Genomic DNA, 57,195 nt, shown 5'->3' with positions numbered 1-57,195 from the left:
CGCCCAGCAGGCCACCCGGCGTGACGGTGTCGACCGTCTCGCCACCGGCCTGCAGCGACCGGATCGTCGTCTCGATCGGGACGTACTCGGTCTTGCCACCCTCCTCGACTTCACGGCCAGGCCGGACCTCGAGTTCGTCGCCAACCTCGAGTTCGCCCTGTACGAGACTGCCGCCGAGGACGCCGCCGGAAAGATCCGCCGCGGTCGTGCCGGGCTTGTTGATGTCGAAACTGCGGGCGACATGCATCCGTGGGTCGGCGTCAGGATCCCGGTCGGGGGTGGGGATCTCTTCTTCGATCGCCTGAATGAGAAGATCGAGGTTGACCTCCTGACCCGCAGAGACGGGGACGATCGGGGCGTCTTCGGCGACCGTGCCGGCGACGAACTCCTTGATCTGTTCGTAGTTGTCCCGGGCCGTATCGGCGTCGACGAGGTCGACCTTGTTCTGAGCGATGACGATGTTGTCGATGCCAATGATATCGAGCGCCATCAGGTGCTCTTCGGTCTGGGGCTGGGGGACGGGCTCGTTGGCGCTGACGACCAGCACCGCGCCGTCCATCAGCGAGGCACCCGAGAGCATCGTCGCCATCAGGGTCTCGTGACCCGGGGCGTCGACGAACGAGACGGTCCGCAACGGCTCGCTTTCGGAGCCGTCCGGACACTCCTCAGTGACGGTGTAACATTCGGGTTCCTCGAGTCCCTCACAGTGACGGAACGTCGCGTCGGCGTAGCCGAGCCGAATGGAGATGCCGCGTTTCATCTCCTCTGAGTGCTGGTCCGTCCACGAGCCGCTGAGGGCTTGCACCAGCGTCGTCTTGCCGTGGTCGACGTGGCCGACGAGCCCGATGTTCACCTCCGGTTGTCGATTTCCTACCATAAGACGATGAGTAATCTTAGGTAGTGATTCCGCTGTGCGCTTGATAAAGGTTGCGAGCTATGCTTTCGTTGCTGCCGACCGATGTCGAACGAATTCTGCCTCGAGTCGCTGGACCCGACGACTTTTCTCGCAGCCGCCCCTCCCCGATACCGTGTCCGAGTTCGCGTTCGAACTCGAGTTGTGTGCTCACCTCGAGTCACGCCGGGAAGGGATCGTCGCCCGCCAGCTCGGCGCGAGCGTCGCCGTCCCCGGCGGCCGCATCCTCGATATCGTCTGCGTCGAGCCCGGCCCCGCGTTCGACGAGCGCGTCGCGATCACGAGCGAGTCGATCCCCGACGCGGCCATCGGCTCGGCGGTCGGCACCGGTCGGGCCCGCTACTGGAAAGATGCATTCGACTGTCACCCCGAGCGGGCGCGACGCGCCGTCGACCGCGCGCTCGAGCTCGGCTTCTTCGAACGTGATCACACCGCCAGCGCGGACGCCAATCGAGAGTACGTCCGCCAGACAGCCCGCTATCCCGACTGGTACGACCGACTCGTCGGCATCGAGAACAAACCCGACCTTGACCAGCCGGGCGACCTCGAGGCCCAACTGCGAACCGACGTCAGCCTTGCTATGGTCGACGCGGTCGTGCTCGCGACCGAGAGCTACGTGACTCGCGCTCATTTGAACAGGCTCCCCGACGAGGTCGGCGTTTGGCGTGTTCATCGTGACGACACGGATCACTCGCTCGAGATCGAGGTGATCCGCGAGCCGGCGTCGCTGCTGGTCGACCAGCCGGGGATCGAGCCCCTCGCGTTCCGGCCGGGTCGCGCCGACATCGAGATTGTCTCCCCACAGGCGAAAGCACAGGCACGCCGGCGGCTCGCCGAACGCGCATACGGCAAGGGCTGGCGAACGTACGAATTCCCCGCGTGTGGGGCCTGCCAACCAGCTGATCAAAGCGGTGCGACGCTCCCATACTGTGCGTGGGCAGACCGGGTCGTCGACGCCGCGGCGGAGTGTGGCCCCTCGTGTCCGGGCTACGAGCAGGCCACGGCTCCCGCGGTCGAGCTCGAGGCCGAACGCGATCGACAGACGGCATGGGAGGCAGACCCCGACGGCACCCGTCGCCGGCAGGCCGGCCTCGATCAGTTCGGGTAACAGCCGAGCCTGTAAGTCACAGCGACGGACCGGCCGTCCTCACAGGACGTACTCCTCGCCGTCGACAGCGAGCGGTTCCTCGAACGCCTCTTCGACAGGATAGTAGTGTGCGAGATGGACGAGTCGCGTTCGGTCGGCGTTCAGTTCGTCGGCCATTGCGAGGGCACCCTCTCGCGTCATGTGTTTCGTCCCGAACGTCCGGGGGACACCTTCGGAGTCCTCGTGGCGACCGCCGATCGGATGGTACTCACAGAGGTCGGCGGGCACGATCCCGTCGGCAAGCAACAGGTCGGGGTCAGCCAGTACCTCGCGAGACGCCTCGGGGATGTCGTAGCTCGTATCGCCCGTGATCGACAGCGCCGCTCCGGTCACGGGGTCCTCGACGCGAAGGCCGTAACAGACCAGCGGCGGGTGATCGACCGGCACCAGCGTCACCTCGAGCCCACAGATAGCGACCGGCTCGAGCGGCGTCGTCGGGACCACGGTCAGCGGGTCGAGGTAGTGGTAGTCGTCGTCGACCGTCTCGGCGACGCTCTTGCCGGTCTGCGGGTCGGTTTCGTCGGCCGCGTAGACCTCGAGTGAGTCGAGCACGCGAAAGACGTTGCCCAGCCCGTCGAGATGGTCGAAGTGGACGTGCGTGATCACGGCAGCGTCGGGCAACGACACGTCGTCGCGGAGGAACTGGTAGCGAAAGTCGGGACTGAAATCGATCAGCAGCGACTCGTCGACGCGCTCGTTTTCGACGTGGACCGAGAACCTGGTGCGCTCGACGCCGCGTTCGCGCGCCGCCGTGCAGGTGTCACAGTCACAGCCGACGGTCGGCGTGCCGGTCGTGTCGCCGGTTCCCAGCAGCGTCACTCGCATCGGTCGCTCGTCCCTCCACGACTCGCTCGAGACCGACGCGGTGCCGGAATGGTGGCTACTGCCCTACACATACGCTCGCCCTTCCTCGAGCGCCGTCCGGACGAACGGGTGGTCCGCGTTCGCGTCGACTCGATCGGCGGGCAACACGTACACCGAGATGACGACACCGTACACTCTCCCCACGGTCTCGGCTTCGGCCTCGAGGGCGCGTTCGGTTTCCGGATCGTCGTCTGCGAGGACCACCAGTATCTCGACCTCGGTGTGGACGCCGCGGTCGTCGCCGCGGACGGCGTCCCCGAACGCGACGAGCTGCCGAATCGACTCGCCGTGGGCCGCCTCGGCCCGACTGGCGAACGCCGCCGCAGCGTCGTCCTGTGGCGCTCTCTCACTCATACGTCCTGATAGACACCCGTCGCATAAAGGGTATACTGTTACCGGACATCGCACGAGATCCGCGTGTGGCGAGACACACGACGAGCCGTGCCATCTCGAGAAGCTATTTACGCTGCGCCGGAAACGTGGCGGACATGTACGATTTCGTCGTCGTTGGCGTCGGGCCGCCGGGCGCGCGGTTTGCCCGCCGGGCTGCCGAGGACGGCTACGACGTGCTCGCCCTCGAGAAGGGCCGTATCGGCGAGCCACTGGCCTGTTCGGGCCACGTAAGTACCGACATCTGGCAGTTCACGGGGTCAGGTGCTCGCGAGCAGCTGTTTCAAAACGAGATCTACGGCGCACGATTTCACGTCGGTGGGCCCCGAAGCGACGCCTATCCCTTCTACAAACAGGAGGTCGCCTCGAACGTCATCGACCGCGTCGGGCTGGATCGCCACCTCGCCGAACTGGCCCGGGAGGCAGGTGCGGACGTCCGCGAGAACCACACCGTCACCGAGGTCACCGAACACCACGATCGCGTCGAGATCGTCGCCAACGGCCCCGACGGTGTCGTCGAGTTCGAGGCGAAGCTGGTCGCCGGCTGTGATGGGCCACGCTCGAGGGTTCGAGACGAACTCGGCCTCCCCCAGCCCGACGAGTTCCTCCACGGTGTGCTCGCCTTTTCGGAGGAGGACGACCACCAGGATTTCGTCGATGTGCATCTGACGCCGCCGACGTTTTTCGCCTGGCGCATTCCACGCGGCGAGGCCGGCGTCGAGTACGGTCTCGCGGCCCCGCCGGGCGTCCACGTGACCAAACACTTCGAGGAGCTGATCGACGGCTACGAGGTCGACGTCTCCTATCGGTGCTCGGGTGCGATCCCGATCGGCCCACCGGATCGGGTGACGACCCAGCGGGCGTTTCTCATCGGCGACGCGGCCGCCCAGACCAAGCCCTTCACCGGCGGTGGCATTCTCTACGGCATGACCAGCGCCGACCACGCCGCCCGCGAGATCGACCCCGATCGGCCGACCACGCTCGCGGCCTACGAACGCGCCTGGCGCAGCGATCTCGAGCGCGAACAGCAACTCGGCCACTGGATTCGGCGCGCGTACTCGCTGCCAGAACCGGTCCAGCGGGTCGGACTGCGGGCGCTGTCGGGTAAGATCGGCGTCCACATGGATCGGCCAACGTCGCTGCTCTCGCTCGACCATCTCAAGACGGTGCTCCCCGGGCGCTGAGCGGGCGGCCCCTGTCAGGCTCGAGCCTTCGAGACCCGAAGCGGTCCATCCTGCGCGTCGGTTTCTTGCCCGTTGGCAGTGTCTCCCTGCTCGGTGGGCCCGCGCTCTTCGGCGACGATGTACTGGACCTCGACGACGATCGGATCGTCGGTCTGTGGGCTGATCTCCCTGTAGAGGTGATCAGCGAGTCCCGGTTCCGTCCCGGCGTTCTGACTCGAGACCGTGACGATGACCCTGTCGACCGACTGCACCGGATAGTTGCCGTCGAGTTCGATCACGATGTCTTCGATCTCGAACTCCTCGTACCGGGGGTCCGTCAGGACGTCCTCGACCTCCGCTTCGGTGGTCGACTCGAGTTCGGTCGTATGAAAATCGAGCAGGGTAACGCTGGCAAGCGGGACGGCAAGCACCAGCAAGCCGATCCCGAAGATCGCCGCGTAGGTGTAGGTCGGCCTTCGCGTCGGCGACACGTCGAACAGCCCCTGGGGCCGATAGCCAGCGATCCACAGCGTCGCCAGCGCAGCCAGATTGACCGACAAAAGGTTAACGACCACGAGGGCCGCAGCGCCGGTCGCCGCACCAGACATCCCCCAGGCGACCGTGATCCCGACCGCAGCGGAGGGCGGAATGAGTGCTGCGGCGATCATGACGCCGACGATGGCTTCCGAAAAGCCACGGGTAAGACTCAGGATGCCGGCGATCCCGGCACCCAGCGCGACCGCCAGCGAAAACAGGTTCGGCGAGACTCGCTCCTCGAGTTCCGTAGCGACGACGATGTCGACCCCCGCGGGCTCGAGGCCAGCCAGCCGAGCGAGCACCGCGAGCCCGATCGAGGCGGCGACCACTAGTCCGACACCGACGAGCTGATAGCGAAACCCCGTTGACTTGAGCCGCGCGTCGCCGGTGACGATGCCGATGTTGGCCGCGAGCGCAGGACCGAGCAGCGGCGCGATGACCATCGCACCGATCACGACCGCTGGCGAGTCGGCCAGCAGGCCGGCGGTCGCAACGATGGCACTGATCAACAGCATCGCGGCGTAGATCGGAAACGGCGGCGTGAGTTCGTCGGCCTTCGTGCGTAACACCTGTCTCGAGGTGCGCGCGCCGGTCTGCCCGCCGTAACTGTACTGTTCCTGTAGCGTCGCAAACCCCTCCGAGATGACCGTCTCGGCGTCGATCACGACGACACGAGCCTCGTCGCCGACGCCGGTTCGCTTGAGCCGGTCGAGAAGCGGCTCGACGGCCTGAGTCGGGACTGGAAACCGAACGACAGCGGTGTATTCCCGGCCACTGGTTTCGTCACTGGCGACGTAGTCGATCCCTTCGTCCTCGAGGATATTGAGGACGGCCCGTCGTTTCCCCTCTGGAACCGTGATCTCCAGATACCGCATACGGGGGCCACACTCGACCAGCCGATAGTACCCCGGGCAGCAGTGGACGGGTGTCGCTCGAGCGTCGGTGTGGCTGGCCCCGCTGGCTGTGGTTGCGCGGCCGACTGTTCGTCGACCCGGTCGGGCAGTGGACTATCACCGATCCCGACAGTCAGACTCACCGCAACAGCAGTTTTTACGCGATGGTGGTGTACGACGTATGATGTCGACGATAGCTGACCTCCGGATTCCGGCAACGGAGACAGCGCTTGCGACCACGTTCGAGCGCGCACCGGAGGCGACGTTCGAACTCGAATCCTCGGTGTCGAAGACGCGGCCATCGCTGTGGGTGATCGGCGTCGATCGCGAGACGATCGAATCCGCGCTTGCGGCCGATCCGTCGGTCGAGATCGCCGAACTGCTGGTCGAAACTGACTCGCGGCTGCTGTACGACGTGACCTTTGCTGAGGAGACGGGAACGGATCGCCTCTGGAACGAGGTGCTGGCCGACGGCGGCTCCCTCCTCGAGGCACGCGCAAGCGACGGCTGGTGGCAGGTGACGGTCCGCTACCGCACCCGCGACCAACTCTGTAACACCTACGACCGGCTGGTCGAGCGCGGGATCAACGCCGACCTCCGGCGGATTACCGACATAACCGACACCGGCGGCCACGAGACGCGACTGACGCCCGAACAGCAAGAGGCCCTCGAGGCCGCCCTCGAGCACGGCTACTTCGAGATCCCACGCGGCGTCTCGATGGAGGAGTTGGCCGACAAATTAGACATCTCACATCAGGCGCTCTCCGAGCGGTTCCGCCGCGCCTACGAGACGCTGGTCGATGCCGAACTCCAGCCTGCGGGCGAAGAATCACGACCTAACTGATGGTCGGTCGGCTGCCGATCGGTCATAATGGACACGAATCACGAGATGGCGGCCGAATGGGAACGCGGGACAATCATTATTTGGATGGCTTGCGTTCGACCCCATATGGCTGATCTGCTTTCCGACGAGGAAATCGACGACCAACTCCCCGACGCGTGGGAGCGCGAGGACGACGAGATCGTCCGGGTCTACGAGTTCGACGACTACCTCCGCGGCGTCAACTTCGCCCAGATGGTCGGCGAGATCGCCGAAGCGCAGTTTCACCACCCGGAGATTATCATCCGCTACTCCGGTGTCGAGATCCGGTTGACCTCCCACGAGGCAGGCGGCATTACCGACGACGACATCGAGATGGCAGAACTGATCGAGTCCGAACACAACTGACCACACTCATCCCCCGATGGACGCCCGCTACGCCTTCCGTGTCCGGATTCGTATCGAGCCGGCCCACGACGACGTCTCCATCGCGCCGAGCAGCGCCGAGACGACGGTCACGCTCTTTCTCGAGGCACCGGAGCCGGGCACCGAGGGGTGGCTCTTCTTCCGGGACACGCTGTGGCGCGGCGAGATCGGCGACGAGGACTACGGCCGCCGCCTCGCCGCGGAGTGGCTCGGCGTTCCCGAACGAACCGTCCACGCGGCCGAGTTCCGAGAACTACAGACCGACCAGGCGTATTTCGACGCCCTGAAAGCCGAAATCGCGGCCGATCTCGAGCCGTTCAAGGCCGATACCGTCTCGGAAGTCATCTCGAAGTATCTGGGCTCGAGCGTTCGAGTGACCGAGACTGACGACTAGTCCTGCGGTTGTCTCGGGTGTTCAGTTTACCCGACTGGCTCAGCCCACATCGTCTGGATCGAGTTCTTCGAGCCGGCTCGCCGTCACCATCGGCCCGTCAGACGGGTCGAGGTGATACGCCCCCGAACACAGTTTGCAGAGCGTAAACTCCTCGGGCAGGCTCGAGCGTGGTCGCTCATAGACCTCCCGCGCATGAGAGAGTCCCTGACACTCGTGATATTCGTGGTAGCGGGTGGTACCGGCAGCGACGTAGACCGTCTCGTCGTCGCTCACGACCACTCACCTCCATTTTCGCTCGTGTCTGGTCGGTGTAGAGGGCGTGCCCTCCGGCGGTCCGTATCGCAGTGTGGTTCGGCAGCGTCGGCTGCTCGAGACGCGGAATTCGACTGTGATGATCGAATCATCGTGATAGAACTGTTGACTTCCCACTAGTCCACGCGCCAGTATCACGATCTGGTATATGAAAGTATTGGCTACAATGACACTACTGAACGACGATCAGTTCGTGCCCGACTACCGCCGTCGATCAGTTCTCCGTCGCAATCGCCCGTGAAACAACTTCTATCGTGCGTTATGTGACGATTAAATGCGTGCATCGAGATCCCACGTTGCTGATTCCCATTGAATATTAGGAAGTGGTAATACATACTAAGAATAATATTGGTCATCGATACCATACCTCTCTCCATCTTTATATAATTGCTTGTGGGCGTCTTCGGTGATGTCTACGAGCGAACACCAGTTGGCAACAGCAGGCGAACTCGCAGTTCCAGACGAAATTACATCACCACAGGCGAAACTCGTTTATCTCTCGGTTCTCCTCACTGAGGAGGCGAAAGCGGCCGATCTCCAGCAGATGCTCGGGGTACCGAAACTCACGCTCTTTGCCGTCCTCGAGTCGCTCGCCGCGCAAGATCTCATCCAGCGCACTGGAGATTGCTATGTCTGCCGATAACGCCGCCGCCATTCCGGCTCTCGAGACCGACCTGACGGGAGCCGTTCGGGTCGACTGTTACGTGCGCTCGAACGTGCCGACTGCCGTTTCCGAGCGGCTCACCGAACTGCTCGAGCGGTTACGGACGCTCGAGGAAACCGGCACCCTCGCCGACGTGCAGGTCTCCCAGTGGCCGGCCGAACGCGCGATCGGAGACACGGACCAGCCGACCCGGGAGGAACTCGTCGCCGAGTTCGACGAGTGGGCGACCGAGCACGGCTACTCGCTCGAGCCGGGGTTCTGTCGACAGCAGATCGACCTCTCACCGCTCGGAATCGATGACCCGAGTGAGACGATTCGGGTCCCGCTGGTGGCGCTTGCGTTCTACGACGACACAGACGAGAGCATGCAGGGCATCGTTCCATGCACGAACTCCTCCGATCATGCCGACGGCAAGCGGACCTATACCGTCCACGAGTGGCTCACAGCCGTGGAACGGCATGCGTCGGAGGCATCCCCGCACGGTACCCAAACGGAACAGCGTGCCCTGCTGGAGGGATCACGATGACTGCACAATTGCTCGAGGAGACGAGCGACTTGGAACTGCCGTCCCGGCAGCCACTTGCGGACCGGACGTGTCTGGTGACTGGGGCATCACGAGGGATCGGACGCAGTATCGCGTGTGAACTCGGGCGCTACGGTGCGACCGTCGTCGTCAACTATCGCTCATCGGACGCGGCCGCCCACGAGGTCGCCGAGACGATCAGCGATACCGACGGCGACGGAGAGGGGTATCCTGTTCAAGCCGACGTCACCAACCGTGACGACGTCGACGCCATGCGTGGGGGCGTCCACGACGAACTCGGCGAGATCGACGTCCTCGTCAACAACGCCGGAATCACGCAGGATCGGCTCTTTACCGACATGAGCCCCGAGGAATGGCACCGCGCGATCGATGTCTCGCTCAACGGAGCGTTCAACTGCACGCACGCGTTCTACGACGACATCAACGCTGCCGACGACGGCCGTCTCATCGCTATCTCGAGCGTAGTCGGGAAACAAGGCAACGTCGGCCAGGCGAACTACGCGGCGGCCAAAAGCGGCCTCTTCGGCTTTATTCGCTCGCTTGCCCTCGAGTTGGCACCGTCGGGTTCGACCGCCAACTGTGTCGCACCCGGCTTCACCCGGACCGAGATGGTCGAGGCCATCCCGGACGACGTGCAAGCGGAGATTCGCGACGACATCCCGCTCGACCGATTCGCCAGCACGAGCGACATTGCCGGACTCGTCCGGTATCTCGCAAGCGAAGAGGCGGGATACATCACCGGCGAAGTCATCGACGTCAACGGCGGTATCGACCTCTAACGTCACTCGATCAGACGAACGAGAGACAGCCCGTGCGTTACGGTACCTGATAGATACTATCTGCCATAGCGCGTGAACGACCGGCGACGAGCAACTCGATAGCGAGTACGCCGCCCCTGTCGAGTCGGTGGTCGAGTATGCCGCCAGTTCGCTGTCGGTACGACCGTCGTCATCCGCGCCGGGCTGCCGACAGGCATTTAGTCGAGAATCCCGTATATCTGTGTCCGAATGGCCGCTGAACCGGACTATGACTTCTGGCTGCTCGACCTCGATGGCACTCTCGTCGACGTCGAGTGGTCGTACACGCGGGAGGTGTTCGACCGGGTCGGCGACCGGCTGGGCCGTGAGTTCACCGATCGGGAAGCCGACATCCTCTGGAACGGGCTGACCGGCTCTCGAGACCGCCAACTCGAGGAGTGGGGCGTCGACCCTCATGCGTTCTGGACCGCCTTTCACGAAGAGGAAGACCCACTTGTGCGGGCCGAACAGACCTACCTCCACGACGACGCCGCGTTCGTCGCCGACCTCGACGCACCGGTGGGACTGGTCACTCACTGTCAGGAGTTCCTCTGTGAACCCGTGTTGGATCACGTCGGGATTCGCGACTGGTTCGACGCGCAACTGTGCTGTACCGAGGAGACAGGCTGGAAACCGGACCCCAATCCCGTCGAGCGCGTCATGGTCGACCTCGGCGTCGCGCACAACGGCCATCAGGGCGTGCTCGCGGGCGACGGCGCGAACGACGTCGGTGCAGCCTGGAACGCCGGGCTCGACGCGATCCACGTCGAACGGGTCGGCCACGAGCGCCGCGGTCAGTGTGTCCTCGGCGACTATCGCGTCCAGTCGTTCGACGAACTCTACTGAGGGCGGTCAGCAGTAACTGCGTCCAGAGACACCCGCGGCCGTCTTGCGATTGTGCCAGAACCGCCGTTCACCCGCCCATGACGTGTCATATAACGCGTGTTCGTATTCACATATTGTTACCATTTTCTCGACAGGAAAGCTTATGATGAGATACCCGGGTTATCGGAGCATGGCACGCGATACGCCGGTACAAAACCGAACTGACTCGGAATCAAACGACACACAGCTGCCGAATCTCGTGACGATCGTCGGCCGTGGCGTCCCCTCGAACTACGAAGTCGCCGTCGACGGCGACCTCGAGATGCTGGCAGCCGACCCGGTGGCCGAAGGAACCGTCGTTTCGGGCGGCGTCGCCGAGGGATCGATCGACGTCGGCGTCCAGCGCTTTCGCTTCTCCGGTGAGATGGCAAACGTCCGGCTCGTCGACTGGAACGGCGACCAAGCGCCCGATTCTGCGAGCGTCCCGACTGTTCACGTCGAGTACGGCGCACCGCAACGATAACGCGCCAGCTGCCTGTCGCTTGGAATCAGTACTGTAACAGTCTCCGCTCGGCTGCCGAGTAACGCCGCGCTTGGGCAACCGCTCGAAAATCAGTCTCAGTACGTCTCGAGTGCCACAAATCGAGTACGAGCGGCGCGGCCACCGCGTCGAATCAGTCGTCGTCGGTCGCGCCGATGCTCGCGTCGCCGTTTACGGTGGTCGCCATCGAGGGTGGCGCGATCGGCCCGTCGTTGCCGCCGAACTCCGGGTTAAAGAGCTGGAGGGCAGTGTGGATAGTGCTCCAGTCGTCCTCTGCGGCTGCCTCACGAAGACTCTTGGTCGGTGGGGCGAGCAACTGGTTGACCAGCGAGTCGGCCATCGCCTCGACGATCTCGCGTTGCTCGGCAGACACCTCGTCGCCGCCCAGCCGCGAGAGCGCCGTTTCGACCTCTCGCTCTTTGATCCGTTCGGCGGACTCGTACATGGCAGCGATGGCCTCGTCGGCGCGGGCGCGTTTGTACTGCTCGATGAGCAACTCGAACTCGTGGTCGATCATCGCCTCGACTTCGTCGGCGGCGTCGGCTCGCTGCTCGTGTGTCTCAGCGGTGATCGTCTCGAGGTCGTCCAGATCGAACACCTGCACTGCGGGCAACGAATCGGTCTCCGGCGCGACGTCGCGGGGCTGGCCGAGGTCGACGATCACCTGTGGCTCCGCCTGTCCCTCGAGATGGCGGGGTTCGAGCACCGGCTCGTCGCTCCCGGTCGCCGCGACGACAACGTCGGCGTGGGTTGCGACCCGCTCTAGATCGTCGAGCGAGACGACGGTGGTGTCAGTCTCATCGTCGACGTCGCTGATGAGCTGTGTTGCACGCGAGACGGTGCGGTTGGCGACGACGAGTTCGTCGACGCCGGCGGCCGCGAGACTCCGGGCGGCGAGCTGTCCCATCTCGCCGGCCCCGACGACCAGCGCGGTCGCCCCCTCGAGATCGATCTCTTGGGCGGCCCGGCGCGTTGCGGCCGAGCCAAGCGAGACGACGCCCTCGTTGATCGCGGTCTCGGTCCGGGCGCGTTCGCCGACGTGGATCGCCTTCGTGACGGCGGCCTCGAGCATCGAGCCGATTCCGCCGGCATCACGGGCGTCCTCGTAGGCGGCCCGCACCTGGCCGATAATCTGATCTTCACCAATAATGACCGAGTCGAGGCCGGCGGCCACACGCAGGAGATGGTGCAAGCTCTCGTCGTGGTCGGTCATTACGATCGCGTCGTCGTCGACGCCGGCAAAAAACTCCGAGAGCGCGGCGCGGCCGACGACGTGGTCTGGCCCGACGACGTATGCCTCGACGCGGTTACACGTCGATAGGACGTACGCTTCTTCGATATCGGACACGGTCAACAACTCCGTCACGGCGGTCGTCTGACTCTCGGGGCTGGCAGCGGCGAGCTGGTCGACGGTTCCACACCGGTGTGTAACCCGCGCTGCGGTGACAACCCCGGTCGAAATCACGACCGATCACCCCCAGTAGACAGATCCTCGGCGAGCACGTCCTCGATCACTTGGGAACTGTTAGAAGTACCGGTACGTAAAGCTGTCCAAACATCTGTAGAATTAACGACGTCAGTGACGATCTGTCGCCGCCGATCGGTCGTCACGTCCCGTGATTTGAGTTCCTCGCGTACCGCTGCACAAACCCGTGCCATCTCGCCAGCACCCGACAGCGTCTCCTCGAGTTCCTGGCGCAGATACTTGCTCAGCGCGGGTGCCTGCCCGCCGGTCGCGACCGACACGACGACGGGATCGTTGCGGACGGTCGCGGGGACGACGACGCTGCCAGTGTCGCGCTCCCCGGATCGATCCGCGCGATTGATGAGCGTGCCCCGTTCGCGGGCCGCGTCGGCGATAGCGTCGTTGATCGCCTCGTCGTCGGTCGCGGCGACGACCAGCGCGGGGGCCGCCCGCTCGAGCCAGCCCGTGATCTCGTCGGCGTCGGGCGCTGCTCGCACCAGTTCGGCCCCGCCGAAGTCACGATCGGCGAAGGCGGGGCTGACAACGATGACCCGCGCTTCGCGGGCGAACCGGCGGGCCTTGCGAGCACCGACGGGGCCGCCGCCGAAGACGAGCACCGTCGCGTCCGTGAAATCGTGGAGTAGTGGAATCATTGGCACAGAGAGCCGTCCGATCGCTGCTATCGCGCTCTGGTATTCGCGTCAGCACGTTCGTCCAGTCGAATCCCTGTCTTCTTCAAGATTTGCGTCGAAAACAGGGAGTCCCAGTCCTCATCGGTCACGTCCCAGTACTCGGCCATCGTCTCGCGGACCTGCTCGATGCGGCGCTGACTTTCCGCCTCGCTGCGGCCGTGGGTCATCGCAAAGAAGTTGTACGGCCAGACGCCATCGTGGCGCGGCCGCCGGTAACAGTGCGTGACGAAGGGCAGTGCAGCGACTTCGGGGCCGACCTCGGGGACGACTTCATCGGGGACGTTCCAGACCGTCATCCCGTTTTCCGTGTATCCAAGCGCGTAGTGATTCGGCACGACGCCGATCCGGCGGATCTTCCCCTCGCGCTCGAAGCGTGTGACCGTCTCGAGGACCCAGTCGATCTCCTGTCCGATCGCGTCAGCTACGTCCGCATACGGTGTCTCGGTCAGCGGGACGCCGCCTTGGACCTCGAGGACGAGGTCGCGTTCGGCCGGCGACAGCGTCGATTCGTCGGTCGGCGTCACGTCGGGACCGAGGTCCGAGCGGTCGATCCCGGCCGCCTCGATGTCCCCGTCGCCGTCGAGCGGGCCGTCGACGTAGAACTTGGCCTCGACACGGAACTCGCGTTGTTTCGGCAGGTTGTACGTCTCTTGGCCCGTCTCGGCTTCGATCTCGGCGAGTACCTCCTCGACGCGGTCCTCGTCGGCGACGCTGACGACGAACCAGACGTTCAGGTGAGGGTGTTCACGCTCGTAGTTGTGGGCCACCTCGCGGTGGTCGTTGACTGCGTCGACGATCTCGTCGAATCGGTCGTCGGGGGCGTGCATGGCAACCAGCGTCGCCGCGCCGCCGATCTCCTGAGCGTTGACGAGCGGGCCGAACCGCGAGAGGACGCCCCGGTCGTCTAACTCACGAATCGTCTCGAGCAACCCCGTCGCGTCGATGTCGACCCCGTTGTCGCGCATGGCAGCCGCAGCAGGCTCGAACGGTCGTTCGACGACGGGAAACCCGCCCTGAAAAGCGTTGACGACCGCCCGTTCGCGCGCCGTGAGGTCGACGTCCGTATTCATACGTCATACTCGGAACTACCGAAGTATAAGCAACTCGGAGCCGGCTCTCCGAAGCGACTCGTGATCGTTCGGAGAGGCGTTCGCGAGCGCGCTCTCGTCGCTCCGTTCGAGTGCGACTACTCGCCTTCGACGCCAGTCACGTCAAAGCCCAGCTCACGGATGTCCTCGAGGATCGCCTCGTGGTCGGCGCTGGCCTCGTAGTAGATGACGATGTCGAAGCTGCCCTCGCGCAGCAGTTGCTGGCACTCCCAGACGAACTCCTCGTCTTCGAGGGTCAGTCCTTGATGCTGGTTCGAGGAGAAATCGGTGTCGTCGTTGCCCGAGTAGACGTAGCAGTCTTTCGGGTCGTGACCCGCGTGTTCGGCGATGATGTCGCCGACGTCGATCGTCGCCTGCATCATCTGGACGTCTTCCTGGCCGTCGTAGTCGGTGTGGACGATCGCGCCGTTGAGCTCGATCTCGCCGGGCTCGAGCAGCGCTTTGGTCCGCTGATAGAGATCCTCGTCGAGAACTTTGGAGTTCGAGTCTGCCATTAGCTCACTCGAGCAGCGCCGGACTGATAGCCGTCACGGTTCCGACGGCAGTGATATCCGTTATTCGACGGGCGTTTTTCCGTCCCTCGCCGCCATCGCGCCTCGAGCGAGACGTTCCCGACCGTTGCCAACGAGTAACACACAAGACACATAGGCACCGGTGACTTTTCCACGGGTAATGAAGCGGTGGCTCCGCAAACGCGTCGATGCGGCCTACGAACGGCTGCTCTCACGTGAAATCTCCGGCGCGCCAACCCACGTTGCAGTGATCCAAGACGGCAACCGACGGTATGCCCGAAATCGAGGCGGCGACGCCCACGAGGGCCACCGTGCTGGTGCGGAGACGACCGAACGTGTCCTCGAGTGGTGTCAGGACATCGGCGTCGAGGAGTTGACGCTGTATGCGTTCTCGACGGAGAACTTCGAGCGCCCGCCCGACGAGCGGGAAGCGCTGTTCGACCTCCTCGAGGAGAAGCTTCGAGAGTTCGCAGACGCCGACCGGGTCCACGACAACGGGGTCCACATTCGAGCGCTCGGCGATGTCGACCGGCTCCCCAAGCGGGTCCGCGAGGCCGTCGCCTACGCCGAGGGCCGAACCAGCGACTACGACGAGTTCGTCCTCAACATCGCGTTGGCCTACGGCGGTCGCGCACAACTGCTCGAGGCCGTCCGCGGCGTCGCCGACGCCGTCGACGCAGGCGACCTCGAGCCCGACGACATCGACGTCGAGGACATCGAGCAACGGCTCTACGACCAGCCAGTGCGCGACGTCGACTTGATCATCCGGACCGGCGGCGACGAGCGAACGTCGAATTTCCTCCCGTGGCACGCCAACGGCAACGAGGCCGCCGTCTTCTTCTGTACGCCCTACTGGCCGGAATTCTCCAAGACGGACTTCCTGCGCGGAATCCGGACCTACGAACACCGTCAGGAGTCATGGCGGCGCACCCGTGCCCGACGCGCATTGGCCCTGCTGGGCGCGGTCAGCGAACCGGAACTCGCCGACGCCCGCGCGATCGTCGACCGGTTCCGTGACTCGCTGCCCTCGAGCGAACGGCCCGACGCCGGCGAGTTCGAGAGCAGCGACTCGAGCAGCCAGATCGCAGACTGAATTAGCGGCCGAACCGCCGCGACCGGTTGCAGTACTCGCGCACCGCCCGCAGGAAATCCCGCTTGCGAAAGTCCCGCCAGTTGACGTCCGTGAAATACAGCTCCGAGTAGACGGACTGCCAGATCATGAAATCGGAGAGGCGCTCTGCGCCGGTCTTGATCACCAGATCCGGCTCGGAGGGAAAGACGAGATGGGCTTCGACGTCCTCGTCGTCGATCGCCGCGGGGTCTAACTCGCCTTCGTCGACGCGCTCGGCGAGGGTCCGGACGGCGCTGGTGAACTCGTGTTTTCCGCCGAGCCCGATCCCGATCCGGATCGGCGCATCGGCGCGTGCCTTATCGTCGGGCCCGCGGACGGCGACCGGCCGGGGCGCGTCGATCCGCTCGAGTTCGCGTTGCAGGGCCGGCACCGCCGCCGCGTCGAGGACGCTGACGTAGACCGTTACCTGCGAGGCGTATTCGACGGCCCACTCGAAGAAGTCCGTCAGCGTCTCGTAGGCACCCCGCTCTAACAGGTCGCGCTCGGTAATCACGAGCGCGATGTGATCGGGCGGATCGCCGTCGTGGCGGCGGATCCGGAAGGCCAGATACCGTTCGTACAGTCCCACACCCGTGCTTTCGGGGCGGGTATGATACGGGTTACGGGTTCCGTTGGATAGCTGAGCGACAGCTCTGATCGGGCGAGTGAAACGCTAAGGGTAGCAAAAATCGACTCGAGGCGGGTTCACGAACCTTGAAGTAATCGCCACAGAAAGGGACCGATATCGTGACGGCACCCGTTCGGCAAGCTGGCGTGTTTGCAGCCCTCTGTACGCTGTCGCTTGCGGTCCCGCTTGCCGGTCCGCGCGTCGGAGCCGCGGTCGCCGGCGTCGTCCTGTTAGGTGCCTACGTCATCACCGACGGCCCGCTGTTCGACCTGCTCGCGTATCCGGGCGACTACGAGGATTCACGGCTGTATGGCCTCATCACGTTCGTTCTTGCGGCGGTCGCACTCGGGCTCATGGCGACTGCGGCGTCGATGCCGGTCGCCGTCTTCGTCGGAACGATCCTGCTCGTCGGCTACGGCAACCTCGGCGAGCAACTCGTCAGGCTGCGAACCGATGGGCCCGTCGTTCGCGTCGTCGGTTTCTGTTTGACTGCAGCCGTGGCGGCCGTCGCCGGCCAGGCCATCACCCGCTCGCTCGCCGGGGATGCTGCCGTCTCGGCACTTCCCATCATGGTCTTTCTGGCGGCCAGCGGTGCATTTCTCGCCGCGCTGTTGCGTGACATGCTGTTGCGCTCCGACGACCCCATCGTCGTCCTCTCGGTCGGGCTCTTGTTGTGGCTACTCGCGGAACTTCAGCCGACCATCGGCCCGACGGAACTCCTCATTGCGCTCGCAGTCACCGTCGCGCTCGGCTATACGTCCTACGCGCTCGAGACGGCCTCCATCGCCGGGATGCTCACCGGCGTGTTGCTGGTGTTGCTGACGACCGTCCTCGGCGGCTACGGCTGGTTTGCCGTCCTCGTCTCCTTTTTCGCCATCGGCGGCCTTTCGACGAAGTTCCGCTATGAGGAAAAGACAGAACTCGGCGTCGCCGAGGACAACAACGGCGCACGTGGAAGCGGCAACGTGCTCGGCAACGCCGCGGTCGCGCTCGTCGCCGTCCTCGGGTATGCGGCCAGCGATGCCGGCTTACTCCCTCACGAACCCGAGCTTTTCTTATTCGCCTTTACCGGCTCGATCGCCACCGCGATGAGTGACACCCTCTCGAGCGAGATCGGGAGCGTCTTCGACCGGCCGCGACTGATTACGACCCTCAAGCCGGTCGAGCCCGGCACCGATGGCGGTGTCACCTGGCAGGGTGAACTCGCCGGCATCGTCGGCGCAGCCATTGTCGCCGTGATTGCCACCGGGCTCTTTCCCGAAGTGAGTGGCGGCGGTGCGACGATCATCGTCGCCGCCGGGATCGCCGGGATGACCGTCGATAGCCTGCTCGGCGCAACGCTTGAGGGGTCGATACTTGGCAATCAGGGTGTGAACTTCCTTGCGACGCTGTCCGGGGCGCTCGTCAGCGTCCTGCTAGTGGTTACGTTTGTCCTCGGTTAACGGGAGAACCGATCGACCGGTGACGGGCGACGGGGGAAGGTGGGCAGAGACGAACCGCTGCGGACGAGACGAGAGCCAGCGTCATCGGCGGTGGCGCTTCCGGCCGGGGAAATGCGTGGCTATGCGAAACGGTGTGACTGAGACGACCGTCGTTTGGGTACGGCGAGACGCAGTGTCGACTGACCGTTGCAGACGAACTCCTGTCACTGGATCGCGCCACACCCGGATAACGGGGTCGTGGGGACCGGCACTAACTGACGATCGGTCGTTCAGTCGTCAGCAGTGTGGAACGTGCCGTCCGAGGCCGCCGATTCTGACGAGCGCTTGGATCGATCGTCAACGCGATCGACCCACTCGGCGGGATCCGCGTCGGTCGTATTATCGGTCGTCGTCGCCCAGAACATCATCCAGACCCAGGCACCGAGGAGTGCGACTGCGACAGATACTGGGGGCGTCATAGTCGTCGCTCAGGACCGATAGCATATGAACGGCTCGGACCCGGACAGCCGGTGAACCCTGCTGTCATTCCCCGTTCGGGCGCTGCTCGGCGATATCGTCGATCGCGTGGATCTGCACGTCGGTCGGCCGTTTGGTGAACTGCCCGAGCGAGCGTGCGATGATCCGATCGACACCACGGTCGGCCGCCAGATCGAGCAGGCGCTGATCGAGGATTTCGTCGAGGACGACCGTCGTCGGCACCGGCTCGAGGTCCTCGAGTGCTTTGTAGGCGTCGCTCGCGTCGGCTTCGTCGATCCGCTCGGCGTCGGCGTCGAGAAACCGGACGCGATCGGTGTTGGCCCGAACGATCGCGGCCGCGTGCCCGTAGATCGTCTCAGGGCCGCGGTCAGCATCGGACTCGGAAGCGGTCGCGTCGGACTGTGTCGGTTCCGAGTCGGCCGCGTCCGGCTGTGGCTGACTCGTCGCTGTCGCCTCGACATCGTCGGTCGCGTCGATCGTTGTATTCGGCTGTGTAGTCGATTCACAGGTCGCTGTGCGGTCTGATTCTGTGGTAGTCGGTGGCGCGGCCGTGTCGTCGGTCGGCAGCGGTGCCGGCGTCGTACTGCCGTCAGTAGCGGCGACGGCTTCTCGAGGCTCGTTGAGCTCCGAGACGGTCTCGTAGGGAACCTTGTTCCGGAGGGCGGCGAACACTTCGTGGTGATCGAGTTCCTCGACGGAGCTATCCGCGGGGGCAAAGGCGACGTAATCGATATCGCCGACCTGCGCGAGTTCCTCGAGAATGAGATCGCCGCCGCGGTCACCGTCGAGGAAGGCCGTGACTGTGCGATGGCGGGTGAGTTCGGCCACGGCATCGGGGACGCTCGTCCCTTCGACCGCGATCGCGTTTTTGATCCCGTACTTGAGCAGGGTGAGGACATCGGCCCGGCCCTCGACGACGATAATGGCGTCGCTGTCGGTGACCCGTGGGCCGGCGGGCAGGCCCTCGTATTCGGTGATGTCCTCGACGCGGACGTGCTGGCGAACCTCCGCCAAGATCTCGTCGGAGGACATAATCGAGTCGTCGAAGCCCGTCCGGAGGAGTTCCTTCGCGCGGTCGACGACTTCCTTGCGTTTCGCCGCGCGTACGTCCTCGATCTCGCGGACCTCGAGGTCGGCCCGGCAGGGACCGACGCGCGTGATCGTCTCGAGCGAGGCCGCGAGCGTAGCAGTTTCGACCTTATCGAGGCTCGTTGCGATGGTGACCTGTCCGTGAGACTGACCGCCAGTGCTCGAGATTTCGACATCGATGCGACCGACTTTGCCAGACTGCCGGAGATCGCGGAGGTCGAGTTCGTCGCCGAGCAGCCCTTCGGTCTGCCCGAAGATCGCGCCGACGACGTCGCTGCGCTCGACGACCCCGTCAGCCGTGACGTCCGCGTGGATGAGATATTTTGATGTGTCTTCCATTGGGAATCTGTCCCCGCGAGGGGCGCGGTGACGCGGGAGTCGCGTACAGAGACCGGTTTATATATGATTTCGTTCGTGGGGGAGAAATAGCTGTTGACCTCTGGAGGCACCGATCGGGTGTGTGCAGTCGGACTGTGACGGCCTCTCCGACAGCAGCATGTCGATGGCAACGAGCGATCAGTACGTCGGCCGGTACCAGTACCAGTAGAGCACCACTGCAAGCAAGACGACGAGGCCGCCGAGGAAAAAGAGCACTCCTGGTGGCACCGTCTCGACCATCGCCTCTGCTGTGTCCACACTGCCGTCACTCGCGTTCTGTACTGCCTCGTTGCCAGCACCGAGTGCCGAATCGGAGGCTTCGCTGCTGGTATCGAGCGACGAATCGGGGGCGTCCGCGCTCTCGGCGTCCGCGCTGGTCGTCTCGGTTTCGTTCACGGTGGCGATCCCGATGTCACCGTCGTCGCTCGAGCCGTTCCCCGTTCCGGTGGTTGCCCCGCCGTCCCCCGTCGAGGTTGTGTCACGGCTGTCGCTCCCGGCCGCGCCTGCGGGCTTCGATTCGTCAGCGACCGGTTCAGTCCCAGTCGGCACGAGCCAGCGCGTCAGCGTGTACTGCACCAGCAAACTCCCGCCTGCGAGTGCGCCGATCCCGCCGAGAAGCCGCGAGAGCGCCGCTTTGAGTTTCGCCGCCCGCGACTCGTCGCTGGTGACGATCAGCGGCCCGTCGGTCGTCGCGTAGACGCTCATCTCGTTGCCCCGCGAGGAATACCACGTGTCGACGACCGTAACGAGCCCGGCCTCCTCGAGGTTTTCTAAGTGATAGCGGACGTTCTGGATCGAAGAATCGATCGCGTCCGCGATGTCGCTTGGTGTCCCGGGTTCCTCGTCGAGCCGTGCGTAGATTTGCCGCGCCGTCGTCGAGGAGAGGGCGCTGAAGACGGCGTCAGCGTCCTCGCCCTCGAGTTCGACGACGCGGGGCTGGCCCTCCTCGGTCGTCGTCTCGGAGCGGAAGGGGAACAGCCGGGACATATAGTCGATTCGTACTCGCTGGCAGATTCATATATGTTTTTTCCTCGATGAAATACCGATTGTAGCTATCGTTGCCACTGACCATCACGGCCCCTGATCGCACGATGGGAGCGCGGGTCAGGGCGAGCACCGTAAGCGAGAACCGCGGACTGTGCGATCAATGTGACTCGTTTCGATCACTGGCTTCTCGAACCGGCGAGCCGACGATGCCATATCGATGAACAAATCTCTTCGATAGGCGGAATCGAACAGAAAGAACTACCCATATCGAGGGAAACAGTCACATATGCACCGGAACGAACTGGGGGTCTGGATCGCGGTCGCGGTCGTCCTCGCCGGACTGACCGTCCCGTGGTTCCTGTGGGGATCGGCGACCGTCGTCGCCGGGCTGCCAGTATGGCTCTGGTGGCACGTCGGCTGGATGGGGCTTGCGTCGGTCGTCTTCTGGGTTTTCGCCCAGCGTGCCTGGGGAATCGGCATCGAGTCAACGGACGACGACGGCTCGAGTGAGAGGCGAGTGGGGGGTCCCGGCCGGACTCGAGAGCCGCGAACCGGCGGTGATTCGCCATGAGAGCGGTCACGCTGCAGCTGTCGATCATCGTCGGCTACCTCTTGCTCGCGCTCGCGGTCGGGCTGGTCGCCTATCGCCTGACCGAGCGGACCGCCGAGGACTTCTATCTCGCGAGTCGCACGCTCGGCACGGTCGTGTTGCTGTTTACGACCTTTGCGACGCTGCTGTCGGCGTTTACCTTCTTCGCCGGCCCGAACATCGCCTACGCGCAGGGGCCCGAGTGGATCCTGGTCATGGGGCTGATGGACGGGATCATCTTCGCCATCCTCTGGTACGTGATCGGCTACAAGCAGTGGCTGCTCGGCCAGCAGTACGGCTACGTCACCCTCGGCGAGATGCTCGGCGACCGCTTCGGGTCGCGGTGGCTCCGCGGGCTCGTCGCCGCCATCAGTCTGCTGTGGCTGTTCCCCTACGTCATGCTCCAGCAGGTCGGCGCTGGTACGGCACTCGAGGCGCTTACCGACGGTGCAGTGTCCTACGAACTGGGGGCGGGCCTGATCACGGTATTCATGATCCTCTACGTCGTCGCCGCCGGGATGCGCGGGGTCGCCTGGACCGACACGCTCCAGGGCGCGTTCATGCTCGTGACGACCTGGGTCGCGCTGCTGTGGGTGCTCGCGACCGTCGGCGGCCCGAGCGCGGCGACCGCGGCGCTCGCATCGAGTTCGGACACAGCCGAGTTCCTCTCGCTCGGCAGCAGCTACTACACGCCCCAGTGGATACTCTCGACGGCGATCACGATCGGCTTCGGCGTCGCGATGTTCCCGCAGGTCAACCAGCGGTTCTTCGCCGCGGGCTCGAAAACCGTCCTCAAGCGCTCCTTTGCCCTTTGGCCGATCCTTTGTGTGCTGCTGTTCGTCCCCTCGTTCCTGCTCGGGGCGTGGGCCGCCGGCCTCGAGGTCGCGGTTCCCGAAGGAGCGAACGTCCTGCCGTTGATACTCGATGCGTACACCCCGACCTGGTTCGCCGCGCTGGTCATCGCCGGCGCGATGGCCGCGATGATGTCCTCCTCGGACTCGATGTTGCTGTCGGGCTCGTCGTATTTCACGCGGGATCTCTACCGGCCGTTCGTCGACCGAAGCCTCTCCGATAGCCGAGAAGGGCTGCTGGCCCGCGGCGGCGTCGCGATCTTTGCTACTGCGGCCTTCGTTGCCAGCCTGTTTCAGCCGGCGACGCTGTTCGACCTCGGGAACGCCGCCTTCAGCGGCTTTGCTCAGCTCGCACTGCCGGTGTTGCTTGCCCTCTACTGGCGCAAGATTACGCGCGCTGGTATCACCGCCGGAATCCTCGCGAGCCAGGGCTTTTACATGGCGAGTCTCTTCGTCGCCGCTGTACCGGGGTCCTACGCGGGCTGGTCGGCCGGCCTCGTCGGGATGGGACTTGGCCTTCTCATCACTGTCGCCGTCTCGCTGGTTACCTCGCCGGCGGCCGACGAGCAGCGCGCGATTTACTTCGACGGCCTCGGTGCCGACTGATACGGTCTGCTATCACTGGGGATCGGCGTACCCGCAGGACGGGTCGCGGGTGCGCCAGCACTGACTGAAAGGAGTCCGTATGACCGAGTCGAATCGCCACCCTGAACGGTCCCGATTGCATAGCCGGCGACCATGACGATCGATCTCCCGGCTGCGGTCGCCGACGACTGGCAGCGGCTCGGCACGCAGACCGAGAAACGACGACTCTCGCTGATGACGATCACCGCCGAGACGAGCGTCTTCGAACATCGGCCGACAGCTGACGCACTCGAGCGGCTCCGCGCCAGCGGCTCGATCCCGGCCCGATCGCTGTTTCTCATCGAACTGCAGCTCAATCCGTCGCTGTCGACAATGGGGCTGTCCCCGAGCGATGCCCTCGGGATGGCTGCCCCGAAAGCCCGCACGGGGTTCGTCGAGACGATCGAAGACGACGGTATCATCGTCGGCGACGAACGCACGAGCGAGCATATCGACCGCCCGGACGGCACCGTCGGTCATCTCACCGTCTTCGAGGCAGACTATCCAGTCGACGCTGGCTCGGCAGCTGACGACGATGACGACGCCGACGCCGCGACAATCGACGCCGAAGCCCACATCGCCATCTGGCCCGCCGCCGACACGTACGTGATGGCCGGCGGCCTAGTACCGCTCGAGGCGCCCGACGATCCGGCCACGCTCGAGGCCGCCCTCGACATCGATCCGGCCCGCGACCGGGAGGCGATCGTGGATCTGTTCAGAGGGCTCGAACTCGAGGCGACAGACGAGGACTGACCGCGCTGCTGTCGAAACGATTACGTGGCCGACCATCGATGCGTCGCTATGGCACACTATAGCGGCCGCGATCACTCGGAGCTGGCAAAGACCGGCTTCTTCCTCGGGCTCGCCCTGTTCGTCGTCGGGACGGGTAGCGAACTCGTCGGCCACGCGATGTTCGGGTCGCTTCCCCAGTGGGAGAACACGCTGTTTTTCGCCCTGACGATGATCGGCTTCGCGATCGGCTTTGCCTCGCCGTTCGTGTTCGGTATCGTCATGCCGCTCGTCGAGTAACGCGGATACCGACTCGGTGGTTTTGTAACGGCTCCTGCCTCAGTGTCGACCATGCAAACACACATCGTCCCGGTCGGCTTCGATTACGACCGGCTGATCGCGCCACTGGTGCGCGATCAGATCGACGTCGACAGCGTCATTTTGCTCGAGGGAGCCGTCGGCAGCGAGGCCAACGTCGAATACTCCCGGCATCTCTCGAAGAAACTCGAGACGGACTTCCGGAACCTGCTGGGGGCCGAAACGGAGCGGTTCGTCTTAGAGGACGTCTACGACTACGACGAAGCCTTCGAGCAGGCCTACGAGCTCATCACCGCCGAACTCGACGCCGGCAACGAGGTCTGGGTCAACGTCGCCGCGATGCCCCGGACTGTCAGCTTCGCCTTCGCCAACGCCGCCCACTCGCTGATGGTCGAACGCGAGGAAGACCGCGAGGGCATCCATACCTACTACACTGCCCCGGAGAAGTACTTAGAGACCGAACTCGCCGAGGAACTGCGCGAACAGATCGCCTTGCTCGAGGACCTTCGAGAAGACAACGACGGGATCGAAGACGATCGGATCGGGAGCCGCCTCGAGAGCGCACGCGACCTGCTCGCCGAGTTCGACGAGCGCGGGACGACCATTGGGGCAAAGGAAATCGACGGCAAGCATATCGTCGAGTTACCGGTTGCATCATTCTCTAACGTCAAGCCGTTCGAGGAACTGATCCTGTACAAACTCGGCGAGGGCGGCGAGTTCGACTCCGTCTCCGAACTCGCCGAATCGCTGGCCCGCGAACTCAACGAGGAATACACTGACAGTTTCCGGTCGAAGGTCATCTACAACGTCGACCGGCTGGGCCCCGGCGGCAAAGGGTACATCGAGCGCGAGGAACACGGGAAGTCCTACCGAACGCGACTCTCTCGAATCGGCGAGTTATGGGTGCGAGCCCATTCCGACGGCGACGCCTGAGACGGCTTCCTGTCGCTGGGTACCGGTGGGATCGTAGGACGGTCGCGGGTCGCAGGTGCACCGACGCTGACTGACAGTAGACCGTATGACGGTCAAACGGACCGCACCAGCGTCGTGGTGTGAGTCGGCCGCCCTACTCGCTGGTGTGGTCGTCCCAGTCAGTAAAGCAATCCTCGGGCTGGACGTCTCGGATCGCTTCCTCTCCTTCAGCCGGGATATGTTGGAAACAGCGCGGTTCGTTCTCCGACGTGGCGATCCACGCCGCCTCGTTTCCGCAGACGGCACATTTTGGAGCGCCGCTGACACGGAGTGCATACCACCAGCGCCACGCATCGAATCTGTTGCGGAGACGCGCCCGCAGCCGTGCGAGGGCGCTCACGGTCGATCGGCCCCCTCGAGAGGGTTGCCATCGGTACTCATACGCGTTCCTAGAGTCTGGACGATACTTTTGCGCTCTGCTCTCGAGGTCGATGTCTCGCCACTCCGTGGAAGCTATAGTAACAACTGAAACGATTTACACACCGATCGCACAGCCGTCGTGCGATCGGGTGTGCATTGATTTTCAGTGGCTACTATAGTGGCAGTTAGCACGGACGGATCCAGACACGCTCGAGCACCGGCCGACGAAACACCTAACACCGTTCCCGGAGCAAGGGATACGTATGATGCAGTGCGTCGCGGCGACCGTCCAACCGTTTGACGGGCCGCGTGGCACCGTTTTTGTATCAGGGCGGACGTAACGATTTACGGGAGTTCGACCGAACGCGTGGTCGAACTCTTTTAATGACTTACGTCCGCCCTGATAGGGGCCCCGTAGCCCCGCATTCCCTACCCCGTTTCGACGGATGTATTGTCGCCGACCAGCATTCACCGAGCAACGACTCATATGGACGAGCGCCAACCACAGTTCCCGACGACGTACCGACGACGCCCACAGCGGGCGGTGAAAGCATGAGCATGGACGCGGCCGAACAGGACGAGCCGAGCCTCGAGGGTGGCTACGACCCCGAAACCGTCGAATCGCGCTGGCAACAGCGCTGGATCGACGCGGACGTCTACGCCTACGATGGCGACGAAAAGCAGGACCCGAACACGGTGTATGCAATCGATACGCCGCCGCCGACGGTCTCGGGGAGCCTGCACATGGGCCACCTCTATGGGTCGACCTTGCAGGACTTCGCCGCCCGGTTCCAGCGNGCCCGCTCAGAGATGTGTATAAGAGACAGCGGCTGACCGAGAAGGAACTGGACATTCGCCACCAGGACTACGAGCGCCGGGAATTCCAGAACCTCTGTCGAGAGGTCTGTCAGGATTACGAGGCCGAGTTCACCGAGAAGATGCAGGCGCTCGGGACCTCGATCGACTGGAACAACACCTACAAGACGATCGAACCGCGCGTCCAGCGGGTCTCGCAACTTTCCTTCCTCGACCTCTACGAGAAGGGCCGCGAGTACCGCAAGAAAGCGCCCGCGATCTGGTGTCCGGACTGTGAAACCGCCATCTCGCAGGTCGAGATGGAAGACGACGAACGCGGCTCACACTTCAACGACATCGCGTTCGAACTCGCCGGCGACGACGCGCCGCGTGACGAGTTCATCATCTCGACGACGCGCCCGGAACTCATTCCAGCGTGTGTCTCCGTGTTCGTCCATCCCGACGACGAGGACAATGAAGACCTCGTCGGCGAGACTGCGCGTGTCCCGATCTTCGGCCACGAAGTGCCGATCATCGAAGACGAGCGCGTCGACATGGAGAAAGGCAGCGGCGTCGTGATGTGCTGTACCTTCGGCGACCAGAAGGACATCGAGTGGTACCAGGCCCACGATCTCCCGCTGCGTGTGGCGATCGACGAGTCCGCGACGATGACCGACCTCGCGGGCGACTACGAAGGGATGTCCACCGAGGAGGCCCGCGAGGCCATCGTCGAGGACTTAGACGACGAGGGCTACCTGCGCGATCGTCGGTCGATCACCCACGCGGTGCAGGTCCACGAACGGTGTGACACGCCCGTCGAGTTCCGCGTCTCCAAGCAGTGGTACGTCGAGATCTTAGATCACAAAGACGAGTACCTCGAGGCCGGCCAGGAGATGGACTGGTACCCCGAGAAGATGTTCACCCGCTACCAGCACTGGATCGAGGGCCTCGAGTGGGACTGGCTGATCTCCCGCCAGCGCGACTCGGGCATCCCGTTCCCGGTCTGGTACTGTGAAGACTGCGACCACCCGGTGATGGCCGAGCGCGAAGAGTTGCCGGTTGACCCGCTCTCGGACGACCCGCCCGTCGACGCGTGTCCGGAGTGTGGCCACGACGCGTTCGACCCCGAAGAGGACGTCTTCGACACGTGGGCGACCTCCTCGCTGACCCCGCTGATCAACGCCGGCTGGGACTGGGATGCAGAGGCAGAGGAGTTCACGATGGACAACCCTGAGCTCTACCCGTTCGATCTGCGCCCGCAGGGTCACGACATCATTTCCTTTTGGCTGTTCCACACCATCGTCAAGTGCTACGAACACACCGGCGAAGTGCCGTTCGACGCGACGATGATCAACGGCCACGTTCTGGACGAAAACCGCGAGAAAATGTCCAAGTCGCGTGGGAACGTCGTCGAGCCCGACGAGGTGCTCGCGGAGTACCCCGTCGATGCCGTTCGCTTCTGGGCGGCCAGTGCCGCCGTCGGCGACGACTTCCCGTATCAGGAGAAAGACCTGACGGCAGGCGAAAAGCTCCTGCGGAAGCTCTGGAACGCCTCGAAACTCGTCGACACGCTCGCCCCCGCCGATCCCGCCGAGCCCGCCGAGCTCGAGGCGATCGACCGCTGGCTACTCGCGGAACTCGACGATGCCATTGCGGATCTGACGGCCCATCTCGAGGCCTACGAGTTCGCGAAGGCCCGCGATCGCCTGCGGACGTTCTTCTGGAACACCTTCTGTGACGACTACTTAGAGATCGCCAAGACCCGCGAGGACAACCCCTCGACGCAGTACGCACTGCGGACCGCCCACCGAACATTCCTCGAGCTGTGGGCTCCGTTCCTGCCCCACGTGACCGAGGAAATCTGGCAGGCGGTCTACGTGGCCGACGACGCGGCCCTCGAGACGAGCAGCATCCACGTCCGCGACTGGCCCGAACCGCAGGGTCACGAGGCCGACTTAGCGGCCGGCGAAACCGCCATGGAGGTCATCTCGGCGCTGCGACGCTACAAGAGCGAGAACCAGTTGCCGTTGAACGCCGACCTCGAGTCGGTGTCGGTCTACGGCCCCGTCGACGGCTTCGAGGACGCGATCCAGCACGTGATGCATGTCCAGGACCTCACCGTGCTCGAAGAGCAACCGGAGATCACGACCGATGTCGCCGAAATCGACCTCGATTACTCGACGCTCGGGCCGAAGTTCGGCTCGAAAGTCGGCGAGATCGACGCCGGCATCGAAAGCGGCGACTACGAGATCGACGATGACGAAAACGTCCTGCGCGTCGCCGGCGAGGAACTCGAGGACGATCTCTTCGAGGTCGAACTCGAGCGGACCTACTCCGGCGAGGGCGAGATGATCGAGACCGAGTCGGCGGTCGTCATCCTCGCGTAAGCAGTCGGTCGCCGTCGCTAGAAGACGAGTCCGAATTCACGCAGGGCTCGTTTTTGGACATTCGTTTCCTGCCACCAGATTCCCAGTGCATACTGTGTCGTCAGCAGAAAGGCTATAACGATATCGGGCAATCTCGAGGTGTGCTCTGCTGAAGTCGCTGAGCGCCGATCGGTCGGCCGCGCCGCGTAAGCCGAGTACAGAGCACCATGAAGACAGATACCTCGAATGCGAAACGTACGGCTGCCGACGACCGTCTCTCTTCGAATACCATCTTCGAGCTGTTGTGCGATGACCACCGCCGGTATGCGTTGTCCTACCTCTCCCGGAGAGTGGGAGCAGTCCGTCTCGAGGAACTCATCGACCGGCTTGCCCACCGTGACGGCGAGCCGACGCCCGAACGGATCGAGCAGCTCACGGTCGAATTCCACCACAACCACCTCCAAAAATTCCTCGATGCGGAGGTACTGCAGTACGATACCGAAGCCGGGACGGTCGAGCGGCGGGCCGCGGCCAGTTCGCTGGATCCGTACCTCGAGCTTGCGTCGGTCAATGACCTGTCGCTGGCGGAGTGACTGCAGTTCGGAGCCAGCGGCTACGATCGGCCTCGGGCCGCCTCGCACTTTTTGACCCGGATCGTGAGTGCGAGAAACAGCGCGAGCAACACGAACGAGACCTCGCCCGCGGCGACGACGCCCAGCGCGTCAGCCTCGAGGAACATGGGCGCGTCCCGTGCGACCGGGATGATCGTGTGGTGGGGCTCACCGACGACGGGGACGAAGTAGTCGACGAGGAGGTTGCTCCAGTACCAGATAGCGGCGACGGCGACAGCCCACACCGGGAACTCCGAGATTCGGTAGAGCACCAGCGCCTGGACGACCATCGCGAGGTGGCTCCAGAAGAGGAAGTTGTACATCAGCGGGGAGAGATACGTGTAGGACTCGGCGAACGCGAGCAGCGTATAGGGAGTCCACAGACCGAGCACGATATTGCCGAAAAACGCCAGCGCGGTAAGCCACGGCTGCTCGCGGCCCAGCTTCCAGCACGCGAGCGCCAGCGCCACGAACAGCGTCGCGAGCGGGCTGTCGGGCACCCACGGCCACAGCACGGCCGTCGTCTCGGCGAACTGCCCCGAGTAGTACCAGAACCCAAACGCCGTCCCCACGAGGTTGATCGCAACCACGAGCCACGCAAATCGCAGCCCCAGATCCTCGAGCCGTGTCGGCAATGGCGTGAGATACGCCGGCAGCGATTCGCCGTCGGCGCGGTCGCGGTCGGAGAGTTGGCCACTCGAGGTCGAGGAAGTCATCGTCCGGCGCGACGGACGGAACCTGCAAAACAGTAGCGGTTATCGCTGCCCGCGGCCGTGATCCCCTCCCTCTACGAGCGGCCACCTCGTACCGTCGGCTATGACCACGGCCGACCACCGGTCTCGAACACGGCTGTCGACCGGCCACGAGGTATCGCTCCCACTCGAGGTATCGCTTACGGTGGGTGGCGTCGTCGTTCCTGCTCGCCGGAGTCGACTCGAGGCGGTCCTGCCGGACCCCCTCTCGTCGCTTGCGATTGCACCCGGCGTGGGCTGTGTCGCACTCGTCGCGATTCAGTACCACCGCGTCGGCGGCGACGGCCGGGACACAACGGGACTCGAGCCCTACGACGAGTTCGCAGTCATCATCCTGGCAGTGCATGGGAGTCGAACGAACACCCTCATCGCACAGCTCGCAGGCGGCGAGATCGGTGGCTACGTCCACTGGCTCCCGGTGACGACCGAACCTGCGGTCGCGCTCGGGCGCGAGCTCTGGGGCTATCCCAAGGAACGCACCGACGTGATGGTGACTGACGGGCCGAACGGGGTCCGTGCGGTCGTCTCCGGTGGGCGGTACGGTGACCGCGAGACCGTCCGGCTCGAGGTCGCCCGCCCGCGAATCAGCGCTCGAGCCCGCGACTGGACGCTGGCGAGTTACACGACGAAAGCGGGGGCACTCGTGTGGACACCGGTCCAGATTCAGGGCGAGGTGGCGATCGGGATCGGCCCGTCCGTCGGCACGCGACTCGAGGTTGCGCCGGCGCTGACACGAGAACTAGGGCTGTGGCAACGGCCAGTCGGTCGGCTCTATGGGTCCCGCGTTCGGGCACGCCTGCTCGAAGGGGAGTGTATAACCGAGTGATATGACCCGGGCATATATGAGTCACGATATCGGTGTTTTCGTCCGTTATGCAGCTGATTTCGGACACTGCGGACAAGCCGTCCCCAAAGAACACGCGTAAGTGCGGTGGCTCCTAACCGCGCAGTATGGCCGAGAACACCGATCTCGAGGAACTGCGACGCGGGACCGATCTCGTCAAGCGCGGGTTCGCCCGGATGCAGAAAGGCGGCGTCATCATGGACGTCGTCAACCCCGAACAGGCGCGCATCGCCGAAGAGGCCGGCGCAGTCGCTGTCATGGCGCTGGAAGCCGTCCCCGCCGACATCCGCAAGCGCGGCGGCGTCGCCCGGATGGCAGACCCGGCAGACGTCGAAGAAATCGTCGAGTCCGTCTCGATTCCCGTCATGGGCAAATCCCGGATCGGCCACACGAAGGAGGCCCAGATCCTGGAAGCCGTCGGCGTAGACATGATCGACGAGAGTGAGGTCCTCACGCCCGCTGACAATGCCTATCATATCGACAAGCGCGACTTCACCGCGCCGTTCGTCTGTGGCGCGCGTAACCTCGGCGAAGCCCTGCGCCGGATCGACGAGGGTGCAGCGATGATCCGCACCAAAGGCGAGGCTGGCACCGGCGACGTCAACCAGGCTGTCCACCACCAGCGAACGATCAAAGGCGCGATCCGAAAGCTCGAGGGGATGAGCCACGAGGAACGCGAGGCCTACGCTCGCGAGATCGAAGCGCCCGCGGAGCTGGTCCACGAGACCGCCGAGATGGGCCGACTCCCGGTCGTCAACTTCGCAGCGGGCGGCATCGCGACGCCGGCCGACGCCGCGCTCATGATGCACCACGAGTGCGACGGCATCTTCGTGGGCAGCGGCATCTTCGGCGCGGAGAACCCTCCGGAGATGGCCGAAGCGATCGTCGAAGCGACGAACAACTGGGACGACCCCGAGACGCTCGCAGAAATCTCGAAGAACCTTGGCAAGAGCATGAAAGGCGACGCGAACGTCGACCTCCCCGAAGAGGAGAAGCTGCAGGGACGGGGCGTCTGAGACGGACTCCTGTCAGTCAGTGCCGGCGTCTCCGCGACCCGTCCTGCGGAGACGCCGGTAAATCGTTACAGCAGCCGGTATGAAAACGGCGGCTCGTTCGAACGCGGTCACCGCTGTTTTTGCTCGAGTAGCGTGAAACCCAGTGTCGACCAGTAGCTCAGCGATACAGCCGCGCGCCCTCGCCGACGACGGTCTGGTAGGCACGGCTTTCGACACCAACTGCGTCGAAAGCGTCGACCATCGCTGCAGCGATCGCCCGCTGGTTTTGGTGATGACAGACCGCCAGTACGCCTGGCCCGGCACCGCTGACGGTTACACCGGTTGCGCCCGCCTCGAGGGCGGCCTCGCGAACCCGATCGTAGCCGTCGATGAGTTTGGTGCGTTCGGGCGTGACGATGTCGTCTAACATTCCCCGACCGACGAGGTCGGGATCGTCTTGTGTCATTCCAACGGTGAGCGTGGCGGCGTTGCCGACGGTGTCGACGACGTCCGCGAGCGAGGCCGAGTCGGGGACGACGCCGCGCGCGTCGCGCGTCGACACGGTGATATCGGGAAGGCAGGCGACGACGGGGACGGAGGCATCGACCTGTGTCACGCCGTCGTCGGTGACGACGGTGAAGCCGCCGAGCAGTGCCGGCGCGACGTTGTCCGCGTGTGCCTCGCCGGAGACGAGCGCTTCGCCTTCGGCGGCGATGGGAACGAGTTCCTCCCGCGAGCAGCCGCGGTCGTAGAGGGCATTGAGCGCGACGGCGGCGGCAGCCGCGCTCGCGGCTGACGAGCCAAGCCCCGAGGAGGGTCGGACGCCTTTGTCGATTCGGATGCGTGCCGGGGCATCGAGGGCCTCGGCGACCGCACCAACGGTGTTCTTGGCAGGATCTTCCGGGATGTACTCGCTGCCGGCTCCCGTAACCGTAATCGTCGTTTCCGGGGCGCGCTCGACCCGAATCACGTCGGCGGGCGTCCCGAGAGCGATACCGAAGACATCGAAGCCACTCCCGAGGTTCGCACTCGTCGCCGGTGCCCGCACGGTGAGCATGCCGATTCCTTTCAAGACGGCAGTCAAAAAGGTAGCGAACGAAGACGACGCGCAGTGTCAACTCGCCAGCACCGCGAGACCGTATCGGCCACCGATAGCGATCTACGGTCTGTCTGCTCACGATCAATACCGCCTCGAGCCCGGTATTCGATTCGTCGCCAGCGAGTGGGGCTCGCGTGGGAGCAGTGAGAAAACAGCAGTGTGGAGTCGTGGACGGCGGAGAGCTGTCAGTCAGTGCCGCCATGGCCGCCGGACGGCTTGCCGTCGCGCCGGCAACCCGCGACAGCAAGGCGTCTCAGCGACCGGCGATCGACTCGATTACTCGTCGTCGGTCGTCCCGAACGTGAACACGTCGTCGCTTTCTGTGGTGTCGTCCGCGTCGTCATCCGACGCGTCGTCGTTGTCGAGGACATCGTCATCGTGGTCCTCGCCGTCTTCGTCGTCTGTCTCCTCACCGATTGGTTCAAGCGGTTGTGCGGTTCCATCGTCGCCACCACCCGACTCGTCATCGACTGGTCCGAGCGGCTGGGCAGTTGCGTCGTCGGTATCCGACTCGTCGAACTCGTCATCGGCCGGCCCGAGCGGCTGGGCAGTTGCGTCGTCGGTACCATCCTCAGCCGTCGATTCGAACGCGTCGTCCGTGTCGTCGCTGTCGGCGTCGAGTTCAGCCAGCGGGTCAGCGTCGTCCGCAAGTGGGTCTGCCGCGTCGTCACCAGCGGTGTCGGCATCACCAACCGACTCGAGGGCACCGTCGTCAGTATCGTAGCTCTCGTCCGATTCGATGCCGAGGATCTCGTCGGCATCCAACTCGTCGGCGTCGTCTGCGGGCCCCATCTCGAGTGCGTCCTCGGAGCTCGCCTCGTCCGTGGTATCAGCAGCTGGCATGTTCTCGAGCGCGTCCGTCGCCGACGCGTCGGTGGCTTCGAGGGTGATGCCACCGGTCTGGTCGTCGAGTCCCATCTCGTCGGCGTCGAACGACGCGTCGGACACCGATAGCTCCGCGTCGACGTCGAACGTCGACTCGAAGTCGACCTCGTCGGTGTCGATGTCGGTGTCGAACTTATCGAGTGCCTCGGAGAGCTGTGCGGCCTGCTCGGAGAGACTCGAGGCGGATTCCGTGACCTCAGTGAGTGCAGTGGTCTGCTGTTCGGCCGCGGCAGCGACGTTCTCGGCTTCCGCGGTGGTCTCCTCGGAGATCGTCGCCGCGTTGTCGACCATCGCGACGACCTCCTGGGTCGAGGCTGCCTGCTCTTCGGTGGCTGCGGAGATTTCCTGGACACCGATGTTGGTCTCCTGGGCGAGGTCAGCGATCTCCTCGAGCGCTTCGACGGCGTCCTGGACCTGTTCGGTTGCGTCTTCGATGTCCGCACTTGTGCCCTCGACTTCGGCGGCGGACTGTTCGGTGCGTTCGCGGATCGCCTCGAGGCGGTCCTCGGCCTCGTCGGCCGCCTGTGCGACGTCCTCGGAGAGGGCCTTGACTTCCTTTGCGACGACGGAGAACCCTTCGTCGTCGCTGCCGCTTGCGGATCGGGAGGCCTCGATGTTGGCGTTCAGCGCCAGCATGTTCGTCTGGCGAGCGATCTCCGAGATCGTGTTGATCAGCTCGTCGATCTGCTGGACCTCTTCTTCGAGGCGGCGCATCTCGGCGACGGCGTCGCCGGCCTCGGTTTCGATCTCGTCCATGGCGGTGATCGCCGTCTGAGCGGCTTCCTTCCCTTCCTGTCCGGTGTTGACGGTCCGTTCGGCGATGTCGGCCACCTCGTTCGAGGAGGCGGCGATCTCCTCGGTCGTCGTCGAGAGGCCGCTCATCTCCTGATTGACCGACTGCAGCGACTCGTTCTGGCGGTCCGCGCCATCCGAAATCTCCTGGACCGAGCCGGTGACCTGCTGGGATGCAGAGCGGACTTCCTCGCTCGAGGCGGTCACCTGCTCGGAGGCGGTCGCGACGTCGGTCGCGAACCGGCTGAGCTCGGCGATGGTCAGCTCGATCTCGTCGAGCATCTCGTTGATGTCCTCGCCGATCTGTTGCATCTGCTCGCTGTCGCTTTCGACCGTCGCGCGGGCGGTGAGATCACCGTCGGCAGCCTTGCCCATGACCGTCGAGTACTCGGTGGCCTTGTCCTCGAGGTGGCTGTTGATCTCCTCGGCGCGTTTGCGCTCGCGTTCCGCCTCCTCGCGTGCGGCTTCGGCTTCCTCGGTCTGCTCGCGTAGTGCGTCGCGCATCGAATCGAAGCCATCGTAGAGGCGGCCGATGTTGTCGATCCGGTTGGTCTCGAGGTCGACGTCGAGGTTGCCTTCTTCCATCTGGCTGGCCTTGTCGGCGAGTCGGCCAATCGAGACGGCCGTGTTCCGGCCGAGGACGGCACCGACCATGCCGATCAGGAGGACGGCGAGGATCGTCGCGTAGATCCCGTATTCGTTGATCGTGGTGACGAACCCGAACGCCTGGCTGGCGGGTTCGTGGGTCACGACGACCCAGTCGGTCCCGACGACAGGGGCCGAACTGGTGACGTACTCGTCGTCCGTGAAGTCGTAGGCGTCGGTCTCGAAGGTCAGTGACGAGCTGTCGACCCGTTGGGTCGTCGCTCCCTCGGTCCGTGCAGCGGTCAGCAGGCTGGTATCGCCACCGTATGCCTGCCCGAGCGTTTCGTGATTTTCGCCGTATCCCTTGTCGTCGAGCATCACCTCGTTGTCGCCGTTGAGGACCATCGTCGTGGTTCCGTCGTCGCTCTCGAGGTCGTTCGCGTACGCCTCGAGGTCAGCGGTGTAGATGATCGCCCGGTCTTCGTTTGCAGCCGAGCGCTGGACGTAGGTGATGACGGTTCGGTTCTGGCCGGCCTCGCTCTCGGCGAGGGAGGCATCCGACACCCACGGAACGGTCTGGGTCGCGTTCGCATACGCGCTTTCGGGGACGTTCTCGAGGTCGGCCGTCGACGCACCGCGGAACGCGTCGGTGGTGCTTGCGGTGACCGTCCCGTCGTTTAGATCGACGTACGAGATGTCGAACGCGTCGTTGTCGAGATGTTCCTCCCAGTCGAGGAACTGCTGTTCGATCGCTGCGGGATCGTCACTGGCAACGACGTTCGATCTGGCGATCATCTCGACCGTGTGTTCGTTCTGCGAGTTCCACATCTGCAGGCTCTGGGCTTCCTGCTCGGTAGCGGACGAGTGGTCGGTCTCGACCTGATCTTCCATCTGGTTCGTGATCTCTGCGGTGGCGGCGTACCCGACCAATCCGACGGACAATATGAGTATCAGTAACGCGATCCCGAACTTGACCGCGTACCTGCGTCGGATGGCCGCCGGCACTAGCCGTCGAGCGAAATCCATAGATAAGAGATGCGTTCTTTCGTCGGTACATAAATTATAATCCGCTGTTATCGGAGGTGATAATCGGCCACAAGAGACGAACGACGGTACGTAACGCAGTTTAGTGCATCAATTTCCAGAAAACTATGCTGTGGCAACGTATCTGGTGCGATCGGACGCCGTTCTCGGCCAAACGTTCAAAATAGCTGGCGTTTACGGATCGTCTCGTCTTCAGATCACCGTCGACGAACGCACCGACGACGGCGGAATCCGCGGCCGTGCGGTCGAACTGGCCGTCGTTTTGTCCGGCAGTATGAGCGCCTGCTGCGGACCGTTTTCTCGGATATCGGAGTCCGTCGCCGGTGAAACCGGCAGGATCAGTCGTCCGCGTTCGCCTCGAGCGTTCCATCCCCAGTCACGAACCGATCGCCACTGACCAGCAACGCGCCCGCAAGCAGGCCGCCGATCCCCGCGAACGCGGCGATCATTGCGAAAAACGCCGTCTGCGAGAGTTGGCCGAGGACGACGCCGCCGAGTGCGATGCTCACCGAGCCGACGCCGAACTCGGCGAGGTAGGTGTAGCCATAAGAGAGCCCGCGGGCATCCGGCGGCGTATAGAGCGCGACCGCGTTCTGGTAGAACGGCTGAATTGCAAACAGGAAAAAACCCAGCACGCCACAGAGGACGACGATCGGGACGAGCCCGACACCCGTCGCCGTCACCGGAACGAACGCGAGCCCGAGCGCTGCGAGGACGACGAAGATACCCGTAAGTCCTCGAGCCGGCGTCACGCGGCTGGTCAACTTTCCGCCGGCGTACTGGCCCGCCATGCCGACGACCAGCAGGCCGACGTAGATGTAGTCGGCTGGTTCGATCCCCTCGAGGCCGGCAGGTAGCGCGAGCCCGTCCATCGCCGACAGGCCGTGGAGGATCTCGGGCAGGTAGGTCAGCGTGCCACGGTAGTACAGTCCCTCGAACGTGACGAGGACGAAGACGATGGCGAAGGCGCTTGCAAACAGCGTGCGCGTATTCCCGACGATCTCCGACAGCGACAGCGCTTCGTCGGGGCCTGCGTTGGCGTCGTCCGCAACCGCTGCGGTCGGATCGAACTCCGCGCTGAGGCCGTAGCCGATCGCGAGGATACCCGGGACGGTGAGGACTGCGGCGACGACGGACCACTCGAGGAAGATCAACAGCGTCGCGGCGACGAACGGACCGAGCGCGATGCCGGCGTTGCCGGCGATCCCGTGCCAGGCGAAGACGGTGCCCCGATCCTCGACGCCGGTGCTGATGAGCGCGAGGCCAGCAGGGTGATAGACGCTTGCGGCGACCCCCCACAGGATCAGGCCGGCCGCGATGGCATAGATCGAATTCGCGGCGGCGAGGACGAGAAAGGACAGACTCATGCCGGCGAGACAGACCAAGACGAGTCGCTTGGTACCATACCGGTCGGCGAGGATCCCGCCGGGCAGTGCCCCGAGGCCAAACGGCGCGTAGCCAAGCGCGACGACGATCCCGAACAACGCGACGCCGACGTCGAACTCGGTCAGCCAGACGACCAAAAAGATCGGGATCGAGGTCTCGAACCAGTGGACCAGCGCATGGCCCGCCATGGTAAAGCCCGCGATCGCCCGATCGTTCGCGTTCAGGGGCATGAATCGTTGCTCGACATCGAGTCTCTGCGCACTTAGCGGCTTGGAAACCGGCGGGGCCCGGACGGACGGGCGACAGAAATATCCGACTGGGTTCAGCTGTCTTCGTGCTTCTCGACGACCTCCGAAACATCGACGTCTTCGGGTTCGTCCTGTCCGCCGACGACGAGGTCGCCGTCGGCAGTTTTGACGTACACGTCGTCAGCGAAGCCACCTTCGGCGTGGGGATGCTCGGGGTCCTCGAGTCGCTCCGGCGTCGAGGGTGCCTCGGGGACGCCTTCTGGCGGGGCGAACTGACCGAGGGGCTCGTCGATCGTGATGTCCCAGCGGTCGAAGAACTCGCGGTAGCGGTCGTAGTGGGCCTCGAGTTCGTCGGCGGGGAACTCCATCATCTCGGTCCAGCCGTGGTTGTAGAAGTCGAAGTTGGCCTGAATGTGGGTGATCTCGCGGGCTTCAGCTTCGGAGTAGCCGTCCTGCAGCGCGCGCAGGTAGGTATCCATCGTCGCATCGAAGAACCCATCGAGGTGGTCCCGTCGGTCCTCTGCGTGGGCGGGGTCGGCTTTCCCAGTAAAGATTCTGGTGTGGAGTTTGACCAGCCCCGCGTTGGCGACCGAGCGGACGCCCGGCGTCTCGAGGGCCTTCTGGTAGGCGAAGTGTTTCGCGTTCTGGCGGAGCTTCATGTCCGGGGCTTATGCACACCTCCTAAAGAACAGTTCGGACAACATTGTTAGGGGGTGCAGTCTCGCAACGAGGGACGATCGGTGCGCCTGAAACGGACGGAGCGGGGGATCGAAACGAACCCGTACATTCTCGAGGAATGGTGCCTGAAAGTTGATGATGGATACAAACTGTCAGCCCTCTCGTGATTATCGTTACTATTGTTGTGTCTTCGGAAGGTGTCCGGCAAAATAGACGAGATAGCAATCCACTTTAACCCGGGTTACGAACGGTCTGGATATGACTCAGTACGTCATCATCGGTGACGGGATCTCGGGTAGTTCGGCTGCCGAGACCCTCCGGGAGGAAGACCCGGAGTCGGAGATTACCGTCATTACCGATGAGGGGGAGTCACTGTATAACCGGATTCTCATCAAGGAACACGCGAAAGGCAAGCTCCCCGAAGCGCCCATCTCGATCCACGACGAGGAGTGGTACGACGAACGTGATATCGACCTCTCGCTGAACACCTTCGTAACGAGCGTCGACACCGACGCGAAGGTCGTCAACACCCACGAGGGCGAGGAGATCCCCTACGACAAGCTGCTCGTCGCGACCGGCGGGACGCCGACACAGCTCCCCGTCGAGAACAGCGACGCCGACGGGATCCACCACTTCTGGACGTTCCAGGATGCGCGCGCGATCCGCGAACACGCCGAACAAGCCAACAAGGGCGTCATCGTCGGTGCTGGCCTGCTGGGCATCGACTTCGCGGCCGTCTGTGGCGCACAGGGGATCGAAGCCGACTACCTGATGCGTGGCGACCGCTGGTGGCGCTACGCGCTCTCGGGAGCGGGTGCCGAGATCATGCACGAGGGTATGCGCGAGGTCGGCGTCGAACCCGTCTTCGACAGCGGCGTCGATCACTTCGAGACCGACGACGACGGCCACGTCACCGCCGCCGTCGACCCCAACGGCGACCGCTACGAGTGTGACTTCGTCGGTGCTGCGATCGGTCTGGACTTCAACACCGAATACCTCGATGGGGCCGGCCTCGAGCAGGACAACGGCATCATCGTCGACGAGTACATGCAGACGAGCGTCGACGACATCTACGCGGCCGGTGACATCACCCGCTTCTACGACGTTCTGCTCGGCGAGCAGGCCCAGAACGGCTCGTGGGGCTCGGCCAAAGAACAGGGCCGGGTCGCTGCGGTCAACATGGCCGCCGACGAGGAAGCCGAACAGTTCGAGTGGGTGTCCTCCTACTCCATTACGCACTTCGACTTCCCGTTCCTCTCCTTTGGCCACCCGACGATTGGCGACGAACACGCCGAACGCAAGTACTCAGACACCGAGTGGCGACGCATCGCCTTCAAGGACGGCAAGGTCGTCGGCGGCGTCCTCATCGGCGATCTCTCGCCCCAGAGCCAGCTCAAACAGCTGATGCGCGAACAGCGCGAGGTCGCCGACCAGGCCGAGGTCCTCCTCGAGAAATCCGTCGATCTGGACGAGCTCGCACCGCCACAGGAACAGTAATCCGACACGGTACCGTTCGTCCCACGCGATCCGTTTTCTTTCGACTCCCTGCGTTATTGCGCGCTGTTGCAGACGGCTCCGACCATTTGCACGTGAGTGCGGAGCCTCGCCGCTAGCCGGCCGACACGCCCGCCAGCGACACCGCTCACCGGTCCACCAGCCGGAACTATTAAGTTGAAGTAATACATTTGGTAACAATGAACATGGCTGCCAGTGAACCCCGTCGCCGATCAGTACAACTCGACCGTGTCGACGTCCGACTCGAGCGTGTCGAATCGGTCGCACCGGATGCAACCGTTCGCCACGTCGACCAACTCGATTCGGACACGCTGGAGGCCGTGTACGCGGCTCTGTCGGCGGATCGATCCGTTCCAGCTGCGGGGACTGGACTCGAGCCCGGTGAGGTGATCGTTTTCACGGACTACTTCCGCGTCAAGCGCGCCTGAACGGCACTGGGAGACTGTGCGATGAGAGCGCCAGCGTGTCGGAGTGAGTGTGCGGTATCGAAGTCGTTTTCCCACGTGCGCGCGTTCGGTGGCACATGAACGGCGATAGCGACATGACGCTGGCGTTCGAACTCGAGGCGCTGAAGGCACTCGCCTCGCCCGAGCGCGTGTTCGAAGACGCCAGAGGCTGGACCGAGTACATCGGCGTCGTCTCGGAGAAGCCGACCTACGTCGTGACGAACTTCACGCGGAAGAACCGCGTCCGACAGGACTTCTTCTCCGGCCCCCGCGGGAAAGAAGAGAGCCTCGAGGGTGTCAAAGACCAGTTCGACACCGATCGGTACGTCTACATCGGTGCCAGCGAGGAAGACGAGGCACTCGCCGATGCGGTCGACTGGGAGTATCTCGCCGTCGAGGACGCCGCCGAAGCGGCCGACTGGATCCTGGCGACCCACGCCGACGAGGAGGGCGACGAGGACGAGCAAGTTCGCGACGACTGGCCCTGAGACGGACTAAGTTCCCCTGACTGCGATCGGAGTCCATCAACCGATCTGTCGATGTCGTCGCCCTTATCCCCTGTCCATCCGAAAAACGGGCAATGACACCACCCCGCGATCCAGGTTCCGACGGTAGCGACGACCTCGAGCTTCCCTGCGGGGAGACCGTCGACCCTCACGCGATCGATCTGGGTATGCGCGAGTATCACTGTCCCTGCGGTGACGTCCACGCCGTCGTGACCGACGTGCATCCGCCCTCGCGCTTTTTTCCGGAGTCGCTCGTGGCCATCCTCCAGGAGACGATCGATACCGACGACGAGTTCGAGGAGTTCGGCACGCCACACCTCATGGGCGTCGTCTTAGAGGAGTTCCCCGACCAGGTCGTCGTCCACGACGCGAGCGACGACGGAGCCGTCGGCTATACCCTGTTGTGGATCGCCGACTTCGATTCGCGGCGACTCCACGAGATCGTCGTCGAACTCGTCGTCGAACTCATGGAACACGCGATCAGCCACGCCGACGACGACGCCGCGATCACCGAGTTCGAGTCCCAGATGCTCGAGTTCGACGTTGCCGAGTTCGTCGATCAGTACCGACGGCAACGCGAGTTCGAGAGCGAGTACGACCAGCCGATCTGATCGGCTCGGAGCACGACGCGACGAGCGAGACCGGATTGTGTGCCGCCGCTGTTTCTCCGTGACGAGCCTCGATCGCCGCCCGACTACATGCGTGGGGTTCACACCCGATCGACAGAACCGGCCGCTGGTCGGACACTTGGTGCGTTTCGGGACTGGCGTCCCCTCGAGTTCGAATTTCGAAAAGCCGTTTCGAGATTCGTACTGTATCGTGGGGCTTATTACGATGTGCGAACTTCGATTCGACAAGACAAATGAGTACGGACACCGCCGTAGACGGCGAGACGGGAGACGGACGCACGATCCTGTTGATCGGGAGCGGCCCGATCCAGATCGGGCAGGCAGCCGAGTTCGACTACTCCGGTGCACAGGCCTGCCGGGCGCTTCAAGAGGAAGGTGCTCGCGTCGTGCTCGTCAACTCGAACCCTGCGACGATCATGACCGATCCGGAGATGGCCGACCGGGTCTACATCGAGCCGATCACGACCGACGCTATCGCGGAGATCATCCGTAAGGAAAACCCCGACGGCGTCATCGCCGGCCTCGGCGGCCAGACCGGGCTCAACGTTACCGCCGAGCTCGCCGAGGAAGGCGTCTTAGAGGAACACGACGTCGAGATCATGGGGACCCCGCTGGACACGATCTACGCGACGGAAGACCGCGACCTCTTCCGCCAGCGTATGGAGAAGATCGGCCAGCCGGTCCCCAAGTCGACTACGATCGAACTCGACGAGGACGAAGACGTCTCGGAACTGACCGAGGAGGACCTCGAGGAGCGCGTCCAGGACGCCGTCGACGAGGTCGGCGGCCTGCCGGTCATTTCCCGCACCACGTACACGCTGGGTGGCTCCGGTTCGGGCGTCGTCCACGAGTTCGACGAACTCCTCCGCCGCGTCCGCAAGGGACTGCGCCTCTCGCGCAACAGCGAGGTCCTCATCACCGAGTCGATCGCCGGCTGGGTCGAGTACGAGTACGAAGTGATGCGCGACGCCGACGACTCGTGTATCATCATCTGTAACATGGAGAACATCGACCCGATGGGCATCCACACTGGCGAGTCGACGGTCGTCACGCCATCCCAGATCGTCCCCGACGAGGGTCACCAGGAGATGCGTACCGCCGCGCTCGAGGTCATCCGCGAACTCGGCATTCAGGGTGGCTGTAATATCCAGTTCGCCTGGCACGACGACGGCACTCCAGGAGGAGAGTATAGGGTCGTCGAGGTCAACCCGCGCGTCTCGCGCTCGTCGGCGCTGGCCTCGAAGGCGACCGGCTACCCGATCGCCCGCGTGACCGCGAAGGTCGCACTCGGCAAGCGCCTCCACGAGATCGAAAACGAAATCACCGGCGAGACGACCGCAGCGTTCGAGCCCGCGATCGACTACGTCGTCACGAAGGTTCCGCGCTGGCCCAAAGACAAGTTCGACGACGTCGACTTCGAGCTGACGACGGCGATGAAGTCGACCGGCGAGGCGATGGCCATCGGCCGCACCTTCGAGGAGAGCCTCCTCAAGGCGCTTCGCTCCTCAGAATATGAACCCGATGTCGACTGGGACGAGGTAAGCGACGAGGAACTCGAGGAACACTACCTCGAGCGTCCGTCGCCGGATCGCCCGTACGCGATGTTCGAGGCCTTCGACCGCGGCTACACGGTCGACGAGATCGTCGACCTGACTGGCATCTTCGAGTGGTACACCGAGCGCTACGCGAACATCGCCGACTCGACAGTCGCCGCCCAGGAGGGCGATTTCACCGAAGCCGCGATCACTGGCCACACCAACGCCAGCATCGCTGCGGCTGCCGGCTCGGACGTCGAAACCGTCGAGACGGAAGTCCCCGGCCGCACCTACAAACAGGTCGACACCTGTGCGGGTGAGTTCAAAGCCGAGACGCCGTACTACTACTCCTCGCGCAAAAACGAGTTCGAGAAGGGCCCGCTCGTGGGTGAGGCGGCCTCGGGCGAACTCGAGGTCGACCGTGACATCGAGAGCGTGATCGTCGTCGGCGGCGGCCCGATCCGTATCGGACAGGGCGTCGAGTTCGACTACTGTTCGGTCCACGCGGTTCGTGCGCTGCGCGAACTCGGCATCGACGCCTACGTCGTCAACAACAACCCCGAAACCGTCTCGACGGACTACGACACCTCCGACGGGCTGTTCTTCGAGCCCATTACTGCAGAGGAGGTCGCCGACGTCGCCGAAGCCACCGGCGCTGACGGTGTGATGGTCCAGTTCGGCGGCCAGACGTCGGTCAATATCGGCGAGCCGCTCGAGGACGAACTCGAGCGCCGCGACCTCGACTGTGAGGTCATGGGGACCTCGGTCGAAGCGATGGACTTAGCCGAGGACCGCGACCGCTTTAACCTCCTGATGGAGGAGATGGGGATCGCCCAGCCCGACGGTGGCACCGCCTTCTCGAAGGAGGAGGCCCTCGAGCTGGCCCACGACATCGGCTACCCCGTCCTCGTGCGCCCCTCCTACGTGCTGGGTGGCCGCGCGATGGACGTCGTCTACAACGACGAGGAACTCGAGACCTACATCGAGGAAGCCGTCCGCGTCAGCCCCGAGAAACCGATCCTCGTCGACGACTTCCTCGAGAACGCAGTCGAACTCGACGTGGACGCGGTCTCGGACGGCCGCAACGTCATCATCGGCGGCATCATGGAACACGTCGAGACCGCTGGCGTCCACTCCGGCGACTCCGCGTGTATGATTCCGCCGCGCTCGCTCGACGAGGACACCTTAGAGCGCGTCCGCGAGGTCACCGAGGACATCGCCGAAGCCCTCAAAACGAAGGGGCTGCTGAACGTCCAGCTGGCCGTTCGCGACGGCGAGGTCTACGTCTTAGAGGCCAACCCGCGTTCCTCGCGTACCGTCCCGTTCGTCTCGAAGGCGACCGGTGTCCCGATCGCCAAACTCGCCGCGAAGGTCATGGCCGGCGAAACGCTCGAGAGCCTCGAGGTCGACGAGCAGATCCCCGAACACACGTCGATCAAAGAGGTCGTTCTTCCCTTCGACCGCCTGCCGGGCTCGGACCCGCGTCTCGGCCCAGAGATGAAGTCCACCGGCGAAGTCATGGGCACGGCGAGCGACTTCGGCACGGCCTACTGGAAGTCCCAGCAGGCGGCCGACAACGCCGTCAGCGAGGGGACTGCCGTGGTCGATCTCGACGTCGACGGCTTCGAGCAGTTCTTCGACGTCGCGGAGTTCGACGACGTGCCACAGGCGATCCGCGAAAACGAGGTCGACTTCATCGTCAGCCGCGACCGCGACAGCCTCGAGATGGCCGTCGAGGAGGAAATCCCCTACCTGTCGACGGTCGCCAGCGCCGAGGCCTACGTCGAAGCCCTCGAGCGCTTCGACGGCGACCTCGAGGTCGCTGCCGTGACCGACCGTCCGAAGAACGTCGCCGAGTGGGGCCGCTCGGAGTAAGCGCGTCGGCCCTCGAGCACCTGTTTTTCGACGCCGGTGTGGCGTTTGTGACGGAACTCGTTCTGGAGTCTGCTACTCGAAGTCGTACCAGTCGAAGCGCTCGACGGCGTAGAAATAGGAGATGACTGGCGCGACCAGCCCGCCGATGAGGACGGTGCAGGCACCGATCGTGATCGCGCGGGCAGAAATCGAGACCGACGGCAGCGGCGTCCACGCCGACATCGACGCGAGCAGCCCGGCGATCGACTCGGGGGCCTCGAGATACAACACGGCGGCGGCGACCGACGGCAGCGTGATCGCGAGCGTGTAGACGGCAAACGCCGTCTTGCTTGGCATCACCGCCTCTCGGTTGTTGGTGACGTTGACGCTGCCAAAGCGGGGAAACGCCGAGCCGATCCCGGTCGCGAGCGCCGGCGTCGCAATTGCCCCGGCGACGGTCGCGACAGTCAGGGCGGCGGTCTGCTCGAGCTCGAGCGGGCTTGCGATCCCGAATGCCAGCGAGACGACGAACGCGAGCGGGACGCCGACGAGCGCGCCGGCAAGCATCCGGCCGCGAATCGCCTGCCTGCCGGTCAGCGTCGACGTGACGACGGCAGGCAGAGCCGGCCCGAGGTCGCCCAGTGGATTGAGCGTAAAGAGGACGCCGGCAGCCCAGACGGCGTACAGACAGAAGAGGACGGCCAGAAACGCCGGTACCGTCCCGAGTTCGACGATCTGCTGGATGAACCCGAGCGCGCCCAACAGCGGGTAGCCGGCGTAGGCCAACCGGATCGGGGCGCGTTTCGTCCGGCGGATCGCCGTCACCGTCACGGTTCGAACCGGCCGCGAGACGCGCCCTGCGAGGAGCGCAGTGAGCCGATCGGACGACGATTCCTCGTCGATCGGGTCGTCGTCGGGACGAGCCGGATCCGCGAACCAGTGGCGGTCTGCGGCGGGGACGGCGGCCGCAAGGGCGACGCTTGCGAGACAGACGGTGCCGGCGATGGCCCCGGCGATCGCGGATAGTGAGGGCTCGAGGCCGGGGATTCCGATCACCAGCAGGTGCCCGGGCCAGCCCAGCGGGCTCGCCTGTAACGCGGTAAACAGCGTCCCCATGACCGCGTTGAGGCCGCCGGTCGCGATTGCGCCGAAGTAGGCGAGCCAGAACGCGGCAAACAGCAGCGTTCGATAGCGGGCGATCGGCTCGTAGACGGTGATCAGATGTCGCACCCAGATGCCAACGAGGAAGCCGACCGGAACGGCGGTGACGACGACCAGCGCAACCGAAAGCGTCGCGGTGACGACGGGAATCGGCGTTCCCGCACCGACCGCAAACGCGCCGGCGAAGAGCGCAGTGAGCGGCAGCACGACGACCGCGTAGCGCGCGACTTCGGCGGCGACGATGCCGACGACGGCGTTGCGAACTGCCGTCGACAACAAGAGGAACGCGGGCTCGTCGACGGCGGCGACTGCCGTGACGGTTCGCATAATCGTCATCACGGCCAGGAGCACCCACAACACCGCGATCCCGCCGGTCACGTACTCGAGGACCGTCGTGGCGGTGGCGGTCGTGAGCGAGGCGGTGACGGCCTGCTCGCCCAGCGTTGGCAAGAGGGACACACCGAGGACCGTGATCGGGCCGAGCGCGACCACTGCGACCAGGGCCATCAGGAGCAACTTCGTCCGATTGCCGACGATCGAGCGAACGGTCCGGCGGAAATCGAGATCCGCGACAGTCAGCGCAGCGTGTGTCATCACGAAACACCTCGCGTCGGTCGGCAGGAGGGGAGCAATTCCGGGCTCATAGTCGTGTTCGAGGTGTGCTGGCAGTAAACCCTTTGGATATCTGTCATTCGATCGTGGCGACCGCTCAAACATGACACACTTTTAATTAGACACCGCCAAACGAACGCGTATGCGCCCTGCCGATGCCCCCGCCATCGAAACCGACGGACTGACGAAGCGATACGGCGAGACGACCGCCGTCTCGGAGTTGACGATGACCGTCGACCGCGGCACCGTCTATGGGTTTCTTGGACCCAACGGGGCGGGGAAGACGACCACGATGCGGATACTGACGACGCTGACGAGACCGACCGCAGGGACGGCTCGCGTCGCCGGCCATTCGATCACGGATCGCGAGTCGATTACCCCACACATCGGTTATCTGCCAGAAGAGCCGCCAGTCTACGACGAACTCACTGGCCGGGAACAACTCGAGTACGCTGCCGGCCTCCGGGACATCTCCGAGACCGAGGCAAGCGAGCGCATCGACGCGTTGCTCGAGCGCTTCGACCTGCTCGAGGACGCCCACAAGCGCATCGAGGACTACTCGAAGGGAATGCGCCAGAAAGTCGGCGTCATCCAGGCAGTCCTGCACGAACCGGACGTGGCCTTCCTCGACGAACCGACCAGCGGGCTCGATCCCCGCGCGGCCCGGACGATGCGCGAGACCATCGCCGACCTCGCCGACCACGAGATGACGATCTTCCTCTCGACGCACATCCTCCCTGTCGTCGACGAACTGGCCGACGAGATCGGCGTCCTCCACAACGGGACGCTCGTCGCCGAGGACGATCCCGAACGGCTCAAGACCCGTGCCGAGACCGGCGACGCGCGCAGTCTCGAGGATGCGTTCCTCGAGATCACTCGCGAGCCGACGGACGAGGGACACACACGGGAACGTCCGTTGAAATGACCGTTCGACGGCAGAGAGCCACGTAGATAGCGTCTTGCCCGCTCTCGAGGACTCATATCCACTACGTTTTAGTGGCAAGATATCGTACAGTCGTACGGAGGTGAGAATCGATGGTGGCGAGAGACATCACTGGAATCGTCGACCGTTCTCGAATCGATGATCGGTCGTTGACGATCGACCGGTACGATCTCCTGTTGGGACTGATCCCGACAGCGTTCGTGGTCGCGTTTCTCGCTAGTCGATTGCTCAGTCTCCCCTTCGAAGCGGCCGTTCTCGGCGGCGCAGCCATCGCGGCGCTCGCGCTGTTCGATGGCGTTTTCTTCCGGCCGCCGACGGGGCTTCGCGGTACGTAACACCGTCGGCTGTAGCTCCGACAGCCGATGTTCGTGATCGACGGGACACCGCCCCTTGTCCGACAGTATCAAAAACGACCGGGCTCTCGGTCACTGTATGGAGTATTACGAGGCGGCGGATTTCTTATTCGATCTCCGGCGGTTCCGCCCGAAGCCGGGCACCGAGTCGACGGCCCGGTTGCTGTCTCACCTTGAGCACCCTCATGCCGACGTCGATTTCGTGCAGATCGCCGGCTCCAACGGGAAAGGGAGCACGGCCCGCATGCTCGAGCGAACTCTGCGGGAGGCCGGCTACTCCGTCGGCCTCTACACCTCGCCCCACCTCGAGGACCTCCGCGAGCGGGTCCGCGTCGACGGCCGGAAGATTCCCCGGTCGGCCGTCTGTGAGTACGTTGAAGCGATCCGCGAGTACGTTACAGCGCAGGCCGCCGACGGCGAGTCGCCCACCTTCTTCGAGGCGATGACGGCGATGGCGCTGTGGCAGTTCGGCCGCGAGGACGTCGACGTCGCCATCCTCGAGGTCGGCATCGGCGGCAAGTACGACGCGACGAGCATCGTCGATCCCATCGCCAGCGCAGTGACGAGCGTCACGTTAGAGCATACGGGCATCCTCGGCGACACCGAAGCGGAAATCGCCCGCGATAAGGCCCACGTCGCACCCGACGACGCGCCGCTGGTCACGGGCGTGACCGGCGAGCCACTCGATGCGATTCGTGACGTCGCCGGTGACGTGGTAACTGTCGGGACGGATACAGAGACTGACACACAGCCCGATGTTCGCGTCACCTACGAGGGGCGGGCAAACCACATCGAAGCAACCGTCTCGATCGACGGCGACGACTGGGACCTCGAGACGCGGATCCCGCTGCTGGGCGAACACCAGGCGGTCAACGCCGGCATCGCCACAGTTCTCGCTCGGCAGTTCGCCGACGTTTCAGCGTCGGCCCTCGCCCGCGGGCTGCGAAGTGCCCACTGGCCGGGCCGGTTCGAAGTGATCGACACCGAGCCGCTGACCGTCCTCGACGGGGCGCACAACCCTGGTGCCTGCGAGCGACTCGGCGAGACGCTCGCGACCTACGACTACGACGACCTCCACGTCGTCTTCGGCGCGATGCACGAGAAAGAACACCGCGCGATGGCCGCCGCGTTGCCGACGCCCGAGCACGTCGTAACGACCGAGCCGACGCTCGACCGCGCGGAGGATCGTGCCGTCCTCGCCGAAGCGTTCGCCGACGCCGGTGTCGACACGGTCCGGACCGAAGCCACCGTTCAGGACGCGCTCGCACGCGCGCTCGAGGCGGCCGACGGCGACGACTGCGTGCTCGTCACCGGCTCGCTGTTCGTCGTCGCGGAGGCACGCTCTCGCTGGACCCGGACTGACGTTCCAAAGCGTATCCGCGACCTCGCCGATGCCCGCGACGCACTCGAGGGGGCAAACGTCGCCGCAGGCGACATCGAACGGCTGGACGGCGACGCCGTCCACCGGGTCGTCAGAACGGCGTTGCGGGACCGACAGGCGAGCGTCCTGAAAGAAGAGTTGCTGCGAGTGGGCGGGGAATGTGCCCTGTCGGGCATCGAGCGCGACGACGAGGCCGTCGACGCCGTGTTGATGGGCACGCTTGCCCAGTTCGAGTCGCTCGTCGAGGCGCTCGAGAGCCGGTCACGCCCCCACGGGGTAGCAGACGTCGCCCGGGAACTGCGCGATACCCTCGCGCTCGAGGCTGGAGCTGACGCCGAGGACCGACCGACATCGGCGGCGGGTCACACCGCGGGACGGTCCCGGTCTCCGTCCCGTTCTACAGACGAGGCGACCAAATCGGACGCTCTCTGGACGGATCGGACGGCCGTCATGGGCATCTTGAACGTCACGCCCGACAGCTTCCACGACGGCGGCAAATACAACGCACTCGAGGACGCGGTCGCCCGCGCCGAAGCGATGGTCGACGCCGGGGTCGACGTGATCGACGTCGGTGGCGAATCGACCCGGCCAGGCTCCGATCCTGTCTCAGTCGACGAAGAACTGGAGCGCGTCCTCCCAGTGATCGAGGCAATCGCCGATCTCGACGCGATGCTGTCGGTCGACACCCGCCGGGCCGCCGTCGCCGACGCGACCCTCGCGGCCGGCGCGGACATCATCAACGACGTCTCGGGGCTCGAGGATCCGGAGATGCGCTTTGTCGTCGCCGACCACGACGCGAACTTGGTCGTGATGCATAGCATCGACGCGCCGGTCGTCCCCGACCGCGACGTCGAGTACGACGATGTCGTCGCAGACGTCCTCGATCAGCTCTCCGAACGCGTGTTACTCGCAGAGAAGGCTGGCCTCGATCGCGAGCAGATCATCGTCGATCCCGGAATCGGCTTCGGCAAGACCGCAGCGGAGAACTTCGAACTCCTCGATCGAATCGACGAGTTCCACGCACTCGGCTGTCCCGTCCTGTTCGGCCACTCTCACAAGTCCATGTTCGAACACGTCGGTCGCGAACCGGGCGACCGGCTCGAGGCAACTGTCGCTGCGACGGCGCTTGCGGCCGACCGCGGGGCCGACATCGTACGGATCCACGACGTCGCAGAGAACGTCGCCGCGGTTCGGACGGCGCTTGCAGCGCGCGATCCAACCCGGTTTCACTGGCAGCCGTGACGACTCCCACGACTGCAGTCGTGGGCGTTCTCCTCGAAGCTGTGTAATCCACCACTTCTCTCTCCGTTGTTCCTCCGTTCGCACGGCCGTTCTCGTCAGTAATAGCCACTCGCCACACGTATTAGGTATCATATAGGTTTAGTGTCTCGGTTCCCTACCACGACGCGAGGATGAGGAAGCTATCCGATAACTGTAGAGAACACCTCGAGCAAGCGTTACAAACCGACGATCCAAGCGAGAAGGATTTTCACATTCGGCAGGTGATGCAGGTGTACGGCGTCGATCACCTTCCGGACGAGTCCGACGCGGAGTAACGAACCGTTCTCGATCCGGCGAGCCGAATCGATAGCTGCTGCTCAGTCGATCGTCTCCTCACGACCGGGAGCGTGCTCGTCCGGCCCGCAGCCAAGCGACCGGTGTGGACAGCCCCGGCAGTGCTCGCCCGGTGTCGTCTCGTGAAACGACGGCTCGTCGACTGCCGCGAGCGTCTCTCGGACCGCGTTCCACGACGGGAGCGCGTCGCGCTCGAACAGGTCGACACGAGGGCCGTCGACGTCACCGACGTAGACGTAGCCGGCTGCCGAGATCGGGTCGTCGAACCGGTCCGCACAGGCACGCAGGTAGAGCGCGAGCTGGACGGCGTCGTCGGGCGCGATCCGTTCTGTGGTCGCCTTGTAGTCGAGGACCGCCAGCCCGCCGTCGGGTAATCGCCGGATCGAGTCGACGTACCCGACCACGTCTCCCGTCACGCCGACGACGTCCTCGAGCGAGAAGGGAAGCTCAGCAGCCAGTGGCTCCCAGTTGGCGACCGGGCGATCGATACCGGGTGCGCTCGCCTCGAAGTAGCGGTCGATACAGGCGAGGACGGCCTCGCGGTGGGCGAGCAAATCGCGCGCGGTGAGTTGTCGAACTGCGGCCTCACGCCACGCCTCGCGGGTGTGGTACTCGCGATGGAAGGCCTCTTCGGCGACGTCGTGGAAGACGGTGCCGACGATTCGTGACGCCGGGTCGTCGGTCACTGGGACCGGTTCGCCGTTCGTCTCGGTCGCTTCGCCGCCGGCCGCCGATGCGGGATGTGGATCGTCGATCGCCCGAACGACGTGATCCAGGTAGTGTTTCCGCGGACAGGTCTCGTGGGTGTCTATCGCGGAGTAGCTGTGGCGCATCGCGACCGGGAGTTCCGTCGTGGACGCGAGCGTCTCGACCGGGAAGCGAACGGTCTCGGTCGTCAGCGCAGAGAGTTGGCGACCGCCCGGAACCCGAATCGCGCCCTCCGGCCCATCACTGTCGTTGCCCGCCGCGAGTCGACCGTCGCTCGCCGCGTCGGCCGCCGGCAACAACTGGCCGTCCCGGAGCAATCGTCCCAGCCGGTGGACGGTCTCGATCGCCTCGCGCGTCTCGAGGGGTTCGACCGGCCGGTCGCCGTAGTCAGCATAGTAGGTGATCGTCCCCGGATTCTCACTGGCCGAGGCGGCGATTTCGTCGGTTCGATCGACGACCGTCTCGGGGTAGATCTCACGCACCCGCTCGAAGCTTTCGGTCAGCGACGCCCACAGATCCATCCGCCGACCAGCTATCGACCACTCGATATCGTCGGCCAGACAGGCGTCGGCAGTCGACACCGCGAGTTCGGTCTCGTCGCCGTCGTAGGCATACTCCGAGCCGAACAGGAACAGGTGGTTCTCGGCGCGCGTGAGCGCAACGTGAAGCACTCGCCACTCCTCACCGACCGTCTCGGCAGCCAGATCCGCACAAAGCGGAGAGTCAACGTCGTCATCGAGCGCGGCGGTCAACAGCCGGTGGCGGGCTCGCTCGACGTAATCGCCGTCGACACACCACTCCTCGTCCGAGAGATACGGAACCAAGACCGTATCGAACTCGAGGCCCTTGGCCTGATGGACCGTCATCACGTCGACGCTGTCGGCGGATCGCGTTCCGCGGGTTCGATCGCTGTCGCCGCCCTGAAGCGTCTCGGCAAGCGCGTCGACGAATTCGATCGATAGCGACTGGATGACCCCGTCGGTGTCGTAGGCCTCGACGAACCGCTCGATGCGATCGAACTCGGCTCGCTCCTCGCTCGTACAGAACCACTCGATTCGGGTCAGGTCCCGGAACCGGCGCAGAAAGCCCGCCAGCGGGTAGACATCCCGAAATCGCTCGAGTCGCTCGAGATGATCGCGAACCCGCTCGAGTCGATCGGGCTGTGTGAGCACCTCGGCGTCGATGGCCATCACGGCGTCGTGCAGCGATCCCGACTGTCCGTGCAGCGTCGCAAGATCGTCTTCCGTGAACCGGTAGCGGGCGAGCAACACGCGCCGGAGGTGGGCATCGGCATCCGGGTCGACGAGGACCCGGAGATACGACAGCACCGTTTGCAGTCCGGGCAAAACGTCGCCACGGGGCGAGCCGGAGATTTCGTATGGGAGCTGTTGGTCACGGAGGGCGTCCGCGATCGCCTGTGCATGGCGATTCGTCCGGACGATAACTGCGATATCGCCCAGCTCGCGCTGTGGGACGTTCGCAGCCGCACCATTGAGTAGCCGCGAGACCGTCGTCGCGACTCCCTCAGCCGTCGATCCTGGGATCGCGTCGCTTTCGACCTTGACGACGCGGTCCGGCGGATCAGCTTCGGTGTAGGTGCCTCGCGTTCGGCCGTCCTCGCGCAGCGTCTTCGAGGACTGTGGCCCGTAGTCACAGGCGTTCGTCAGATCGAGTATCTCCTGTCGCGAGCGGAAATTACGCTCGAGTTCGATCGCCTCGTGGTCGTCGTAAGCATCAGCCAGCCGATCGAGTCCCTCGCGGTCGGTGCCACGCCAGCCGTAGATCGCCTGGTCTTTGTCGCCGATCGCGAGCAGGTCCGGCCGATCGGAGCCGTCCGTGAGTGCAGTGAGCAGGGAAAACTGCGTCTCGTCGGTGTCCTGAAACTCGTCGCAGTAGACCTGCGTCCACTGGTCCGTGATCTCGTCCGTGATCGCTTCATCATCGAGCAGGCAGGTCGCCGTCCGAACGAGTTCGTCGAAATCGAGCGCGTCCGCTGTGTCGAGAGCGTCGTGGTAGTCCGCATAGACATCGGTATAGTGACGCGCCAGCCGAAGGAACTCGACGTAGTGTTTCAGCCGCCCGAAGGGCGTCTGTTCGATTCGGCTCGTCGCTGTCCCCCATATCTGGTTGCCGAACAACGCCCGCGGCAGGTGTTTTGTGGTGGGGTCGTCGAGCGAGAGCGTCTCGATCGTGTTCGTCACACACTGCTGGAGCACCCGGAGATACCGATCGACGTCACGAACCAGCTCGGCCTCGCGGAAGGCCGCCGGCGCTTCCGCGATCTTCTCGCGACAGTACGAGACGAGTTTCCCGTAGTCGATCAGCGACTCGCGGGCCTGTTCGACGTGTTCCTCCCGGTTGAAATACCGCAGCGCTTCGTTGTCGAACGAGAGCGTCTCGTCGGCGCGTCGCTCGAGCCAGAGGACGAACTCGTGACAGCGCTCGAGGGTCCGCACCGGCGGCAGCGCCGCCTGCAGCTCATCTGGTGTGAGGTTCTCCTGACTCATCGTCCCGATGAACTGGTCGACTGCAGCCGTGAGATCGGCCGGTGAACCGTCGTGTTTCGACGCGGTCGCGAAGCCGTAGTCGTTGTCCGCAAGCAGGCGGCCGACGAGCCGTCGGCGTTTGCGCTCGGTAACGACCTCGAACTCGGGCGAGTAGCCCAGATAGTAGGCGTACTCCCGGACGAGCCGATAACAAAACGAGTGGTAAGTGTAGACGTCGATCGCCGCCGCTGCGTCAGGGTCGAGCCGTTCGGCGACCGCCGCGCGGATGCTCGCGGCGGCCTCGTTCGCGAAGGTCAACACGAGCACGTCGTCGGGCTCGACGTCACCCCGCTCGATAGCGCGCTCGAGCCGAACGAGCATCGTCGTCGTCTTCCCGGTGCCCGCACCGGCGTCGACGGACGTACAGGCCGTGTGGCTCTCGATAACCGCTTTCTGGTTGCCCTTCGGCTCGATCTCGTCGACGGGTGCGAGCGTATCGTGCTCGCGGTCGGTTCGATGCGGTCTCTCAGCCATCGAAGCGCACCTCCGTTGCGATGTGGTCCTGGCAGCAGACCGTATACTCACAGTCGGGACAGGCGTGCTCCGCGATCCGATCCCAGCTGTCGGCTGGATCGAACGATCCCGAACACAGATCCGCAACGACCGCCGCCAGCCGGCTATCGACCGTCCCGTTTCGGTGCTCGTGGGTCATGCCGAACGTGTGGTGGTCGACGTAGACCTCGGTCAGATCGGCGACCTCGAGGGTCGTCTCGACCGCGTCCCGAACCCAGTTGACCGTCAGTCCCGACCTGTCGGCAAGCGGGATCTGGAGGTATCGACAGGTCCGATCCTCGAGTCCGAGCCGATCTCGAAGCCCGCGAAGGCCGTCGAGGACGACGGCAGTCTCGAGGAGTGCACCGACGGGACCGGGCTCGAACACGTCCGACTCGTCGTCGAAGTGGTCGGTAAAGCGGTCGGCGACGTCGCCCTCCCAGTCGGACCGATAGCGGAGCCAGCCAAGCGACCCGAGCGTCGGAACGAACCGGACGCCGACGAGCGACGAGCCGTCGCCGGAGACGTAGTCGACCGTCGCATCGATCGGTACCGCATCCGCGTCGTCTGCAGCGTTCGGTTCCGGAACCGAAACCGTCCTCGAGAGCGGCAATTCAGGCCCGATCAGTTCGCCGCGGGCCGCCGCGGCGTCGAGCCGTGTGATCCCCGCGGCGTGGTCCGTTCCAACCTGCGTGACGTAGGCAGCGAGCGTCGCCTCAAGGACCCGCCGTTCGTGGCGGCGCTGGGCGACGGAGTGAAAGCGCTCGTCGTACTCGTCCCAGCGCGTCGCAAGCCGGTCACGGGCGACCTGCTCGAGTGCGTCAGGGTCTGTCTCCCCACTTCGGAGCGCATCACAGATCGCGGCTCTGAGGAGCGCGATCCGGTCGGCGACCGTGTTATCATCGCCCATCTCGAGCCCGTGGCGGTGGGCGAACTCGTACCGCCGCGGACAGTGGAGATACGTTCGGAGGCCGTCGACAGTGAGCGAATCGTCTCGGGTCGCCGCGTCAGTCATCGCGGACCACCTCACCCGCGGCGAACTCGAACTGCGACCGGACCGCATCAGCGAGGTCGGCATCGACATCGCCCTCCTCGAGGACGACTGCAATCTCCTCGAACAGCGCTTCTGTCTCGCCGAGGTCGGCCTCGCCGCCGGTACTGGCCTTCCGGAGCACCCGCTCGAGTTCGCCCCGTGGCTGGGCGAGCAGTGCCTCGAGGGCGTTCGTCTCACCGTGGATCGCCACACCGGCGCTCGCGTCGACGTCCGCGAGCGTGAGTCCGGGCGTTGCGTCGATCAGTTGCAGATAGCGGGATTCGTCGTAGCTCCGGCGCAGGCCACCGGCACCGCGTTCGTAGGAACAACAGTAGAGGGCCCGCTCGGCAGCGCGGGCCCCGAGTGCAAGCTGGCGGCGGGAGCGCTGGGCATGGTACGTCTCGAAGGGATCGCCGACATCGGCGGTGTCGACTGTCGCGAAAGTGTCGGTGATCGCCTCGAGGGAGGGATCGGTGACAGCCGGATAGGCAGTCATCTGCCGAAGCCACGCCTGCGGGAACAGTTGCGTGAGAAACTGCTCGCCCGGATAGGTCTCGTCGATCAGATCGAGCAGGAACACCGCGTTCCGCGAGTCGTATTTCAGGTCATCGATGGCACAGACGGTGACGCCACCGGTCGGCGGCCGCGTCTCGACTGCGTGGACGTAGGGTGCGTCGTACCGGATCGTCCGCCGAAGCATCCGGCGCAGTCCCTGCCAGTCCGGCCCGACGAGGTCGGTCTCCTCGACGAAGTCGGCGATCTCGAGTACCCGACGGATACCCTCGTACTGCTCCCGGGCGTCGACCCATTCCTCCTCGCGGGCGATCCGGCCTTTCAGGTCAGTCCGGTGGATCCAGCGCTCAAGCGAGCGCCGGACGCTCGCGCCAGCGGTGTCCGCGAGCAGGGCAGGTGAAAAGTCGGGGACGCGGGCCCGAAGGCGGTTGATCGACGCGGCTCGCGGATCGCTCGCTCCCTGTGTCGTGGCAGACGCGAGTCGCTCGAGGGCGTCGCCGTCGCGTTCCCGTTCGCACTGGCACGTGACGACGGCGTAGAGTTCGTTCACAGCGGGGTCTTCAGCTAGCGACGGGGTCCCGATCGTGGCGGTCGGGACGCCGGCGTCACGGAGTCGCCGTCTGATCTCGGGAACTCGTTCGATCCGTGGGGCGGCGACGGCAAACGCGTCGTAGGACCAGCCGTGGCGGTCGCGCAGCGACTGAATCTCGGTGGCAACCGCCCGAACCTGTTCGCGGGCGGTTCCGGTGC

Annotated in this window: 52 protein-coding genes and 1 pseudogene (2 of these 53 only partly in view); 30 read left to right on the top strand and 23 right to left on the bottom strand. The window is 64.5% G+C overall.

Features of this window, described 5'->3' with window-relative positions:
• Nucleotides 1-877: the 5' portion of a translation initiation factor IF-2 subunit gamma gene (locus tag C476_RS06625; RefSeq protein ID WP_008011164.1), read on the bottom strand. The gene continues 356 nt to the left of window position 1, outside the view; only the first 877 of its 1,233 coding nucleotides appear in the window; it begins with the start codon at nt 875-877; its stop codon lies off the left edge, out of view.
• Between the two features lie 151 nt (nt 878-1,028).
• Here C476_RS06625 and C476_RS06620 point away from each other — a divergent pair, with 151 nt between their 5' ends.
• Nucleotides 1,029-2,021 carry a DUF5787 family protein gene (locus tag C476_RS06620; RefSeq protein ID WP_008011161.1) on the top strand — a complete coding sequence of 331 codons (993 nt, stop codon included), beginning with the start codon at nt 1,029-1,031 and terminating at the stop codon, nt 2,019-2,021.
• A gap of 39 nt (nt 2,022-2,060) precedes the next feature.
• Here the strand turns inward: C476_RS06620 and C476_RS06615 are convergent, their stop codons facing one another.
• Both C476_RS06615 and C476_RS06610 read right to left on the bottom strand, forming a co-directional pair.
• Nucleotides 2,061-2,885: an MBL fold metallo-hydrolase gene (locus C476_RS06615; RefSeq protein WP_008011159.1), complete on the bottom strand. Its 825-nt coding sequence runs from the start codon at nt 2,883-2,885 to the stop codon at nt 2,061-2,063.
• Between the two features lie 63 nt (nt 2,886-2,948).
• Complete coding sequence (locus C476_RS06610; protein ID WP_008011158.1) at nt 2,949-3,278, bottom strand: hypothetical protein; 330 nt, start codon at nt 3,276-3,278, stop codon at nt 2,949-2,951.
• Between the two features lie 134 nt (nt 3,279-3,412).
• Here C476_RS06610 and C476_RS06605 point away from each other — a divergent pair, with 134 nt between their 5' ends.
• The gene (locus C476_RS06605; protein ID WP_008011157.1) at nt 3,413-4,498 is read left to right on the top strand and encodes a geranylgeranyl reductase family protein; all 1,086 of its coding nucleotides are present in this window, start codon (nt 3,413-3,415) and stop codon (nt 4,496-4,498) included.
• Between the two features lie 14 nt (nt 4,499-4,512).
• Here the strand turns inward: C476_RS06605 and C476_RS06600 are convergent, their stop codons facing one another.
• A complete protein-coding gene (locus C476_RS06600; protein WP_008011156.1) occupies nt 4,513-5,889 on the bottom strand; it encodes a TIGR00341 family protein in 1,377 nt (458 codons plus the stop codon).
• Nucleotides 5,890-6,091: 202 nt separating this feature from the next.
• On the opposite strand from C476_RS06600, the gene C476_RS06595 reads away from it, so the two are divergent.
• The 3 genes from C476_RS06595 (at nt 6,092) to lwrS (ending at nt 7,547) form a co-directional block, all read left to right on the top strand.
• Complete coding sequence (locus C476_RS06595) at nt 6,092-6,751, top strand: helix-turn-helix domain-containing protein (RefSeq protein ID WP_008011155.1); 660 nt, start codon at nt 6,092-6,094, stop codon at nt 6,749-6,751.
• 105 nt (nt 6,752-6,856) lie between these two features.
• Entirely contained in the window at nt 6,857-7,135 is a 279-nt protein-coding gene (locus C476_RS06590; protein ID WP_008011154.1) for a 4a-hydroxytetrahydrobiopterin dehydratase, read from the top strand.
• A 16-nt stretch (nt 7,136-7,151) separates the two neighbouring features.
• The gene (lwrS, locus tag C476_RS06585) at nt 7,152-7,547 is read left to right on the top strand and encodes an LWR-salt protein (RefSeq protein WP_008011153.1); all 396 of its coding nucleotides are present in this window, start codon (nt 7,152-7,154) and stop codon (nt 7,545-7,547) included.
• Between the two features lie 39 nt (nt 7,548-7,586).
• On the opposite strand, the gene C476_RS06580 is transcribed toward lwrS, so the two are convergent.
• On the bottom strand, nt 7,587-7,820 hold the full coding sequence (locus tag C476_RS06580; protein ID WP_152418184.1) for a hypothetical protein: 234 nt from the start codon (nt 7,818-7,820) through the stop codon (nt 7,587-7,589).
• Nucleotides 7,821-8,268: 448 nt separating this feature from the next.
• On the opposite strand from C476_RS06580, the gene C476_RS17740 reads away from it, so the two are divergent.
• The 5 genes from C476_RS17740 (at nt 8,269) to C476_RS06555 (ending at nt 11,212) form a co-directional block, all read left to right on the top strand.
• Nucleotides 8,269-8,502: a helix-turn-helix domain-containing protein gene (locus C476_RS17740; protein ID WP_008011151.1), complete on the top strand. Its 234-nt coding sequence runs from the start codon at nt 8,269-8,271 to the stop codon at nt 8,500-8,502.
• Nucleotides 8,489-9,049: an HTH domain-containing protein gene (locus C476_RS06570; protein ID WP_008011150.1), complete on the top strand. Its 561-nt coding sequence runs from the start codon at nt 8,489-8,491 to the stop codon at nt 9,047-9,049. Before C476_RS17740 ends, C476_RS06570 begins: the two co-directional genes overlap by 14 nt.
• A complete protein-coding gene (locus C476_RS06565) occupies nt 9,046-9,846 on the top strand; it encodes a beta-ketoacyl-ACP reductase (RefSeq protein WP_008011149.1) in 801 nt (266 codons plus the stop codon). The genes C476_RS06570 and C476_RS06565 overlap by 4 nt, the downstream gene beginning before the upstream one ends.
• Nucleotides 9,847-10,074: 228 nt before the next feature.
• Nucleotides 10,075-10,710, top strand: coding sequence for an HAD family hydrolase (locus tag C476_RS06560; protein WP_008011148.1), 636 nt, complete (start codon nt 10,075-10,077; stop codon nt 10,708-10,710).
• Between the two features lie 169 nt (nt 10,711-10,879).
• Nucleotides 10,880-11,212 (top strand): hypothetical protein, encoded by a 333-nt coding sequence (locus C476_RS06555; RefSeq protein WP_008011147.1) that lies wholly within the window; start codon nt 10,880-10,882, stop codon nt 11,210-11,212.
• Nucleotides 11,213-11,363: 151 nt separating this feature from the next.
• Here the strand turns inward: C476_RS06555 and hemA are convergent, their stop codons facing one another.
• From hemA to C476_RS06535, 4 genes are all read right to left on the bottom strand, one after another.
• Entirely contained in the window at nt 11,364-12,692 is a 1,329-nt protein-coding gene (gene hemA / locus C476_RS06550) for a glutamyl-tRNA reductase (protein WP_049911641.1), read from the bottom strand.
• A complete protein-coding gene (locus tag C476_RS06545; RefSeq protein ID WP_008011143.1) occupies nt 12,692-13,348 on the bottom strand; it encodes a precorrin-2 dehydrogenase/sirohydrochlorin ferrochelatase family protein in 657 nt (218 codons plus the stop codon). The genes hemA and C476_RS06545 overlap by 1 nt, the downstream gene beginning before the upstream one ends.
• Nucleotides 13,349-13,374: 26 nt before the next feature.
• A complete protein-coding gene (gene ahbB, locus C476_RS06540; RefSeq protein ID WP_008011140.1) occupies nt 13,375-14,457 on the bottom strand; it encodes a siroheme decarboxylase subunit beta in 1,083 nt (360 codons plus the stop codon).
• A gap of 116 nt (nt 14,458-14,573) precedes the next feature.
• On the bottom strand, nt 14,574-14,990 hold the full coding sequence (locus tag C476_RS06535) for a DUF5778 family protein (protein WP_008011139.1): 417 nt from the start codon (nt 14,988-14,990) through the stop codon (nt 14,574-14,576).
• A 178-nt stretch (nt 14,991-15,168) separates the two neighbouring features.
• On the opposite strand from C476_RS06535, the gene uppS reads away from it, so the two are divergent.
• Complete coding sequence (gene uppS, locus C476_RS06530; RefSeq protein ID WP_008011137.1) at nt 15,169-16,101, top strand: polyprenyl diphosphate synthase; 933 nt, start codon at nt 15,169-15,171, stop codon at nt 16,099-16,101.
• Nucleotide 16,102: 1 nt separating this feature from the next.
• On the opposite strand, the gene C476_RS06525 is transcribed toward uppS, so the two are convergent.
• Nucleotides 16,103-16,708, bottom strand: coding sequence for an undecaprenyl diphosphate synthase family protein (locus C476_RS06525; protein WP_008011134.1), 606 nt, complete (start codon nt 16,706-16,708; stop codon nt 16,103-16,105).
• Nucleotides 16,709-16,866: 158 nt separating this feature from the next.
• Here C476_RS06525 and C476_RS06520 point away from each other — a divergent pair, with 158 nt between their 5' ends.
• Nucleotides 16,867-18,189 (top strand): DUF92 domain-containing protein, encoded by a 1,323-nt coding sequence (locus C476_RS06520; RefSeq protein ID WP_008011132.1) that lies wholly within the window; start codon nt 16,867-16,869, stop codon nt 18,187-18,189.
• A gap of 269 nt (nt 18,190-18,458) precedes the next feature.
• Here C476_RS06520 and C476_RS06515 read toward each other — a convergent pair whose 3' ends face one another.
• From C476_RS06515 to C476_RS06505, 3 genes are all read right to left on the bottom strand, one after another.
• The gene (locus C476_RS06515) at nt 18,459-18,647 is read right to left on the bottom strand and encodes a hypothetical protein (RefSeq protein WP_008011130.1); all 189 of its coding nucleotides are present in this window, start codon (nt 18,645-18,647) and stop codon (nt 18,459-18,461) included.
• Between the two features lie 64 nt (nt 18,648-18,711).
• The gene (dnaG, locus tag C476_RS06510; protein ID WP_008011129.1) at nt 18,712-20,094 is read right to left on the bottom strand and encodes a DNA primase DnaG; all 1,383 of its coding nucleotides are present in this window, start codon (nt 20,092-20,094) and stop codon (nt 18,712-18,714) included.
• 177 nt (nt 20,095-20,271) lie between these two features.
• Entirely contained in the window at nt 20,272-21,120 is an 849-nt protein-coding gene (locus C476_RS06505; RefSeq protein WP_008011127.1) for an ArsR/SmtB family transcription factor, read from the bottom strand.
• Between the two features lie 286 nt (nt 21,121-21,406).
• Between C476_RS06505 and C476_RS06500 the strand changes: the two genes are divergently transcribed.
• The 5 genes from C476_RS06500 (at nt 21,407) to C476_RS06480 (ending at nt 25,164) form a co-directional block, all read left to right on the top strand.
• Complete coding sequence (locus tag C476_RS06500) at nt 21,407-21,691, top strand: DUF3311 domain-containing protein (RefSeq protein ID WP_008011125.1); 285 nt, start codon at nt 21,407-21,409, stop codon at nt 21,689-21,691.
• A complete protein-coding gene (locus tag C476_RS06495) occupies nt 21,688-23,166 on the top strand; it encodes a sodium:solute symporter family protein (RefSeq protein ID WP_008011124.1) in 1,479 nt (492 codons plus the stop codon). The genes C476_RS06500 and C476_RS06495 overlap by 4 nt, the downstream gene beginning before the upstream one ends.
• A gap of 132 nt (nt 23,167-23,298) precedes the next feature.
• Complete coding sequence (locus C476_RS06490) at nt 23,299-23,937, top strand: hypothetical protein (protein WP_008011121.1); 639 nt, start codon at nt 23,299-23,301, stop codon at nt 23,935-23,937.
• A gap of 48 nt (nt 23,938-23,985) precedes the next feature.
• Nucleotides 23,986-24,213 (top strand): DUF7860 family protein, encoded by a 228-nt coding sequence (locus C476_RS06485; RefSeq protein WP_008011119.1) that lies wholly within the window; start codon nt 23,986-23,988, stop codon nt 24,211-24,213.
• Between the two features lie 51 nt (nt 24,214-24,264).
• Nucleotides 24,265-25,164: an HFX_2341 family transcriptional regulator gene (locus tag C476_RS06480; RefSeq protein ID WP_008011118.1), complete on the top strand. Its 900-nt coding sequence runs from the start codon at nt 24,265-24,267 to the stop codon at nt 25,162-25,164.
• A gap of 133 nt (nt 25,165-25,297) precedes the next feature.
• On the opposite strand, the gene C476_RS06475 is transcribed toward C476_RS06480, so the two are convergent.
• On the bottom strand, nt 25,298-25,543 hold the full coding sequence (locus C476_RS06475; RefSeq protein ID WP_008011116.1) for a hypothetical protein: 246 nt from the start codon (nt 25,541-25,543) through the stop codon (nt 25,298-25,300).
• Nucleotides 25,544-26,121: 578 nt separating this feature from the next.
• Here C476_RS06475 and C476_RS06470 point away from each other — a divergent pair.
• Nucleotides 26,122-28,745: pseudogene (locus tag C476_RS06470) on the top strand (valine--tRNA ligase).
• Nucleotides 28,746-28,951: 206 nt separating this feature from the next.
• A complete protein-coding gene (locus tag C476_RS06465; protein WP_008011113.1) occupies nt 28,952-29,317 on the top strand; it encodes a DUF7344 domain-containing protein in 366 nt (121 codons plus the stop codon).
• A gap of 20 nt (nt 29,318-29,337) precedes the next feature.
• On the opposite strand, the gene C476_RS06460 is transcribed toward C476_RS06465, so the two are convergent.
• Nucleotides 29,338-30,051 (bottom strand): DUF1405 domain-containing protein, encoded by a 714-nt coding sequence (locus C476_RS06460; RefSeq protein WP_008011112.1) that lies wholly within the window; start codon nt 30,049-30,051, stop codon nt 29,338-29,340.
• A 100-nt stretch (nt 30,052-30,151) separates the two neighbouring features.
• On the opposite strand from C476_RS06460, the gene C476_RS06455 reads away from it, so the two are divergent.
• Nucleotides 30,152-30,913, top strand: coding sequence for an acetoacetate decarboxylase family protein (locus C476_RS06455; RefSeq protein WP_008011110.1), 762 nt, complete (start codon nt 30,152-30,154; stop codon nt 30,911-30,913).
• A 125-nt stretch (nt 30,914-31,038) separates the two neighbouring features.
• Nucleotides 31,039-31,947 carry a pyridoxal 5'-phosphate synthase lyase subunit PdxS gene (pdxS, locus tag C476_RS06450; protein WP_008011109.1) on the top strand — a complete coding sequence of 303 codons (909 nt, stop codon included), beginning with the start codon at nt 31,039-31,041 and terminating at the stop codon, nt 31,945-31,947.
• A gap of 157 nt (nt 31,948-32,104) precedes the next feature.
• Here the strand turns inward: pdxS and C476_RS06445 are convergent, their stop codons facing one another.
• The 4 genes from C476_RS06445 to C476_RS06425 form a co-directional block, all read right to left on the bottom strand.
• Nucleotides 32,105-32,983, bottom strand: a complete 879-nt coding sequence (locus C476_RS06445; protein ID WP_008011107.1) for a homoserine kinase — start codon at nt 32,981-32,983, stop codon at nt 32,105-32,107.
• A gap of 318 nt (nt 32,984-33,301) precedes the next feature.
• Nucleotides 33,302-36,313: a methyl-accepting chemotaxis protein gene (locus C476_RS06440; RefSeq protein WP_008011103.1), complete on the bottom strand. Its 3,012-nt coding sequence runs from the start codon at nt 36,311-36,313 to the stop codon at nt 33,302-33,304.
• A gap of 356 nt (nt 36,314-36,669) precedes the next feature.
• The gene (locus C476_RS06430; protein ID WP_008011100.1) at nt 36,670-37,947 is read right to left on the bottom strand and encodes an MFS transporter; all 1,278 of its coding nucleotides are present in this window, start codon (nt 37,945-37,947) and stop codon (nt 36,670-36,672) included.
• A gap of 92 nt (nt 37,948-38,039) precedes the next feature.
• On the bottom strand, nt 38,040-38,624 hold the full coding sequence (locus C476_RS06425; RefSeq protein ID WP_008011098.1) for a DUF6149 family protein: 585 nt from the start codon (nt 38,622-38,624) through the stop codon (nt 38,040-38,042).
• 277 nt (nt 38,625-38,901) lie between these two features.
• Here C476_RS06425 and C476_RS06420 point away from each other — a divergent pair, with 277 nt between their 5' ends.
• From C476_RS06420 to carB, 5 genes are all read left to right on the top strand, one after another.
• Nucleotides 38,902-40,140, top strand: a complete 1,239-nt coding sequence (locus C476_RS06420) for an NAD(P)/FAD-dependent oxidoreductase (protein WP_008011096.1) — start codon at nt 38,902-38,904, stop codon at nt 40,138-40,140.
• Between the two features lie 197 nt (nt 40,141-40,337).
• Nucleotides 40,338-40,586, top strand: coding sequence for a hypothetical protein (locus C476_RS06415; RefSeq protein WP_049911626.1), 249 nt, complete (start codon nt 40,338-40,340; stop codon nt 40,584-40,586).
• A 95-nt stretch (nt 40,587-40,681) separates the two neighbouring features.
• Complete coding sequence (locus C476_RS06410; protein ID WP_008011092.1) at nt 40,682-41,092, top strand: DUF7124 domain-containing protein; 411 nt, start codon at nt 40,682-40,684, stop codon at nt 41,090-41,092.
• 92 nt (nt 41,093-41,184) lie between these two features.
• On the top strand, nt 41,185-41,721 hold the full coding sequence (locus C476_RS06405; protein WP_008011091.1) for a DUF5815 family protein: 537 nt from the start codon (nt 41,185-41,187) through the stop codon (nt 41,719-41,721).
• Between the two features lie 251 nt (nt 41,722-41,972).
• Complete coding sequence (gene carB, locus C476_RS06400; RefSeq protein WP_008011089.1) at nt 41,973-45,149, top strand: carbamoyl-phosphate synthase large subunit; 3,177 nt, start codon at nt 41,973-41,975, stop codon at nt 45,147-45,149.
• A gap of 72 nt (nt 45,150-45,221) precedes the next feature.
• Here carB and C476_RS06395 read toward each other — a convergent pair whose 3' ends face one another.
• Nucleotides 45,222-46,883, bottom strand: coding sequence for a hypothetical protein (locus C476_RS06395; protein ID WP_008011087.1), 1,662 nt, complete (start codon nt 46,881-46,883; stop codon nt 45,222-45,224).
• Nucleotides 46,884-47,043: 160 nt separating this feature from the next.
• Between C476_RS06395 and C476_RS06390 the strand changes: the two genes are divergently transcribed.
• The 4 genes from C476_RS06390 (at nt 47,044) to C476_RS18900 (ending at nt 51,134) form a co-directional block, all read left to right on the top strand.
• Nucleotides 47,044-47,826 carry an ABC transporter ATP-binding protein gene (locus C476_RS06390; RefSeq protein WP_008011085.1) on the top strand — a complete coding sequence of 261 codons (783 nt, stop codon included), beginning with the start codon at nt 47,044-47,046 and terminating at the stop codon, nt 47,824-47,826.
• 110 nt (nt 47,827-47,936) lie between these two features.
• Entirely contained in the window at nt 47,937-48,179 is a 243-nt protein-coding gene (locus C476_RS06385; RefSeq protein ID WP_049911625.1) for a hypothetical protein, read from the top strand.
• A gap of 97 nt (nt 48,180-48,276) precedes the next feature.
• A complete protein-coding gene (folP, locus tag C476_RS06380; protein ID WP_008011079.1) occupies nt 48,277-50,820 on the top strand; it encodes a dihydropteroate synthase in 2,544 nt (847 codons plus the stop codon).
• A gap of 170 nt (nt 50,821-50,990) precedes the next feature.
• Nucleotides 50,991-51,134, top strand: a complete 144-nt coding sequence (locus C476_RS18900; RefSeq protein ID WP_008011077.1) for a hypothetical protein — start codon at nt 50,991-50,993, stop codon at nt 51,132-51,134.
• Nucleotides 51,135-51,176: 42 nt separating this feature from the next.
• Here the strand turns inward: C476_RS18900 and C476_RS06375 are convergent, their stop codons facing one another.
• The 3 genes in view from C476_RS06375 to C476_RS06365 are tightly spaced (each overlapping or abutting the next) and all read right to left on the bottom strand, a layout consistent with a single transcriptional unit that may run on beyond the window.
• Nucleotides 51,177-54,881 carry a UvrD-helicase domain-containing protein gene (locus C476_RS06375; RefSeq protein ID WP_008011075.1) on the bottom strand — a complete coding sequence of 1,235 codons (3,705 nt, stop codon included), beginning with the start codon at nt 54,879-54,881 and terminating at the stop codon, nt 51,177-51,179.
• Nucleotides 54,874-55,914, bottom strand: coding sequence for a PD-(D/E)XK nuclease family protein (locus C476_RS06370; RefSeq protein WP_008011073.1), 1,041 nt, complete (start codon nt 55,912-55,914; stop codon nt 54,874-54,876). Before C476_RS06370 ends, C476_RS06375 begins: the two co-directional genes overlap by 8 nt.
• Nucleotides 55,907-57,195: the 3' portion of a PD-(D/E)XK nuclease family protein gene (locus tag C476_RS06365; protein WP_008011071.1), read on the bottom strand. Its footprint extends 934 nt past the window's final position; 1,289 of the gene's 2,223 nt are visible here — the last part of the coding sequence; its start codon lies off the right edge, out of view — the gene reads right to left on this strand; the stop codon is at nt 55,907-55,909. The genes C476_RS06370 and C476_RS06365 overlap by 8 nt, the downstream gene beginning before the upstream one ends.

It is taken from the genome of Natrinema limicola JCM 13563 (assembly GCF_000337475.1).
Lineage (GTDB): Archaea > Halobacteriota > Halobacteria > Halobacteriales > Natrialbaceae > Natrinema > Natrinema limicola.
Note: the sequence above shows the minus strand (reverse complement) of the source record. Positions and strands in the feature narration are given on the sequence as shown.

Excerpts from the sequence above, each read along its gene's own strand:
- C476_RS06605 (WP_008011157.1), top strand. The coding sequence starts at position 3,413 with ATGTACGATTTCGTCGTCGTTGGCGTCGGGCCGCCGGGCGCGCGGTTT.
- C476_RS06395 (WP_008011087.1), bottom strand. The coding sequence starts at position 46,883 with ATGACACACGCTGCGCTGACTGTCGCGGATCTCGATTTCCGCCGGACC.
- folP (WP_008011079.1), top strand. The coding sequence starts at position 48,277 with ATGGAGTATTACGAGGCGGCGGATTTCTTATTCGATCTCCGGCGGTTC.
- C476_RS06480 (WP_008011118.1), top strand. The coding sequence starts at position 24,265 with ATGCAAACACACATCGTCCCGGTCGGCTTCGATTACGACCGGCTGATC.
- C476_RS06460 (WP_008011112.1), bottom strand. The coding sequence starts at position 30,051 with ATGACTTCCTCGACCTCGAGTGGCCAACTCTCCGACCGCGACCGCGCC.
- C476_RS06390 (WP_008011085.1), top strand. The coding sequence starts at position 47,044 with ATGCGCCCTGCCGATGCCCCCGCCATCGAAACCGACGGACTGACGAAG.
- C476_RS06595 (WP_008011155.1), top strand. The coding sequence starts at position 6,092 with ATGTCGACGATAGCTGACCTCCGGATTCCGGCAACGGAGACAGCGCTT.
- C476_RS06375 (WP_008011075.1), bottom strand. The coding sequence starts at position 54,881 with ATGGCTGAGAGACCGCATCGAACCGACCGCGAGCACGATACGCTCGCA.
- C476_RS06455 (WP_008011110.1), top strand. The coding sequence starts at position 30,152 with ATGACCACGGCCGACCACCGGTCTCGAACACGGCTGTCGACCGGCCAC.
- C476_RS06415 (WP_049911626.1), top strand. The coding sequence starts at position 40,338 with ATGAACATGGCTGCCAGTGAACCCCGTCGCCGATCAGTACAACTCGAC.
- uppS (WP_008011137.1), top strand. The coding sequence starts at position 15,169 with ATGAAGCGGTGGCTCCGCAAACGCGTCGATGCGGCCTACGAACGGCTG.
- C476_RS06420 (WP_008011096.1), top strand. The coding sequence starts at position 38,902 with ATGACTCAGTACGTCATCATCGGTGACGGGATCTCGGGTAGTTCGGCT.
- C476_RS06535 (WP_008011139.1), bottom strand. The coding sequence starts at position 14,990 with ATGGCAGACTCGAACTCCAAAGTTCTCGACGAGGATCTCTATCAGCGG.
- dnaG (WP_008011129.1), bottom strand. The coding sequence starts at position 20,094 with ATGGAAGACACATCAAAATATCTCATCCACGCGGACGTCACGGCTGAC.
- C476_RS06515 (WP_008011130.1), bottom strand. The coding sequence starts at position 18,647 with ATGACGCCCCCAGTATCTGTCGCAGTCGCACTCCTCGGTGCCTGGGTC.
- C476_RS06600 (WP_008011156.1), bottom strand. The coding sequence starts at position 5,889 with ATGCGGTATCTGGAGATCACGGTTCCAGAGGGGAAACGACGGGCCGTC.
- C476_RS06370 (WP_008011073.1), bottom strand. The coding sequence starts at position 55,914 with ATGACTGACGCGGCGACCCGAGACGATTCGCTCACTGTCGACGGCCTC.
- C476_RS06440 (WP_008011103.1), bottom strand. The coding sequence starts at position 36,313 with ATGGATTTCGCTCGACGGCTAGTGCCGGCGGCCATCCGACGCAGGTAC.
- C476_RS06465 (WP_008011113.1), top strand. The coding sequence starts at position 28,952 with ATGAAGACAGATACCTCGAATGCGAAACGTACGGCTGCCGACGACCGT.
- C476_RS06490 (WP_008011121.1), top strand. The coding sequence starts at position 23,299 with ATGACGATCGATCTCCCGGCTGCGGTCGCCGACGACTGGCAGCGGCTC.
- lwrS (WP_008011153.1), top strand. The coding sequence starts at position 7,152 with ATGGACGCCCGCTACGCCTTCCGTGTCCGGATTCGTATCGAGCCGGCC.
- C476_RS06555 (WP_008011147.1), top strand. The coding sequence starts at position 10,880 with ATGGCACGCGATACGCCGGTACAAAACCGAACTGACTCGGAATCAAAC.
- C476_RS06500 (WP_008011125.1), top strand. The coding sequence starts at position 21,407 with ATGCACCGGAACGAACTGGGGGTCTGGATCGCGGTCGCGGTCGTCCTC.
- C476_RS06590 (WP_008011154.1), top strand. The coding sequence starts at position 6,857 with ATGGCTGATCTGCTTTCCGACGAGGAAATCGACGACCAACTCCCCGAC.
- C476_RS06485 (WP_008011119.1), top strand. The coding sequence starts at position 23,986 with ATGGCACACTATAGCGGCCGCGATCACTCGGAGCTGGCAAAGACCGGC.
- C476_RS06545 (WP_008011143.1), bottom strand. The coding sequence starts at position 13,348 with ATGATTCCACTACTCCACGATTTCACGGACGCGACGGTGCTCGTCTTC.
- pdxS (WP_008011109.1), top strand. The coding sequence starts at position 31,039 with ATGGCCGAGAACACCGATCTCGAGGAACTGCGACGCGGGACCGATCTC.
- C476_RS06425 (WP_008011098.1), bottom strand. The coding sequence starts at position 38,624 with ATGAAGCTCCGCCAGAACGCGAAACACTTCGCCTACCAGAAGGCCCTC.
- C476_RS06615 (WP_008011159.1), bottom strand. The coding sequence starts at position 2,885 with ATGCGAGTGACGCTGCTGGGAACCGGCGACACGACCGGCACGCCGACC.
- C476_RS06430 (WP_008011100.1), bottom strand. The coding sequence starts at position 37,947 with ATGCCCCTGAACGCGAACGATCGGGCGATCGCGGGCTTTACCATGGCG.
- C476_RS18900 (WP_008011077.1), top strand. The coding sequence starts at position 50,991 with ATGAGGAAGCTATCCGATAACTGTAGAGAACACCTCGAGCAAGCGTTA.
- C476_RS06445 (WP_008011107.1), bottom strand. The coding sequence starts at position 32,983 with ATGCTCACCGTGCGGGCACCGGCGACGAGTGCGAACCTCGGGAGTGGC.
- C476_RS06405 (WP_008011091.1), top strand. The coding sequence starts at position 41,185 with ATGACACCACCCCGCGATCCAGGTTCCGACGGTAGCGACGACCTCGAG.
- C476_RS06410 (WP_008011092.1), top strand. The coding sequence starts at position 40,682 with ATGAACGGCGATAGCGACATGACGCTGGCGTTCGAACTCGAGGCGCTG.
- ahbB (WP_008011140.1), bottom strand. The coding sequence starts at position 14,457 with ATGAATACGGACGTCGACCTCACGGCGCGCGAACGGGCGGTCGTCAAC.
- carB (WP_008011089.1), top strand. The coding sequence starts at position 41,973 with ATGAGTACGGACACCGCCGTAGACGGCGAGACGGGAGACGGACGCACG.
- C476_RS06610 (WP_008011158.1), bottom strand. The coding sequence starts at position 3,278 with ATGAGTGAGAGAGCGCCACAGGACGACGCTGCGGCGGCGTTCGCCAGT.
- C476_RS06565 (WP_008011149.1), top strand. The coding sequence starts at position 9,046 with ATGACTGCACAATTGCTCGAGGAGACGAGCGACTTGGAACTGCCGTCC.
- C476_RS17740 (WP_008011151.1), top strand. The coding sequence starts at position 8,269 with ATGTCTACGAGCGAACACCAGTTGGCAACAGCAGGCGAACTCGCAGTT.
- C476_RS06495 (WP_008011124.1), top strand. The coding sequence starts at position 21,688 with ATGAGAGCGGTCACGCTGCAGCTGTCGATCATCGTCGGCTACCTCTTG.
- C476_RS06560 (WP_008011148.1), top strand. The coding sequence starts at position 10,075 with ATGGCCGCTGAACCGGACTATGACTTCTGGCTGCTCGACCTCGATGGC.
- C476_RS06505 (WP_008011127.1), bottom strand. The coding sequence starts at position 21,120 with ATGTCCCGGCTGTTCCCCTTCCGCTCCGAGACGACGACCGAGGAGGGC.
- C476_RS06385 (WP_049911625.1), top strand. The coding sequence starts at position 47,937 with ATGGTGGCGAGAGACATCACTGGAATCGTCGACCGTTCTCGAATCGAT.
- C476_RS06570 (WP_008011150.1), top strand. The coding sequence starts at position 8,489 with ATGTCTGCCGATAACGCCGCCGCCATTCCGGCTCTCGAGACCGACCTG.